Annotated in this window: 39 protein-coding genes and 2 tRNA genes (1 of these 41 only partly in view); 17 read left to right on the top strand and 24 right to left on the bottom strand. The window is 43.3% G+C overall.

The features are described 5' to 3' along the window. Nucleotides 1-211: 211 nt before the first annotated feature. Entirely contained in the window at nt 212-679 is a 468-nt protein-coding gene (gene smpB / locus LU293_RS05640) for an SsrA-binding protein SmpB (RefSeq protein WP_242746172.1), read from the top strand. Between the two features lie 75 nt (nt 680-754). On the opposite strand, the gene rarD is transcribed toward smpB, so the two are convergent. Continuing rightward, entirely contained in the window at nt 755-1699 is a 945-nt protein-coding gene (gene rarD / locus LU293_RS05635; RefSeq protein WP_242746169.1) for an EamA family transporter RarD, read from the bottom strand. 84 nt (nt 1700-1783) lie between these two features. Between rarD and LU293_RS05630 the strand changes: the two genes are divergently transcribed. Next, a complete protein-coding gene (locus LU293_RS05630) occupies nt 1784-2356 on the top strand; it encodes a hypothetical protein (RefSeq protein WP_242746166.1) in 573 nt (190 codons plus the stop codon). Between the two features lie 6 nt (nt 2357-2362). Here the strand turns inward: LU293_RS05630 and LU293_RS05625 are convergent, their stop codons facing one another. The 14 genes from LU293_RS05625 to tpiA form a co-directional block, all read right to left on the bottom strand. Continuing rightward, nucleotides 2363-3265, bottom strand: coding sequence for a DMT family transporter (locus LU293_RS05625; protein WP_242746164.1), 903 nt, complete (start codon nt 3263-3265; stop codon nt 2363-2365). A 9-nt stretch (nt 3266-3274) separates the two neighbouring features. Then, on the bottom strand, nt 3275-5323 hold the full coding sequence (gene ligA, locus LU293_RS05620) for an NAD-dependent DNA ligase LigA (protein ID WP_242746162.1): 2049 nt from the start codon (nt 5321-5323) through the stop codon (nt 3275-3277). A gap of 401 nt (nt 5324-5724) precedes the next feature. Continuing rightward, entirely contained in the window at nt 5725-7815 is a 2091-nt protein-coding gene (gene pnp, locus LU293_RS05615) for a polyribonucleotide nucleotidyltransferase (protein ID WP_242746161.1), read from the bottom strand. Nucleotides 7816-8042: 227 nt separating this feature from the next. Then, a complete protein-coding gene (gene rpsO / locus LU293_RS05610; RefSeq protein WP_242746159.1) occupies nt 8043-8309 on the bottom strand; it encodes a 30S ribosomal protein S15 in 267 nt (88 codons plus the stop codon). Between the two features lie 203 nt (nt 8310-8512). Continuing rightward, nucleotides 8513-9211, bottom strand: coding sequence for an opacity family porin (locus LU293_RS05605; RefSeq protein ID WP_242746157.1), 699 nt, complete (start codon nt 9209-9211; stop codon nt 8513-8515). 112 nt (nt 9212-9323) lie between these two features. After that, entirely contained in the window at nt 9324-10265 is a 942-nt protein-coding gene (gene truB, locus LU293_RS05600) for a tRNA pseudouridine(55) synthase TruB (protein WP_375540361.1), read from the bottom strand. Beyond that, a complete protein-coding gene (locus LU293_RS05595) occupies nt 10246-10647 on the bottom strand; it encodes a ribosome-binding factor A (RefSeq protein WP_242746153.1) in 402 nt (133 codons plus the stop codon). The genes truB and LU293_RS05595 overlap by 20 nt, the downstream gene beginning before the upstream one ends. A 116-nt stretch (nt 10648-10763) precedes the next feature. Next, nucleotides 10764-13490, bottom strand: a complete 2727-nt coding sequence (infB, locus tag LU293_RS05590; protein ID WP_242746152.1) for a translation initiation factor IF-2 — start codon at nt 13488-13490, stop codon at nt 10764-10766. A gap of 164 nt (nt 13491-13654) precedes the next feature. Next, nucleotides 13655-15136: a transcription termination factor NusA gene (gene nusA / locus LU293_RS05585; RefSeq protein WP_242746151.1), complete on the bottom strand. Its 1482-nt coding sequence runs from the start codon at nt 15134-15136 to the stop codon at nt 13655-13657. 46 nt (nt 15137-15182) lie between these two features. Continuing rightward, entirely contained in the window at nt 15183-15680 is a 498-nt protein-coding gene (gene rimP / locus LU293_RS05580; protein WP_242746150.1) for a ribosome maturation factor RimP, read from the bottom strand. Nucleotides 15681-15862: 182 nt separating this feature from the next. Continuing rightward, nucleotides 15863-15939 (bottom strand) — tRNA-Met (locus LU293_RS05575). Between the two features lie 69 nt (nt 15940-16008). Next, nucleotides 16009-16093, bottom strand: a tRNA-Leu gene (locus LU293_RS05570). Between the two features lie 62 nt (nt 16094-16155). Beyond that, nucleotides 16156-16449: a preprotein translocase subunit SecG gene (gene secG, locus LU293_RS05565; protein WP_242746149.1), complete on the bottom strand. Its 294-nt coding sequence runs from the start codon at nt 16447-16449 to the stop codon at nt 16156-16158. Between the two features lie 32 nt (nt 16450-16481). After that, a complete protein-coding gene (gene tpiA, locus LU293_RS05560; RefSeq protein ID WP_242746147.1) occupies nt 16482-17249 on the bottom strand; it encodes a triose-phosphate isomerase in 768 nt (255 codons plus the stop codon). A gap of 185 nt (nt 17250-17434) precedes the next feature. Between tpiA and pilB the strand changes: the two genes are divergently transcribed. The 4 genes from pilB to coaE all read left to right on the top strand — a co-directional run bounded on the left by pilB (nt 17435) and on the right by coaE (nt 21963). Further along, nucleotides 17435-19105 (top strand): type IV-A pilus assembly ATPase PilB, encoded by a 1671-nt coding sequence (gene pilB / locus LU293_RS05555; protein ID WP_242746145.1) that lies wholly within the window; start codon nt 17435-17437, stop codon nt 19103-19105. Between the two features lie 9 nt (nt 19106-19114). Beyond that, the gene (locus LU293_RS05550; RefSeq protein WP_242746143.1) at nt 19115-20344 is read left to right on the top strand and encodes a type II secretion system F family protein; all 1230 of its coding nucleotides are present in this window, start codon (nt 19115-19117) and stop codon (nt 20342-20344) included. Continuing rightward, nucleotides 20344-21240, top strand: coding sequence for a prepilin peptidase (locus LU293_RS05545; protein WP_242749684.1), 897 nt, complete (start codon nt 20344-20346; stop codon nt 21238-21240). The genes LU293_RS05550 and LU293_RS05545 overlap by 1 nt, the downstream gene beginning before the upstream one ends. A 63-nt stretch (nt 21241-21303) precedes the next feature. Then, nucleotides 21304-21963, top strand: a complete 660-nt coding sequence (coaE, locus tag LU293_RS05540) for a dephospho-CoA kinase (protein WP_242746141.1) — start codon at nt 21304-21306, stop codon at nt 21961-21963. Nucleotides 21964-21965: 2 nt separating this feature from the next. Here coaE and recG read toward each other — a convergent pair whose 3' ends face one another. Further along, nucleotides 21966-24074, bottom strand: coding sequence for an ATP-dependent DNA helicase RecG (recG, locus tag LU293_RS05535; RefSeq protein ID WP_242746138.1), 2109 nt, complete (start codon nt 24072-24074; stop codon nt 21966-21968). A gap of 126 nt (nt 24075-24200) precedes the next feature. On the opposite strand from recG, the gene LU293_RS05530 reads away from it, so the two are divergent. Both LU293_RS05530 and argA read left to right on the top strand, forming a co-directional pair. Then, nucleotides 24201-25124 carry a patatin-like phospholipase family protein gene (locus tag LU293_RS05530; RefSeq protein ID WP_242746136.1) on the top strand — a complete coding sequence of 308 codons (924 nt, stop codon included), beginning with the start codon at nt 24201-24203 and terminating at the stop codon, nt 25122-25124. A gap of 16 nt (nt 25125-25140) precedes the next feature. Next, a complete protein-coding gene (argA, locus tag LU293_RS05525) occupies nt 25141-26436 on the top strand; it encodes an amino-acid N-acetyltransferase (RefSeq protein WP_242746134.1) in 1296 nt (431 codons plus the stop codon). A gap of 50 nt (nt 26437-26486) precedes the next feature. On the opposite strand, the gene bamJ is transcribed toward argA, so the two are convergent. Continuing rightward, nucleotides 26487-27323 (bottom strand): BamJ family beta-barrel-assembly machinery protein, encoded by an 837-nt coding sequence (bamJ, locus tag LU293_RS05520; protein WP_242746132.1) that lies wholly within the window; start codon nt 27321-27323, stop codon nt 26487-26489. Between the two features lie 294 nt (nt 27324-27617). Between bamJ and LU293_RS05515 the strand changes: the two genes are divergently transcribed. Then, nucleotides 27618-29114 (top strand): mechanosensitive ion channel, encoded by a 1497-nt coding sequence (locus LU293_RS05515; protein ID WP_242746130.1) that lies wholly within the window; start codon nt 27618-27620, stop codon nt 29112-29114. 464 nt (nt 29115-29578) lie between these two features. Here the strand turns inward: LU293_RS05515 and LU293_RS05510 are convergent, their stop codons facing one another. From LU293_RS05510 to parE, 4 genes are all read right to left on the bottom strand, one after another. Beyond that, nucleotides 29579-30775, bottom strand: coding sequence for an amino acid aminotransferase (locus LU293_RS05510; RefSeq protein WP_242746129.1), 1197 nt, complete (start codon nt 30773-30775; stop codon nt 29579-29581). A 108-nt stretch (nt 30776-30883) separates the two neighbouring features. Then, nucleotides 30884-31801, bottom strand: a complete 918-nt coding sequence (locus tag LU293_RS05505) for a LysR family transcriptional regulator (protein ID WP_242746127.1) — start codon at nt 31799-31801, stop codon at nt 30884-30886. A gap of 149 nt (nt 31802-31950) precedes the next feature. Continuing rightward, on the bottom strand, nt 31951-33165 hold the full coding sequence (gene sstT / locus LU293_RS05500; RefSeq protein WP_242746124.1) for a serine/threonine transporter SstT: 1215 nt from the start codon (nt 33163-33165) through the stop codon (nt 31951-31953). 203 nt (nt 33166-33368) lie between these two features. Further along, entirely contained in the window at nt 33369-35255 is a 1887-nt protein-coding gene (parE, locus tag LU293_RS05495; RefSeq protein ID WP_242746122.1) for a DNA topoisomerase IV subunit B, read from the bottom strand. Nucleotides 35256-36182: 927 nt separating this feature from the next. On the opposite strand from parE, the gene LU293_RS05490 reads away from it, so the two are divergent. After that, nucleotides 36183-49043: an ESPR-type extended signal peptide-containing protein gene (locus tag LU293_RS05490; protein WP_242746120.1), complete on the top strand. Its 12861-nt coding sequence runs from the start codon at nt 36183-36185 to the stop codon at nt 49041-49043. A gap of 74 nt (nt 49044-49117) precedes the next feature. Next, complete coding sequence (locus LU293_RS05485; protein WP_242746117.1) at nt 49118-49987, top strand: OmpA family protein; 870 nt, start codon at nt 49118-49120, stop codon at nt 49985-49987. A gap of 187 nt (nt 49988-50174) precedes the next feature. Here LU293_RS05485 and LU293_RS05480 read toward each other — a convergent pair whose 3' ends face one another. Beyond that, entirely contained in the window at nt 50175-50786 is a 612-nt protein-coding gene (locus tag LU293_RS05480) for a YqiA/YcfP family alpha/beta fold hydrolase (protein WP_242746112.1), read from the bottom strand. A gap of 196 nt (nt 50787-50982) precedes the next feature. Here LU293_RS05480 and lysM point away from each other — a divergent pair, with 196 nt between their 5' ends. Next, nucleotides 50983-51477, top strand: coding sequence for a peptidoglycan-binding protein LysM (gene lysM, locus LU293_RS05475; RefSeq protein WP_242746109.1), 495 nt, complete (start codon nt 50983-50985; stop codon nt 51475-51477). Nucleotides 51478-51526: 49 nt separating this feature from the next. Here lysM and LU293_RS05470 read toward each other — a convergent pair whose 3' ends face one another. Next, nucleotides 51527-51928 carry an FKBP-type peptidyl-prolyl cis-trans isomerase gene (locus LU293_RS05470; protein ID WP_242749682.1) on the bottom strand — a complete coding sequence of 134 codons (402 nt, stop codon included), beginning with the start codon at nt 51926-51928 and terminating at the stop codon, nt 51527-51529. A 216-nt stretch (nt 51929-52144) separates the two neighbouring features. Here LU293_RS05470 and LU293_RS05465 point away from each other — a divergent pair, with 216 nt between their 5' ends. The 3 genes from LU293_RS05465 to azu all read left to right on the top strand — a co-directional run bounded on the left by LU293_RS05465 (nt 52145) and on the right by azu (nt 54349). Next, a complete protein-coding gene (locus tag LU293_RS05465) occupies nt 52145-52867 on the top strand; it encodes an ABC transporter permease (protein WP_242746106.1) in 723 nt (240 codons plus the stop codon). Continuing rightward, the gene (locus tag LU293_RS05460) at nt 52864-53583 is read left to right on the top strand and encodes an ABC transporter permease (protein WP_242746104.1); all 720 of its coding nucleotides are present in this window, start codon (nt 52864-52866) and stop codon (nt 53581-53583) included. The genes LU293_RS05465 and LU293_RS05460 overlap by 4 nt, the downstream gene beginning before the upstream one ends. Nucleotides 53584-53722: 139 nt before the next feature. Then, entirely contained in the window at nt 53723-54349 is a 627-nt protein-coding gene (gene azu, locus LU293_RS05455; protein WP_242746102.1) for an azurin, read from the top strand. A gap of 112 nt (nt 54350-54461) precedes the next feature. Here azu and hslO read toward each other — a convergent pair whose 3' ends face one another. Next, a complete protein-coding gene (gene hslO, locus LU293_RS05450) occupies nt 54462-55340 on the bottom strand; it encodes an Hsp33 family molecular chaperone HslO (RefSeq protein ID WP_242746100.1) in 879 nt (292 codons plus the stop codon). Between the two features lie 263 nt (nt 55341-55603). Here hslO and LU293_RS05445 point away from each other — a divergent pair, with 263 nt between their 5' ends. Next, complete coding sequence (locus LU293_RS05445) at nt 55604-56731, top strand: acyl-CoA dehydrogenase family protein (protein WP_242746098.1); 1128 nt, start codon at nt 55604-55606, stop codon at nt 56729-56731. Nucleotides 56732-56904: 173 nt separating this feature from the next. Beyond that, a protein-coding gene (locus LU293_RS05440; RefSeq protein WP_242746096.1) for an amino acid ABC transporter substrate-binding protein crosses the window boundary here: on the top strand, nt 56905-57671 show its 5' portion. 82 nt of this gene lie beyond the right edge of the window; the window shows 767 of its 849 coding nt (coding positions 1-767); its start codon is at nt 56905-56907; the stop codon falls past the right edge of the window.

Below are 57671 nucleotides of genomic sequence, written 5' to 3'. Positions count from 1 at the left end.
TGCTCATCTTAGCAATTATCTCACCTAAAAGCAAACTTGTAAAAACACCTTACACCCACCAAAGCCGCTTGATTAAAATAAGCTTGATTAAAATAATAAGATTTATGTTAGTAAATGGTGAAAGTTACCCAAAAGCTCTTTAAATTTCATTTTAGACCCAAAAGCGTCTGGTATTTTTGTTATAATAGCCAAAAAAGCAAAGGATATTCACATGGCTAAAAAACCTGACAATCAAATTTGTGCCAACAAAAAGGCACGCCACGAATACTTTATTGAAGAGACCTTTGAAGCTGGCTTATCGCTTGAAGGCTGGGAAGTTAAGTCTATCCGTGCAGGCAAAATGGCGATTACCGATGCGTACGTCACTTTTAAAAATGGCGAAGCATTTTTATTTGGTGCTCACATTCAGCCACTATTAACCAGCTCAACTCACATCAATCCAGATAATATTCGCACCAGAAAACTGCTGCTGCATCGTCGTGAAATTGATAAGCTATTTGGCTTGGTCAACCAAAAAGGCTATGCGGTCGTGCCTTTATCCTGCTACTGGAAAAACGGCAAAGTTAAATGCCAAATCGCACTAGCAAAAGGTAAAAAACTCCATGACAAGCGTGCCACCTTAAAAGATAGAGATTGGCAAATGGACAAAAAACGTGGCTTTAAAAATATGCAACTGTAATCACTGTATCAAACGCCCCATCAAAACGGTCGGCAGGCAATTTTTCGACCGTTATTGCCTAGTAATTTTTATCGCTTAGTAACTTCTGCGGCGACTTACTAAGACACCTTGGATAATTAGGCATAAAATCCCCATCCAAATTAACCCATAGCTTGCCAGCATATCCATATCAAACTCTCCGCCAAGCACGGTGACAGCCAGCACAAACAATAAAGCAGGCTCAAGATAGCCAAGCATACCAAATAAGCTCACAGGCAGCCGATGATTCGCCTCAAGATTAGACTGCAATGCCAGTACGCTCAAAGCACCTAGCCCAAATATTTTCACCAAAATCCAGCCATCAAACAGCACCATACGAACGCCTTGCCAATCATTCATTAATAACCACAGCAGGCATACAGGAGCGATGATACAAGTGTCAAAATACAGCCCTGTCAATGCCCGAATACCCTGACGTCGTCGCATGATATAATAAATCGGATATGTGCCACACACCCAAAAAGTCGCCCAACTAATACTTCCTGTACGAATTATCTCAAGGGTAACGCCCACAGCTGCCAACGCCACAGCACACCATTGTAGTCGTGATAGCCGCTCTTTAAACAGTGCTGCCCCAAACAATACCATCACAAGCGGAAATAAAAAATAACCCATCGCTGTTGCCACACCGTGACCATTTAGCGGCGCCCACATGAACAGCCATAATTGACTTGCAAAAATCGGCGTAGGAATAAGCAACCAAAGCCACGACTTTAGCCCTTTTATCGCCCCAATGTCAGTTGCAACCACGGTCATCTGCCGAGTTAGGATTAAAAACAGTGTCATACAAACCCACATCATCACAAGCCGCCATAAGAACACACTTGTTCCAGATAAAATGGCGACCCATTTCCCATAAACATACAGCACGCCAAATAAGACATTTGACAATAACGCTAAGAACACCCCCATAAAAAGCGGGCTGTCCTTGATGTGGGGCTTTATAGGTGATTTTTTAGAGAATTGCTTTAATACACTCATTTTACTTCCAGTTTTTACCCTATGGGGTTTTTATGCTAAAATTCACCTTTGCAGCAAATTTTTTATGTCTATTTGATTGATACAATGAAAACACATACCACACTCGCCTTAATCGCCATCGCCTGTCTGATGTCCGCTTGCAACCAGCAAAGCACCCAAAGCCCATCGCCAAGTACCGACACTGCTACATCTCACACAACACCACTTAGCAATGAGACACAAAATCAGAATGTATCAGGCAGTGAGCTTAGCGAATCTAAGCCTATTATCACAGCCGATGGCAAAACCCAAATCAACTGGCAGCTTATCGACACGAACGAATCTCGAGCAAATCTCAATAGTTACAATTACCCTATCGCGATCGATAGCTTAGCGGTGAAAAACTACGCTAAAGCCTATGGCATCAGCGATAAAAAGGCTCAGCACAGCATCGTCGTTAGCATGGCAGCCCCAGAAGTGCTGGCTAAGGTCTTAGATCAGCTGATTGATGGCAAATACGTTGGGCATTCATTAACCGATGGAGACAATCCATCTTTAATCATCGAAACCACCGATGATGTAGTAGGCGAGACGCATGATTATGTATTTTCAGGGGAATTTGGCAAAGGGCTTGTTTTGCCTGTCATTATACAGCCACAATCGCCAAAAACGCATTAATCTTAATTATGAACGTGATTTTCTTTGGCTAACCGACCCAAGATAAATGGCAAGCATAACAATCACAGCACCGCTCCACTGAGCTTTGTTGATTGGCTTATGTAGCCAAAAATAATCAATAGCAAGTGCAGCCACAGGCTCAGATAAAAGTAAAAGCCCTGTTAAAGACAAAGCAAGCTTAGGAATACTATAGGCAATCAGCCCCCATGCCAAGCACTGCATGACCGCTCCATAGACTAATATCCAGCCCACTTCAGCAAATGTTGTGGGCATAAGCTGTCCTTGATTGTAAATGAGCATTACAGGCAATAAGGAGGCTGCCCCACCGATTCCAATGATGGTCATCATCGGCAAAATCGCCACGCTATCAAACTCATGCGTTCGCCGTACAAAAGCCATTGACAGTGCCAAGCATCCGCCAGAAGTGATACCTGAAATAAAGCCCCATAACGCCGCTTGGTTATGTGAAAACTCAGGGCTTGCAATAAGCAGCACACCAAATGACGCTAAAATCAAGCTAAACAGCTGCATTCTTGACTGACGTTCACCAAACCACACAAAGCCAATAAACGCCAAAAAGAAAATCTGTAAACTGTTTAATAGCGTTGAAATACCCGGGCCTACCGCATAGATACTCTCATGCCAAAGCCCAAGATCAAGCCCTAAAGCCACCCCAGACAGCAACGCAAACATGATGGCTTTGGGGTGACTTGGGAAAGCTTGGTGAAACATTCGTGCCAATACCCAAAAAATCAGCGTTGATACCAGCAGTCGCCAAAACGCCATTGCAAAACCACCAACACCATCAACATGAGCCACGATTAAACTGCCAAGACCAAACAGCACACAGCCGATAACCAGCCCAACCATAGAGCCAAGATTGCCACCATCGTGCTGTCTTATTTGCATGTCACTTGCCTATGTACGTTGATGCTCATGCAACAATGCCAAAAATGCTGATTCATCTAACACGGTCACACCCAGACTGTTTGCCTTATCAAGCTTAGACCCTGCTTTCTCGCCTGCCAGCACTACCGCTGTTTTTGCTGATACACTGCCCGACACTTTCGCCCCTAGCGCCTGCAAATGTGCCTTCGCTTCATCACGACCCATCGCAGACAGCGTGCCTGTTACCACCCAAGTTTGCCCATCAAGTGGTAAATCCGTCTGAGCGGTGAAAGGCTGCCAGTGCACGCCTAGCGTTATTAAGGCGTTAATCACCTCAATGTTATGTACAGCCCTAAAAAAATCATAAATATTATGAGCGGTAATCTCTCCCACATCAGGCACGCTTAACAGCTTATCGATACTAGCTTGCTGTAACTGCGGTAAATCACCAAATGCTGTCGCAAGATTCATCGCTGTACTTTCGCCCACACCACGAATACCTAATGCAAAAATAAATCTCGGCAAAGTGGTGGCTTTTGATTTTTCGATGGCAGCAAACATATTTTGTACCGACTTTTCACCTAAGCCTTCTAAGGTTACGAGCGTTTGTTGATGTGTGGGCAGTCGGTAAATATCTGCGACCGTCTTAATTAGCCCCATGTCGTGAAAGCTAATCAGCCACTGCTTACCCAATCCATCAATATCCATCGCACGACGAGACACAAAATGGATGAGTGCCTCTTTGGCTTGGGCAGCACAAAATAAACCACCTGTGCAGCGAGCTAGGGCTTCACCCTCTGGTAGCACCACAGGCGATTCACACACAGGACAGCTTGTGGGTAGCTCAATACTTTGGGCGTCGCTTGGTCTTAAATCCACCATCACACCGCCAACCTTAGGAATCACGTCGCCTGCACGATGGATACTCACCATATCACCTACCATCAGCCCAAGCCTGCCAATCTCACCAAAATTATGTAGCGTTACATTGCTAACGGTAACGCCACCCACACTCACAGGCTCAAGCTTACCAACAGGGGTTAGCTGACCTGTCCTGCCGACCTGCCATTCTACAGCCATCAGCCGAGTTACTGCCGATTCTGCAGCGAACTTATACGCTGTCGCCCATCGTGGCTCACGACTTAAAAAGCCCAAATCCTCTTGTAAGGCAAGTGAATTAACCTTAATCACCATACCATCAATTTCAAAGGGTAAATCACTGCGAGTGCGTGCCACATCATCATAATAAGCTTGAATATCTTTTGCACTGCGTGCTGTCTGCACAGGCGTAGTCTCAAAGCCAAGCTCCCTAAGGTATGCCAATGCACCACTTTGGCTGGTAATATCACTTGGCAAACCTTGATTCACCGAATACCCAAAAAACGCCAATGGACGAGCAGCAGCAATAGCAGGATTTAGCTGTCTTAGCGAGCCTGCTGCTGCATTTCTTGGATTGGCAAAAGTCTTCTCACCACGTTCGATAGCCTGCTTATTTAAACGTGCAAATCCTGCCTTAGGCATTAACACCTCACCCCTAATCTCAAGCAGGTCAATATTCGTACATTTTGGTAAAAACAGTGGTAAATTACGAATCGTCTTAATGTTTAGCGTAATATCCTCACCCACTCGTCCATCACCTCGGGTTAGTGCCTGACTAAACTTGCCATGCACATATTTTAAGGATACCGCCAAACCATCAAGTTTTAGCTCCATTTCATATTCTGGATTTTGATGGGATTGATCCAAGCGGTCATTGATACGCCGCATAAATGCTATCAGCTCATCATAACTAAAGACATTTCCCAAAGACAGCATGGCAATATCATGCTTAATTTGCATAAAAGCAGGCAATGGCTTATCACCAACGCTATCAGTTGGGCTGTCTGGCTGTCTTAGTTGGGGATACTGCTCTTCTAAGGCTATTAGTCGCTTTCTAATATCGTCATATTCGCTGTCGCTGATGGTTGGATTATCTAGCACATAATACGCATGATTATGCTGCTTTAGCACAGTGATTAGCTGACGCATTTGGCTTACGATATCGTGATTTGGGCTTGTTTGTTTTGGTAGATCATTCATGGTTTAGCGTTGCAATGTTAAAAAATTAGTCAATGTACCATAAGCCTAACAATTTTTAAATGGTATTTTAAAGCATTTGAGCCTTTATAACACTTTTTATAAAATAAAAATAATTTGGCAATATTTTAAACGCTTTTGTATGAAAAATAACTAAATCTTAGCAAGAGTTTGCCGCCTGCCGCTTCTGCTAAATGGATAGCTAATGTTCACACCAAAAATTAGCTGTGTACTAGGGACGCCATCTTTTACTACAGTTTCAAAGACGTATGGGTTTTGCATTAAAAAGATGATTGCACCAAACCGATGATGGTTGCATCTTTTATTAAAATCATAAAAAATTGCACTTTTGCGAAAAAACCGCCAAATTGACATTTGACGGCTTTGCAATATTGCGGTTATGATTATTGTTCAATGCCTTTCATGGTTAGCTTAATGCGTCCACGATTGTCAATGTCTTGCACTTGCACTTTAACCGTTTGACCTTCTTTTAGGTAATCACCCACGCTCTCTACACGTTCATCTGATATTTGGCTGATATGCACCAAGCCATCTGTGCCAGGCAATACGGTAACGAATGCCCCAAAGTCTACGATACGGGCTACGGTGCCTTCATAGACCTTACCAACTTCAACTTCAGCGGTCAGCACTTCGATTTGGTTTAATGCTGCACGAGTTGACGCCTTATTTTGTCCAAAGATACGAATAGTGCCATTGTCGTCAATGTCAATGGTTGCACCCGTCTCTTCAGTCAAGGCACGAATGGTAGCACCGCCTTTACCGATAACATCACGGATTTTCTCAGGATTAATCTCAATGGTTGCATAGTTTGGCGCATGAGCATTAATCTCAGTGCGAGATTCAGCAATGACATCATTCATAGCGTTTAGGATATGGATACGCCCTGCATGAGCTTGCTTTAAAGCTTGCTCCATGATGTCGCTGGTAATGCCTTCAATCTTAATATCCATCTGTAAAGCTGTGATACCATTAACAGAACCTGCTACTTTAAAGTCCATATCGCCCAGATGGTCTTCATCACCTAAGATGTCAGACAGTACAGCAAAACGGTCGCCTTCTTTTACCAAGCCCATAGCAATGCCTGCCACAGGGGCTTTTAGCGGTACGCCAGCATCCATCAGCGATAATGACGCACCACACACTGACGCCATTGAGCTTGAGCCATTTGATTCGGTAATCTCAGAAACCACACGGATAGTGTATGGGAAGCGTTCTGCTGCAGGAAGCATGGCTTGTACGCCACGTCGAGCAAGGCGTCCATGGCCGATTTCACGACGCTTTGGCCCGCCTTCACGTCCCGTCTCACCCACTGAATAATGCGGGAAGTTATAGTGTAACATAAAGCTGTCTTGTTTAGTGCCTGCTAGGCTATCTACAAGATTCACATCACGGCTACTGCCTAATGTCGTGACCACAAGTGCTTGGGTTTCACCACGAGTGAATAAAGCTGAACCATGCGTATAAGGCAGCACGCCCACTTGGATATCCAAGGCACGCACAGTCTCTAAGTCACGCCCATCAATACGTGGCTTGCCTGATAGAATGTTATCACGCACAGTGCGGTATTTTAGGGTGTCAAACAGCTCTTTGATGTGGTTGACTTTTTCTTCATAGTCTTCTGCTGTCTCATCGCCTGCTAAAGCTAGGGCTTCAGTTTGCAATTCATCTAAGCGTGCATAACGATCTTGCTTGACAGTAATGGTGTAGGCTTCACTTACTTTATCGGTAAATTTAGCTTTTAATTCGTCATTTAAAGCCTCGTCAATCGCAGGAGCGATGAATTCTTGTTTGGTAACGCCAACCGCTTCGGCAAAGGCATTGATATTATCAATCACGATTTGCTGTTGGGCATGTCCATATAGCACCGCACCAAGCATTTGATCTTCTGAGAGCTCTTTTGCTTCAGATTCCACCATCAAGACAGCTGATTTGGTACCTGCAACAACCAAATCAAGCTCGCTTTGTTTTACATCAGCAAGAGTTGGGTTTAGTACATATTCGCCATCAATAAAGCCCACACGTGCCGCTCCAATTGGACCGTTAAATGGGGCTGGGCTAATTGCCAATGCAGCAGACGTACCAATCATGGCAGCAATGTCAGCATCTTGGGTTTTACCCGATGAAATGACGGTCGCTGTTACTTGGATTTCGTTATAGTAGCCTTCTGGGAATAGCGGACGAATTGGGCGGTCGATTAGACGGCTAGTCAGCGTCTCAAATTCGCTAGCACGGCCTTCACGCTTGCCATAACCACCGGGGATTTTACCAGCAGCATACATTTTTTCTTGGTAGTTTACGGTCAATGGGAAAAAGTCTTGACCTGGGTTGGCAGTAGGACGCACAACCACAGCAACTAATACTGATACATCACCCATGTGGACAAGTACGCTATTAGCTTGGCGAGCCACACGACCTGTCTCTAAGACAACCTGCTGATTGCCGTACTGGAATTCTTGACGAATTGTGTTAAACATAATATTTCCTTTCTAATAGGTTGGGTAATTTAAAGCCCTAAGAGTGGCATTCTTTATATCTTGACCAAATGGCATTATTACCAAATTACCAACGCAAGAAGAATCCCAATCTTTAGAGATCTAAATTTACCCAAAACAAAAAACAAAACGACATACTGTTAGGCATGCCGTTTTATATCACGATGGGGATTTAAGCCATAAGACACTTCGCCCATCTTAATAACCGATTAACGGCGAAGACCAAGCGAGCTGATAAGGTCTGTATAGCGGTTTAGATCCTTACCCTTTAGATAGTCAAGCAGTTTACGGCGTTGGTTTACCATACGGATTAGACCACGACGGCTGTGATGGTCAGCTTTATGAGCTTTAAAGTGAGCTTGCAAATCATTAATGCGAGCGGTCAAAAGAGCTACTTGAACTTCTGGGCTACCCGTGTCGTTTTCACTTTGTTTGTATTTTGCGATGATGTCGCTACGGTCTTGAGTGGTTAACATAGTCGTTTCCTAATTTAAGCAATGCAGGATAAATTCGGGCAAACGTTGCATTGCCAAAGTCTGCCTAATCTTTAAATTTAAAATGCCAAATTGACACATCGTTCATTATAACACACAATAAAGCGATGTACAATAAATCAATCCCCTGCGTATACACAGGGGATTGATTTATTTTGGCAATTAACCAATCGCATTACAGTCTATTAAAAACTATAACGCACGCCAACTTTTGCTCCGTATTGGTTTGCCTTAATACCATCAAATTTGCCAAGATAGTTGTATTGAACACCAGCATCAAGTGCTAAATTTGGATTAACCGCATATTGTACGCCTGCAAGTACGCCTGCACCAACTTTGGTGTCCTTATGTTTAGCGATATTTTGAGTTTTGCTAGATTGTTGTCCGTTATATGAGGCATAACCAGTGATATCATGACTAACTTTTAATTGGTTAATACCAATACGTCCGCCAACATAAGGGGTAAAACCTGATACCGTCTGTAAATCATAAATGGCTGATAGACCCACAGACTGAATCTTACCTTCAACGTTATTAACGCCTTTCGCTGATAACAAAGCAGGATTTAATGGCGTATTAATACGTCGCTCTACAATTTGTGTTACTGTATTTAGCTCACCTTGGGTAAGATTACGTTCTTCAATCTTCTCAATTTTACCAAAATTGGTATAATCTAGTTGATAACGGGTATTACCCAAATCTTTACCAACAGCGATGCTAAAACTGGTTGAATTATCTTTTAGCTTATCGCCATCTTCTTTGGCTTCTAATTTAGAATAGCCGACATCGCCTTGTACATATAGACCATTGGTATTGAAATTTAAATTTGCCATGGCTGCACTTGAAATGCCAGCTAGAGCAACCGCAAGTAGTACTTTTTTCATAAACTTACCTTAATAAAAAGAGATAACAATTGCTTAATAACAAGCAAAGCGACATTATTCTACCCCTCCCTGTAACCTTTTGGCAAGTATATTTTTATATTTTTACAAAAAATTACAAAGTGCTGTGTACCACTCGCATAGGTTGCAATCGCCCAGTTATTTCAACTTGCCCAAGTCCTACAAATCTGCCATTATGATACAGACGCACTTGCACGACTTCCTCACTAAATTTAAGCTCGCCAATTCTATCCTTGATATTCAATCGTTGTCCCATTTTTATCCGCTTGGTTTCACTCTCATTTAATAAGACAATCGGCAGATGCGTCAAAAGTGCGTCAATCGGTAGCAATTTGTCAAATCGCTCATCAAACGCCAAGTTTTCCAGCTCATCAAGGCTTAGGGCATTTGCCACATCAAAACCGCCTGTCTTAGTGCGATGAAGTGCGGTCAAATGCCCCACTGTACCAAGCAAATTTGCCACAGTTTCACCTAAGACGCGCACATAAGTGCCTTTAGAGCAGATAACGTGTAAAGCAATCTCATCATCAGACAGCTTATCTAATGTCAAGCTTGTGATATGAATGGGTCGAGCTTGACGTTCAATCTGTAAGCCTTGCCTTGCATATTCGTACAGTTTTTTACCGTCTTTTTTAAGAGCTGAATACATAGGCGGCGTCTGTAAAATATCGCCAGTCAGCTTGCTTGCAACTTCAGCTAAGGCATTATGATGAAATGTCGGCACAGGCTGAGTGTCAATCATCTGCCCTTCTTTATCGCCTGTGTCAGTCTGCACGCCAAGGCGAATGGTGGCGGTGTAGCCTTTATCGGCATCAAGCCCAAAACTGCTAAATTTGGTCGCCTCACCAAAACAAATCGGCAAAAGCCCTGTCGCCATTGGGTCTAGCGTACCAGTATGCCCTGCTTTTTTGCTGTCAAACTGTGCTGACTTAAACAGGTATTTTGCCTTAGCAAGTGCTTGATGTGAGCTTAGACCCTGCGGTTTATTAAGCAATAAAACACCGCTAACAATGCGTTTAGTCATTGGTATCATCATCAGTAGCACTGGCTTTGGTTTTTTGCATCGCTTCATTCACAAGATGCGTCATATAATTGCCATGTGCCACCACTTCATCATAATGAAAGCGTAACCGTGGTGTGGTGCGAGTTTTCATGGTGTGGCTAAGCTCAGTGCGTAAAAATCCAGCAGCGTTTTTAAGCACTTCTAGGCTTGCTTTATGTGATTCTTTATTCATTCCGCCATCTTGAGACGGCTCTAAAATGGTGACATACACATCGGCATAACCCAAATCAGGGCTGACTTTTACCGACGAAATCGTAACAAAGCCTGTCAGACGTGGGTCATTAATCTCATCACGAATAAGAACAGCAAGCGTACGCTGAATTTGGTCGGCTAGGCGTTGTAAACGTTGATTCATAATATTTCTCTGTTATAAATAATCAAATAGTATAGCGGATTTCCTAAAAATACGCCACGACTAAAAAAAACAAACCCCGCAATAGCAGGGTTTGTTCACATCATTAAGGCTGATAATTACAGCTCGCGCTTAACTTCTTGGATCTCAAAGACCTCAATCAAGTCGCCAGTAGCAACTTCATAGCCTTTAACCGCAAGACCGCACTCCATGCCAGCACGCACTTCATTAACATCATCTTTATAGCGACGTAACGACTGCAACTGCCCTGTAAAGATGACTTTATCATCACGTAAAACACGGATAGGCTTGTTACGGTAAATCGTGCCTTCACGCACCATACAGCCTGCTGCTGCACCAAATTTGCTTGAACGGAACACCTCACGCACCTCAGCGATGCCCAAGATTTTCTCACGGTGTTCAGGTGCTAGCATACCACTCATGGCAGCTTTAACATCGTCAATCAGACCATAGATGACACTATAATAACGAATGTCAATGCCTGCCTCGTCCGCTTTACGCTTACCTGCTGTGTCGGCACGCACATTAAAGCCTAGTAACACCGCCTCACTAGATTCTGCCAAAATCACATCAGATTCTGTAATCGCACCGACGCCAGAGCTGATGACACGAACTTTTACCTCATCGGTAGACAGCTCTTCTAACGCCCCAAGCAATGCCTCTAGCGAGCCACGCACGTCTGTTTTTAAGATCAGATTTAGTGTCTTCGCCTCGCTACCCATGCTCTCAAATAAGGTATCAAGACGCATTTTATTTTGGCGTTCTAGCACACGCTCACGCTCACGGGCTGCACGAAAATCAGCAACTTCACGAGCTTTTTTCTCATCAGACACCACCAAAAACTCGCTACCTGCCGCTGGTGCTTCTGGCAAACCTAAAATCTCCACAGGGATAGATGGTCCTGCTTGCTTGATGCGTCCACCGTTCTCATCAACCATCGCACGCACTTTACCATAGTATTCACCCGCTAGCACTAAGTCGCCTTGGCTTAACGTGCCTTTTTTGACCAATAGACTGGCTACGACACCGCGGCCTTTTTCTACGCGAGATTCGATCACCACACCTTGGGCTGCACCATCAACAGGGGCTTCAAGCTCCATAATTTCAGCTTGTAGACTAATAGTCTCAAGTAGCTCATCTATGCCATCACCTGTCTTAGCAGACAGCTTAATCATCGGCACATCACCACCCCACTCTTCTGGGATAACTTCCTTAACAGACAACTCATTAATCACACGATCAGGATCGGCGGTATCTTTATCCATCTTATTAATGGCGACGATGATGGGCGTACCAGCGGCACGAGCGTGATCGATAGCCTCTTCTGTCTGTGGCATCATACCATCATCAGCTGCAACCACGAGTACAACGATGTCGGTTGCTTTTGCACCACGAGAACGCATGGCAGTAAAGGCAGCGTGTCCTGGGGTATCTAAGAAGGTGATCACACCACGATCAGTAGTCACATGATACGCACCGATGTGCTGAGTGATGCCGCCAGCTTCGCCACTTGCCACTTTGGTTTCACGGATTTTATCAAGAAGTGATGTCTTACCGTGATCCACGTGCCCCATGATGGTAACAACAGGCGGGCGTGCTTGGATATTACCACTACGCTCATCTACAGCTTCTTGTAGGTCGTCTTCTAGCTTGGTGTCACTTACTGCCACCAAATTATGTCCAAACTCTTCAATGACAAGTGCTGCTGTCGTCTGATCAATGCTGTCAGATTCACGCACCATCTCACCCATTTTCATCAGTGATTTGATGACTTCACGCACTTTAACTGCCATCTTCGCTGCCAAATCAGATACAACGATGTATTCACCAACTTCAATATTATGCACAATTTTTTCAACAGGCATTTCAAACTTGTGCTTACCAGATTGGCTAGATTTTAGACCACGTTGTTTGGTCTTAATCTCACGTTCTTCTTGGGCTTTACCACGTCTGCCACTCTTAGAACGGTTTGATGGAGTGCTAGCACCACGTTTAATTTCACGACGTTCTTTTTCAAACGACTCTTCTAATGCTGCACCCACCAAGCCTTTGGCAAGTGGTTCATCTTTACGCACTACGGCATTTGGTGCATCACCTTTATCAGTATAATGGCTTGCCATTTGTTTCATCTGCTCAAGCGTACGCTTTTGGGCTTCTTCAGCTGCCTTGCGACGGCTTTCTGCCTCAAGATCTCTAAGTCGTTGCTCTTCAGCCTCAAGAGCCTTGCGAGCCTTTTTCTCTTCGGCAGTTTCTACTTTATGAGTCTTAGCTGGCTTTTTCTTATCGGCTTTTTTTGCTTGCACAGGGGTATCTTCAGTGGTTTTTTTCTTTTTCACCACAACCGATGCACTGCTTGTCACCGTTGACTTTTCACTTTGGCTGTTAGCACGCATGGCAGCAAGTGCCGCTGCTTGTCTGTCTTCAGATTCTTTTTTAGCACGTTCAGCGGCTTGCTTTTCTTCAGCTGCTTTTAGGCGAGCCTCTTCAGCTGCTTTTGCTTGGGCTGCGATTTCTTCAGCCAGTTTTTCTGCGTTTGGCTTTTCGTATACTTTTTTCTTAGTTTTTACGACATTAACCGCTTTTGACTTACCAGATGTGCCAGTTACTTTAGCGGTTGATGTGGTTTTCGCTTTCAAGCTGATGCGTGAACGCTGATCTTGGCCATGGCTTTTTTTCAAAAATGCCACCAAGCGATCTTGCTCATCTTGGCTAATGCTATCGTCTGCACCACGAGCGGGTAGACCAGCATCAGTCAGCTGTTTTAGAATGGTTTCTACGGTTGTATTTGAGTTTTGGGCGAGTTGTTTTACGCTTTTTTCTGCCATTGGATATTTCACCTAGTTTTGTTTGTGTTTAGCACGCTTAGGGTTATGTTGCACCCTAAGCTGATTTTTACTTGCCAAATCACAAATTATCCCATCGTGTTTTGGCAAAAAATTATTCGGTTGGCGTATTCATTATAATACGCTCTTCGCTTTAATGCTCATGATTATTCAAACCACGATTTACGGGCGTTCATAATCAGATCGCCTGCACTTTTAGCATCTAAGCCTTCGATGTCTTCAATGTCAAATACCGCTTGCTCTGCCAAGTCATCTAATGTGATAATGTCACGCTCTGCAAGCTTATAAGCCACTGCTGTTGTCATGCCTTCTAAGGCAAGCAAGTCACCTGATGGCTCTTTGACATTTTGCTGCTTGACAAGCTCATCGGTAATGACCGCTTCTTTTGCTCGCTCTTGGATCATCGCGATGGCATCATCATCTAAGCCTTCGATCTCATAGAAAGCTTCAGCTGGCACGTACGCCACTTCTTCGATACTGGTAAAGCCTACTTCTGCTAACGCTTCTGCCAAGTCACGATCCACTTCTAGGCGTTCGTAAAATTGCGTAATGTAGCTTTCGATTTCGCCAGCCTGCTTTTCTTCGTATTCACTTTCTAGCATCATGTTTAGCTTATAGCCTGTCAAATCTGACGCTAGGCGGACGTTTTGACCTTGTGAACCGATAGCACGGGCAAGCTGATCATTGGTTGCAAAAATAATGTCAGCTGTTTTTGCGTCTTCATCCAGCACCAAGCTTGACACGTCAGCAGGCTCAAGGGCACTGATGATATACTGGGCAGGATCATCGCTCCACACGACAACATCAATACGCTCGCCATCAAGCTCTTGTTGTACCGCTTGGATACGAGTACCACGCATACCAATGCAAGCACCCACAGGGTCAATGCGGTGATCGTTCGTTTTTACGGAGATTTTAGCACGCAGACCAGGCAAGCGAGCCACATCACGAATTTCAATAATGCCTTCACTAATCTCAGGCACTTCTTTTGTCATTAAGGCTGTCAGCATGTCTTTATGCGTACGAGACAACAACAGCTGAGAACCACGCCCATCACGATTAACTTGATATAGTAAGCTGGTTACACGGCTTTTTGGGCGTAAGTTTTCACGTGGTAAGCTTTGATCTTTTGCAAGATAGCCTTCAGCATTATCGCCTAAGTCGATGACATAACCATCACGGCTTTGTTTTTTTACTTCGCCTGAAATCAGCTCACCCACACGAGCTTCAAACGCATCTGCCACTAAGGCACGTTCTGCTTCACGAATCTTTTGGATGATAACTTGTTTTGCTTGAGTTGCAGCAATACGACCAAACTCAATGGATTCAATTTGTTCTTCTTTAATATCGCCAATTGACCATTGGGTTTCGTCTAGATCACTGATTGCAAGCTGACAAGCTGGCATTTCATGATCTTCGTCTGCTACGACCGTCCAGTAGCGATAGGTATCATAGTCGCCTGTCTTACGGTCAATCGCTACACGAATAGCAACTTCTGGCTGCTCTGTATATACTTTTTTCTTGGTAGATACAACCAAAGCCTGCTCAATCGCTTCAAAAATATCTTCAGGATTAAGCCCTTTTTCATTACTGACGGTCTCAACAACGGTCAAAATTTCACGACTCATTTGCGTATCCTTTGAGTTGGTTAAAAAATAGTAAAGTCAAATGCCATTATTCGGCATAGATTAAGTTTGCTTTATCGACATTATCAAAGTCGATGTTAAATTCAAGATGATCATCAGTTACGATAGTCATGCTCTTATCATCAGCAGACTGTAAACGCCCAGTCACCTTGCGACGTCTGCCATCGCCTGCACCGATAGCACGGATTAGACGTAAGCTAATGGTCTCACCGATGAACATCGCCACTTGAGACGGGCTAAATAATGGGCGATCAAAGCCTGGTGATGAGACTTCTAAAATGTATTCGCCTGCAATCGGGTCATGCACATCTAGCACGCCTGATACTTGGTGATTCACCGCTGTACAATCTTCGATGGTGATGTGCTCGCCTGCAAGACGTGCATCTGGCGAGACTTCGATGTAAATACGCAAAAGCGACTTGCGACCTTGCGGCATAAATTCAATACCCCAAAGCTCAACACCGCACGCATTGACAGCAGGGGCGATCAATTGGGTTAATTCAGCAATTTTACTCGATGGTTTCATGAGAACTCTGTCTATCCTTAAAATGAAAGCTGATACCAATGATTGTAAATCATCTAAACGATAAATGCAAAAAAGCCCACAAAACAGCGGGCTTAGTCGTTTATCAGCCTGTATTCTACTAAGTTTAGTATAGTAGAATACCTTAATTTAGTCATTAAAACCAAACTAAGGATTTTAAAAAGTGGTAGCGGGGGCTGGATTTGAACCAACGACCTTCGGGTTATGAGCCCGACGAGCTACCAGACTGCTCCACCCCGCATCAATTTAGATTGCCTATTATAGACGATAATTTGATATTGTCAAGCATTTTTTACTTTTTAATCAAACTTGGTGCGATCGGAGGGACTTGAACCCTCACGCCGTGAAGCACTACCCCCTCAAGATAGCGTGTCTACCAATTCCACCACGATCGCAAATTAGGCGATATTTTAGCGATGTTCTTTACAAATAGCAAGTAAAATTTGCCAGGCGTGTATTATTTATGCACTGGAGCAGACTGCGTTGTCGGTGTGTCAATAAGACGCAACTGATCTTTTGCCTCTTGTTGGGCATGATAACCTAAAATCAAGCTGGTTACAAAAAACACCGCTGCAAGCACTGCTGTCGCTCGGGTTAAAAAATTCGCTGAGCCTGCCGCACCAAACACCGTGCCAGCTGCTCCTGCACCAAACGAAGCACCTGCATCAGCTCCTTTGCCATGCTGAATTAAAATTAAGCCTGTCATAGAAATCGCCACAATAATGTGAACGGCTAAAATAAAAGTAAACATGATTATTTTTCTCGTTGGTTATTAGTAAACAGTTAACACGCTGCCGAAAACGCTTCGGCAATTTTGCAAAAGCTTGTCGCCTTTAAGGAAGCACCGCCCACAAGCACGCCATCAACACCTGATACACAAGCAAGCTCTTTGGCGTTATTCTCATTGGCACTACCACCATATAAAATCGGTGCTTTTAGCCCCATCTTGCTAAGCTTATTGGCGATAAACTCATGCACAGATGCAATCTCATCTAAAGTTGGGGTAAGCCCTGTGCCAATCGCCCAAACTGGCTCATAAGCGATTAATATTTTTGGCAATGCATTTTGCGGGGGTTCTTCGCCGCTAAATGTCGCTAAAATATCCAGCTGCCGACTTAGCACATCAAGCGTCTGCTGACGGCTGTATTCGTCTTTGGTTTCGCCAATACAAAACACCACAGATAGGTTATTTTGTAGGGCGTGGGCGATTTTTTTGATCAAGATATCGCTCGTTTCACCGTGGTATTGGCGGCGTTCTGAATGCCCAACCAGCACAAAATCTGCCCCCATATCGGCAAGTTGCTTTGCAGATACATCGCCTGTAAAAGCACCTGTATCACCTGTCTTATGTGTGATATCCTGAGCTCCCACCAATACATCATTTAGGCTTGCTCTAACTGTATTAAAGTGCAAAAACCCTGATGCAATGCCAAGCACACAAGACAGATTGGCACTTAATGACGACTGCAACTCATCACTTAAAGCCTTAGCATCAGCAAGTGTGGCAGGATTTAATTTCCAGTTACCAATGACGTATTTTGTAGATTTCATACTTACTCTCTTTTGGCAATCAGCACAAACGCTGCCAATAATTCAAATACTAAACAGCACATTATAACCCAAAATTTGCCGATTGGGCAGATCTTGGTGGTTGAAAGTGCTTATTTTAACTGCTACATTGACCCAAAACGCACAAAATGTTATAAATCACCCTAATCTTTTAACCAGTTTTTGCCATGAGTACAAACCAACACACGCTGATTAATTTACTGTGTGCCAATCACCTACTGACGGCTCAAGGTGCTGCTGACGCCTTAAAAGCTACCTTTGAACAAAAAATGGATCTGGTGCAGTATGTAGTCAAAAACCACCTTGTGGACGCTACCGAGTTGGCAAATGCTCTTGCTAAGGCATTAGGCGAGCCTATCTTGGACCTTGATGCTATTGATACCAAAACACTAATCACCGACATCATTGACCCAAAAATCTTACTCAAAAATCACGTTTTGGCACTATCGGTGCAATCTGGGCGGCTATGTATTGCCACAAGCAACCCAACACGCCAAGATATGCTCCAAGAGCTAAGTTTTTGTGCAAAAATGCCTGTCGTGCCTGTACTTGTTGAAGAACACAAGTTATCAAAACTCATTGATAAAACTTTGCTTGGTGTCAGTTATGAACTTAGCGACCTACCAAGTGCCCAAACCGATACAGAAAATACTGAGCAAACGACAAGCACACCTGACGCACCGACTGTACGCTTTGTCCATCAAGTGCTGCATGACGCCCTACATATGGGAGCTTCCGACATTCATTTTGAGCCGTTTGAGCACAGTTATCGGGTACGAGTGCGAATCGATGGGGTCATGAGAGTGCTTGCCACACCGCCCAAGCACGCTAGCACCCAAATCTGTGCACGCCTAAAAGTCATGGCACATCTTGATATCGCCGAACGTCGTAAGCCCCAAGATGGCCGGCTAAAGTTCACGCTCACAACTGGCAGGGCGATTGATTTTCGTATCAGCACCACGCCTGCATTATTTGGTGAAAAAGTCGTCCTAAGGCTACTTGACGCTGCCCAAGCCTTAATTGGCGTAAAATCGCTTGGCATGACACACGACCAACAGCAGCTATTTTTAGATACATTAAACAGACCCCAAGGCATGATACTCATCACAGGCCCGACAGGCTCAGGCAAAACTGTCTCTTTATACACCGCATTAAGCTTGCTAAATTCTGACAAGATTAATATTTTAACCGTTGAAGACCCTGTTGAGATTTATCTAGAAGGCATTAATCAGGTTAATGTCAATCCAAAAATCGGCTTGGATTTTAGTGATGTTTTACGAAGCTTTTTAAGGCAAGATCCTGATGTGATTATGGTTGGAGAAATTCGAGACATACAGACAGCTGACATTGCCATTAAGTCTGCTCAGACAGGTCATCTGGTACTATCCACCTTACACACAAACTCAGCAAGCGACGCCATTTATCGCCTAAAAAACATGGGCATTGCCAACTTTAACATCGCAAGCTCAGTTAGCCTAATCATCGCCCAAAGACTGGCAAGAAAGCTGTGCAAGCATTGCAAACGACCCATCAACATTCCCCACCAAAGCCTATCTGAGCTTGGTTTTAGCGACGCAGACATTCAGCGTGCGACTTTATTTGAGCCTGTTGGCTGCCAAAAATGCCATGATGGTTATCATGGACGTATCGGTATCTATGAAATGCTGCCCATCACCAAATCCATCGCCACACTCATCATGCAAGACGCCAATGTCGAACAAATCGTCACCGAAGCTGCCAAACTTGGTATAATGACACTCTATCAATCTGCCATGGATAAGGCTTGCCAAGGCATTATTAGCCTACAAGACATGCAGCACGTCGCCATGAAAGCCTAGAGTCTCTCTATGAAAAACACCACCGAGCAGTCTTTTACCTATAAAGCGATCGATCAGCGTGGATTACCCGCACAAGGTCAAATCATCGCCATAAACACCGTGCAAGCACGTCGCACGCTCCAAAAACAAGGATTTCATAAAATCACCTTGCACAAAAAGACATCCCTGTCTTTTGCTTGGGTTAGACCTGTTCGCACGATGGATTTGATGCTGTTTTTTGGGCAATTATCCACGCTACTTCAAGCTGGCATTAGCCTAACGCTTGCCTTAGAAATCACAAGAGACAACACCCAAAATCCCACCCTAAAAGCACGCCTAAACAGCATTAAGACAGATGTCCAATCAGGCACAAGCTTGACCGCTGCCCTATCCAAGCACAGCAATATTTTTGATCGTCTTAGTATCGCCTTAGTGCAAGCTGGCGAAGCGTCTGGCACATTAGACGAGATGCTGTCTCGCTATCATGAGCACAGCGAAAAAACTTATAAATTACAAACCAAATTAAAAAAATCCTTGCAATACCCCATCACAGTTGCTGTGGTTGCCATTATCGTTACGATGGTTTTACTGATTAAAGTGGTGCCAGTTTTTAGCCAGATGTTCTTATCTATGGGTACAGATTTACCTACGCCCACAAAGATGGTTATGGCAGTGTCAGATAGCTTACAGTCTTATCTTTGGCTGATGGTGATAGTCTTAAGCTTGGTAGCGACTGGATTTTTATATCTTAAAAAAAGCTCGGCAGCTTTTCAAGCAAAGCTTGATCGGCTAATCTTAAAACTCCCCATCATCGGCTCACTAAGTATTTTGGTGATGAACGCCCGCTTTACCAGGCTGCTAGCTTGTGAATTTGGGGCAGGTGTCAATCTTGTTAAAGCCATTAAAGACGCTGCAAATAGCACAGATAACACCATCTTTATCCGTGAGATTGACAAAATCAGTCATGCCGTCACATCAGGTGATAGGCTATATATAGCTTGCCAAGAGGCAAACAGTCGCCACGCTACGCCGTTATTTTTACCTATGACACTCCAGATGATCCGCACAGGCGAAGAATCTGGCAGGCTTAGCGAACTACTCACTAAGGCGGCAGACTACCAAGAGCAAATGACCAATGACACACTAGATCGACTGGTATCACTTATTGAGCCTATCACCATCATCACGCTCGGGCTTGTCGTGGGCGGGCTTGTCTTATCCATGTATTTGCCAGTTTTTGAGATGGGACAACAAATGTGATGTATTTAGCCAGTATTTTTAATGTGCTGCATGCCCATCCTATCTTATTATACGTACTGGTAGGTATGCTAGGCTTGGTTATTGGAAGCTTTTTGGCACTTGTCGCTTACCGCTTACCCATCATCATGCACAGACAATGGCAATCAGACGTCATAGCTTTTATAAACGAACAGCCCAATGTGCTAGATGAGCCTAAGCGCGCCATCAGGTTACTGACAGATTCATCAAGCCTAAGCTTGTCTTATCCACGTTCGCATTGCGACAGCTGCCATCAAGCACTTGTTTGGTATGACATGGTGCCTGTCATTAGCTTTTTATGGCTAAAGGGTCGTTGTCGGCATTGCCACGCTCGTATCTACCCTCATCATCTTATAACCGAGATGGCCACCGCCATACTGTCAATTCTTGCCATTTGGCAGCTTGGTATGACGCCACAAGGCTTATTATCACTGATTTTTATTTGGTTTTTGGTGGTCTTAGCAAGCATTGATTGGCAAACCAAACTGCTGCCTGACAGACTGACCTTGCCACTTGCAATGATAGGCTTAGCGGTCGGCACCTTAGAAATTTTCACCCCCACATCATCATCTGTGTGGGGTGTGCTGATGGGCTTTGGGGTGCTTTGGGCAATAAACGCCTGTTATAAACTGATAAAACGCATCGATGGTATGGGGCTAGGCGACGCCAAGCTCTTAGCGGCAATCGGGGGCTGGCTTGGGGTAGGTCAGCTGCCATTGGTAATCTTTATCGCTTGTGTCTTTGGGCTGCTTGCAGGGCTGATTAACTACCAAAAACTTGGCAAATCCACCCAATTTGCCTTTGGTCCATATTTGGCGATGGGTGGTGGCATTGGTATGCTGTGGGGCGAGCAGATTTTAGCGTGGTATTTAGGCTAAATACACCCTTACATGCCTTATATCAGCCCATCAACTAACGACTTTTTAGGGAAATAACCAATCATGACAATCACACAACAAAAGCACAAGGGTACACACACATTCACTCTAGGTGTTACAGGTGGCATTGGTAGTGGTAAAACCGCCGTCACTGATTGGTTTAATCAGCAAGGTATTGATGTGATTGATGCAGATGTCGTTGCTCGCACCATCACCGCCAAGGGCAGTCCTGTGCTTGATAAGCTTTGTTGTGCCTTTGGTGATTGGGTGCTAACAGATACAGGCGAATATAATCGCACAGCTATGCGTGAGTATGTCTTTAGCCATGCTGATGCCATCGTTAAGCTAAATGCCATCACCCACCCTGCCATTCGCCAAAAAATCATCGAACAGCTTAATAACACAACGTCAGCTTATCGCATCTTAGCTGTACCACTTTTGATTGAAAGTATGCACAAGCCTGATAGTCTTGCCAAGCTGTGCCAGCGTATCTTAGTTGTAAAAGCAAGCGAGCATAACCAAATAAAACGAGCAAGCAAGCGTGATGGGCAAACGATTGACAACATCAAATCAATCATCAGCCGACAAGCCACGCCACAAGAAAGGCTAAGAGCGGCTGATGATATCGTAAATAATGACGGCACGCTTAATCATCTGTACGACCAATTAAGCGTATTACACCACAAGTATTTACAAATCGCCGACAGCTTTAAGCAAGCTTAATATTAAGCGTTCACATAAGCTTTTGCGGTGGGTAGCCAAGTATCAACAATCTGCTGAGCCAAGCCTTGCTTATCAGGCGTCTCAAGTAAATGATGGGCGATGGTCTGAGCTGCAGCCAGCAGCTGTTCATCTCGGATAATATCAGCCAGATAATAACCCATATCACCTGTTTGACGCTTACCTAGTAGCTCGCCTGCCCCGCGGATTTGCAAGTCTTTTTGGGCGATAACAAAGCCATCTGTGCTGTCTTTTAGGACGTTTAGTCTTTCAATGCCTGTAGGCGATAACGGCATCTGATACAATAGCACACAAAACGACTTGGCAGAACCACGACCGACACGCCCACGCAGCTGATGTAACTGAGACAACCCAAGCCTTTCGGCGTTTTCAATAACCATTAAGGACGCATTTGGCACATCTACTCCCACTTCTATCACAGTGGTCGCCACCAATAAATCAATATTTCCCGCCTTAAATTCTGCCATGATGCCTTGTTTATCGGCAGGCTTCATCTTGCCATGCACAAGCCCAATACGAATATCTAGCCTATCGCACAGATCTTCATATAAAAGCTCGGCAGACTGTGCGTCTAATGTACTTGACTCTTCAACCAATGGGCAGACCCAGTAGGCTTGTTTACCTTCTTTACAATTTACAAAAATCCGCTCAATCACTTCATCACGCCGATCTCGGTTGATGGTGATGGTCGTCACAGGTGTGCGATTTGGCGGCAGCTCATCAATCACAGATACATCCATATCGCCATACATACTCATAGCAAGCGTGCGTGGAATAGGCGTCGCTGTCATCGCCAGCTGATGGGGCGTACTATTTGTCGCGCCTTTATCTGTCAAGCGAAGCCTTTGCTCCACACCAAAGCGATGCTGCTCATCAATAATCACCAAGCCAAGTTTGGCAAATACCACGCCATCTTGAAATAAAGCGTGCGTGCCTACCACGACCTGTACATCGTTATTGGCAATAGCAGTCGTCATAGCCGTCCGCTCCTTGGCAGATTGCTTACCTGCCAAAAATCCCACTTGTATGCCAAGTGCTGTAAACCATTTTTGAAAATTAATAAAATGCTGCTCTGCTAAAATCTCAGTCGGTGCCATCAAAGCAACTTGCCATCCAGCATCTAAGGCATGACAAGCAGTCAATGCTGCTACAAGCGTCTTACCTGCTCCCACATCCCCTTGGATTAGTCTTAGCATGGGGCGAGACGTTATCATATCACGGACCGACTCGCTGATAACTCGGGCTTGGGCATTAGTCAAGCCAAAGGGTAAAGACTGCACCAGCTGATCAGCAAGCGGGCTTTTAAGGACACAGCGTGGAGCTTTATGCTGATAAAGATTTTTACGGCGGTATAAAAAACTTAGCTGATGAGCCGTCAACTCTTCAATGATGAGTCTGCGACACGCTGGGTGGGTGCGGTTTTTTAGCCCTTGTAATAATAAAGTCTGAGCAAAAATATCTGCTCGCTCATCTGGTAAATGAATCTGTTTTAGGGCACAAAATACATCTTCTGTCATATCACCAAACCCAGCCAAGCGAAGTTCTTTGGTACTAAGACAATACACACCCTCAGACGATACCGCTTGCATTGCCAAGCGAATCAGTTGGCGGATTTTGTTTTGGTGTAAGCCTTTTACCGCAGGATAAATCGGCACAAGCCCATCATCAAACTGCTTTTTACCTGTAATGTAGTATTCAGGGTGAGCCATCTGCACCCCAAAGCGACTAATCTTCACCTCGCCAAAAGCTGTAATCTTCTCACCAATCTGCATGGTGTTCTTTAAAGAAGCATACACCCTAAAAAACCTAAGCTCAATTACTCCTGACTCATCTTCTAAGATGACACTTAGCCCAGTGCGACTGGGCGTAATCTTAGTAATCACGCCTGCTACCATCGCACTCATGCCATGCTGCACGTCCTTAATATTCACCCGACGACTGCGATCTTCATAATCTCGTGGCAAATGCATGAGTAAATCAAAGATTCGATAAATGCCAAGCTCATGCAACTTTTGCGCCAAGGCATCGCCCACGCCTGCCAAGGCGGTAATCGGCAAATGAATGGCGAGTCGGCGTGTATCTGATGTATTCATGGGTGGGGTTTTCATCTTTTGGCGGATAATATTTAAGATAAACTGCTTGCTTTTATTGGCGAATTAGCCCAAAATTTAGCTTATCGCCGATTTTACAATCATTTTAACCTTTTTAAAAGTTTTGCTATGAAATTTATCCTAATTATCATCAGTACGCTGTTGTTACTCACCGCCTGCTCAAGCCTGCCACAAAGTAGTGCCAAACCATCATCGCCTACGGTCGCCTTAGTGCTTGGTGGGGGCGGTACGCTTGGCTTTGCTCATGTGGGCGTCTTACAAGCCCTAGAACAGGAAAATATCAAGCCTGACTTAGTCGTTGGGACAAGCGCAGGGGCGATTGTCGGCTCGTTATACGCTTCTGGCAAGTCTGCCAATGAATTAAATCAGCTGGCAAACTTAGTCTCATCGGCTGATTTGTTGGACTTTACCGCTCGCAAATCTGGCGTGATACAAGGCATAGCTTTACGCAACTTCATTAACACCCAGACTGATCGCACACCCATTGAAAAACTCCCCATTCGCTTTATCGCGGTGGCAACCCAAGCAAACACAGGGCAAGCTGTCGCCTTTAGCCGTGGTGATACGGGGCAAGCCGTACAAGCTTCTGCTAGTGTTCCAAAGGTTTTTATCGCACCCATCATTGATGGCGTACGCTATATTGATGGTGCTAGCAGTGCTGTCGTACCTTCTAGAATTGCCAGACAGTTCGGTGCTGATGTGGTAATCGCTGTTGATCTTATGAGCCAAGAGTCGACCATTATTCCTAATAGCACAATACAACAAGCGTCCAGCTTGCTATCTATGCTACCCATCAACACCGCACTAACAGACAAGCTAAAGCACATTGAAAAACGCATTTTGGCAAATCCTGATGACATCAAAGCAAGCGACGTCGTGATCACACCAGCTTTAACCACCTTTTCAGTTGTAGGGGCAAAAGATCGCCAAGACATCATACAAGCGGGCTTTATCGCAACCAAAAGCCAAATAAATGCCATAAAATCTGCCATCACGCACGCCAAAACAAAGTCCCAACAACCAAACCCATAACGACACTAAGCCTGCCATGACCAAATCTACCAACCCCATCCACTGGTTTCGCCATTCTGCTCCTTATATTAATACCCATCGTGGTAAGATTTTTGTCATCATGTTTGATGATGATGGCGGGCTTGGCGATGACTTTGTCAGATTGGTTCATGATATCGCTTTACTGCACAGTCTTGGCATTCGCTTAGTGCTGGTCTATGGCTCAAGCCACCAAATCGCTGATATTTTAAGCAAGTATAATACCCCTGCTATAAGCACAAAAACACCCATCACACCAAAATCTGTCATACCCACCATCTTAGCGACCGTTGGGGCGGTTCGCTTGCAGTTAGAAGCACAGCTATCCACAGGGCTTGCCAACTCACCCATGTACGGTTCTCGTATTGCTGTAGTGAGTGGCAACTTCATCACCGCACGCCCTTTTGGTATTAAAGATGGCATTGACCATCAGATGACAGGACAGCTTCGGCGTATAGACACCGCTGCCATTCATCATAATCTACAACAAGGTCATATCGTCGCACTAGGTCCTATCGGTTTTTCTGCGACTGGAGAAATATTTAGCTTATCTCCCCAAGACATTGCTGTCAGTAGTGCGATTGCACTTGGTGCTGATAAGCTTATTTTATTTAGCAACGAAACACTCTACCAAGATGGGAAGCTTGTGCGTGAGCTGACCGCAAAAACTGCAGATAAACTACTTAAAACACCCATCAGTAAATCCATGGCACAACTGCTTGGCTGTGCCATTGACGCAAGTTTACATATCGCACGGACGCATATTTTACCTTTCGCTAAAGATGGAGCATTAATCGAAGAATTATTCACTCGAGATGGGGTGGGCGTGATGGTTACCAAGTCTGCTTATGACCATATCCGCACTGCTAATCTTAATGATGTCATCGGTCTACTTATGCTGATGCAGCCACTTGAAGAGCAAGGCATTCTCATCAAACGCAGTAAAGAATATCTTGAAGAAGACATCAATCATTATAGTGTTATCGAACGTGACGGCACGATTGTTGGCTGTGTGGCACTATACCCGCTAGATGAATGTAGTGCTGAGCTTGCAAGTCTTGCCATTCATCCTGATTATCGTGGGGGCACTCGTGGGGCAGATTTGCTGCGTTTTGCAGAACAAAAGGCGATCTGCATGGGGCTGCACACGCTATTTGCTCTAACCACGCACACCACGCACTGGTTTATTGAGCATGGCTTTAGCGAAACTGACGTTTTTGCTCTGCCAAAAAGCCGACAGATGAGCTATCATAATGGACGAAATTCTAAAGTTCTCATTAAAAAACTATCCTAAACAAAACCCCCAATGAAACTTCTTTGGGGGTTTGGCTAAACACGATAAAATTATTTTACTTTTTGTTGTCCATCTGCTTTACCCTGCTCTACAGCAGATTTGATTTGCTCTGCCATCTTCGCTTGGGCTTCTTCGCTGGCTTTTTTGACTTGTTCTGGAGTTAATAACTCTACAGTGAAAATCAGTACGCTGTTTGGTTCAATCGCAGGGTTGCCTTGTTCGCCGTATGCCAAATCTGATGGAACATACAGCTCGTATTTACCACCTTCTTTCATCAGCTGAATGCCTTCTGTCCAGCCCTTGATGACTTGGTTAAGTGGGAATTGGGCAGGCATGCCATGCTCATAAGATGAATCAAACACCGTACCATCAATCAGCCTGCCTTCATAATGCACAGTGACAGTATCGGTCGCTTTTGGTGATTTACCAGTGCCTTCGGTGATAACTTTATATTGTAGACCTGATGGCGTAACTTTCACGCCGTCTTTTTTGGCATTTTTGGCTAAAAATTCTTCACCTGCTGCTTTATTATTAGCCGCTTTGGTTTCAACTTCTTTGACCGCTTCTGCTTCTTTACGCTCTTGGTATGCCTTAAGCACCTGAGTGGTCTGCTCTTCTTTTAATGCACTGTCTTTACCATTAAAGCCATCTGCTAAAGCCTTAGCGATGATATCGGTATTAAGTTCAGCATCGGCTTGTTTTAAGCTTTTGCCTGCATCATAGCCGAGTATATAGCTGACCTTATCCATTTCAGGACTGGCATCGGTTACGACAGCAACTTGGGTGGCGGTTTGAGCGGCTTCGGCTTTATCGTTAGTGGCTTTTTCATTACACCCAGCTAAAGTTAAGCTGGCAACTAAAGCGGTAAAAATAACGGATTTTTTCATAAAATTCTCAATTGATTAATCAAATATCAAACACAAATATCAAATGCCAAGAAGTCATCTTGGCAAACCTGTACCATCATAACAAAATTTAACCGCTTTCACCACAAGCAAGCTCCTTGAATTCTTAATTGTTGTATTAAATTTGTTAAAATTGTTGGCAACTAGTAACCAAATAGCTTGAGAATTGGTCGTTTAGTGTTACAATCTAACTCATTATGGGTTTGTTGCGAAATTTTACAATCGTAGCAAGCATTCAATTTACATTTAATCAATTAAACAACCTTGGAGAAATCTGTGAACTTTCCAGAATTTGTCGTCTTCAATCAGACCCTACAAGGTCCGATAGGATCAGTGGTCGGTGCTATTATCATCTTTGTGCTTGGCTGGTTTGCCGCTTTAGTACTGGCTTCTTTTACTCGTAAAGCCCTATCTAAGACAGGTATAAACGAACGCTTAAGCCAATCAACAGGCACAAGCTACAACTTAAGCGATCTATTTGCTAAAGCGGTGTTTTGGTTTATCTTTATTATCGGCATTTCAGCCGCTTTAAACCAGCTAAACCTAAACTCCATCTCTGCCCCTTTTTCAAACATGATTAACCAAGTCTTATTGTTCTTGCCAAATCTACTGGCAGCAGGGGTCGTCGCTCTGATTGGCTGGGTTGTCGCAACCATCGCTCGCACAGCAACGAATGCTGCTTTGAGCCGTACGTCCTTAGATGAGAAACTTGCTCAAGACGCTGGCATTAAGCCGATGAGCAGTACCATTGCTGACATGATTTACTGGTTTATTCTCCTTGTCGTTCTAACCATGGTGGTAGGTCGCTTAGGGCTAGATGGTCTGTTCTTACCGCTGACAAATATGGTTGATAAGATCTTTAGTTTTGCACCAAACATCTTAACTGCAGGCTTTATATTCTTTGTGGGCTTTATCGTTGCCAAAATCATTCGTGGCATCGTAAGCAGTCTGGTTGCAGGGCTAAATATCCAAGCCATCGCAAGCAAAGCAGGCATCAGCGAAAAAAACAGCCTAGCTGGCATTGCAGGCTCGTTAGCTTTCTTGTTGGTAATCGTGCCTTTTACCATCGCAGCTTTGGACGCCTTGAAAGTTGAAACCATCAGCCGTCCTGCAACTAATATGCTAAATAAAGTGATGGAAGCACTGCCAAACATCTTTACAGCGATTGCCATCTTAGTCATTACTTTTTATGTGGTTCGCATGCTGACTGGCGTGATTAAGAATATCCTTGACAACACCCAAATCAACGCCCTACCAACTAAGCTTGGCATGCAAGGCATCTTTGGCACTAAGCTTATCTCTGAAGTGATTGGTAATGCCATCTTATTTTTTGCAATGCTATTTGCAAGCATGGCAGCGGCTGATTTACTTGGGTTTAACCAAATCAGCTACATCATCGCCATGTTCATAGAGTTTGGCGGTCAGATTATTTTAGGTTCTATCATCTTAACCATCGGTTTTTGGCTTGCCAATATCATTGCAGGCATCGTTGAGCGTTCTGAACAAGGCTCACGCTTACTTGCAAACATCGTGCGCATCCTTATCATGGGTCTAGTGCTTGCGATGGGTCTAAAAGCCATGGGCATCGCTGATAGCATCGTAAATCTTGCATTTGGTCTAACACTAGGTGCAGTGGCGGTTGCGTTCGCTCTTGCCTTTGGTCTTGGCGGTCGTGAAGCTGCCGCACGTCTATTAAAGCGTATCCAAGATAAAGCAGAAAAGCAAAGCGACGCAAAGACACTACCTGTGCGTAAAGATGAAGATTTGCTATAATGATTACGCTTAGACCTAAAAATTAGGTTTTATACATAAATAAACAATTAGGGCGACTCAAAGCGGGTCGCCCTAATCATTGGCTCATCATTGGCTCATCATTGGCTTTTAGATGGCTATATTGGCATTCACCAATTTCTTATTCTTAAACCAAAGACACTTACTTTATGCCAATCCCAATCATTAAAATCGTTTGTAGGCTCAGTGAAAATATGACGCTAAGCATTTACAAGCGTTGGGGTCGCTTTGCTTTCCCCCACCTACAAAAGTACTTTATATTTTGGGAATGGTATTGCATCACAAAACCACCAAAAACGATAACAAGCCAAACAGACAAATACTTATTTGCTTATAATAAGTCATGACTTTCGCCTAAAGAGTTATGCGTATCACAAAAAAAAACACCCCAAAGCTAAGATAGCTTACTTTGGGGTTTGGTTTATTGCTAAATGTCTTAACAATGATTATTTAAGCACTTGTGCAATCGCATTAGCCACATAATCAACGTTTTTATTATTGAGTCCTGCAATGCACATACGTCCATTTTCCACCATATATACAGCAAACTCTTCACGCAAACGAACCACCTGCTCAGCCGTTAGCCCTGTAAAGCTAAACATACCACGCTGCTTAGTAAAGTAGCTAAAATCACGCTCAGGCAGCTTAGCAGACAGCGTGTCTTGAAGTTTTTGACGCATATCACGAATGCGATCACGCATCTCATAGACTTCACCAATCCACTGGGTAAATAACTCATCGTTATTCATCACGATATCCACCACATGGTTGCCATGCGATGCTGGGCTTGAATAAATGCGGCGAACGATGAATTTTAGCTGACCTTGTACCACTTCGGCCTCTTCTTTGCTTGGGCAAACGACTGACAGACCACCGACACGCTCACCATACAGCGATAAGTTTTTAGAAAACGAGTTTGACACAAAGACCGTCAGCCCCATTTCTACCGCACGACGAATGGCATAGGCATCACCTTCCATATCATCGCCAAAGCCTTGGTAAGCGATATCCATAAACGGAATGAGTTTTTTATCTTTGACAATCTCAAGAACAGTATCCCACTGCTCATTTGTCAAATCTACACCCGTTGGGTTATGGCAACATGGGTGTAGTAGCACCACGTCATTTTCGTTTAAGTTTTTGAAAAATTCGCACAGTTCATCAAACTTAACACCGATTGTCTTAGCGTCATAGTAGGGGTACTTTTTAACTTCAACACCTGAACCTTCAAAAATACCGATGTGGTTACCCCATGTTGGGTCAGACACATAGCATGTGGCTTTTGGGAACCAGTCGTGGATAAATTCTGCACCCACTTTTAGAGCACCACTACCGCCAAGCGTTGCGATTGTCGCCACACGCCCTGCTTTTAGCACGTCGCTATCACGACCAAACAGCAAGTTTTGGCAGGCTTTGCGATACCCTGGCAAGCCATCCATCGGAAGGTAGCCACGAGCTTTTGGGGGGCTCGCGATTTGTTTTTCGGCAGCTTTTACACATTCTAGGACAGGTAATTTGCCATCTTCTGTGTAGTACACGCCCACACCAAGATTCACCTTAATATCGGTGCGATCATCGTTTGCAAATTTATCCATCAAACCCAAGATTGGGTCGCCAGCATAAGGGGTGACGTGTTCAAACATGGTATCTCCTTTGGTTAAATGAGTAAGATTAAAATTAGTATAACGCAAATTAGGTCTGTTTTGTGATGAAATTTTTATAAGCTTAATTCAAATTAGATTGATACAAGCTTAAGCTGTGCTTGGCGAGCTGACCAAAAACTCATGTGCATTGTTAATCAAAAATTCCTTAAACGCCAACGCCGCTGGTGCCAGTGAACGATTTTTATGGGTGTATAGTAAAAATTTTCGCTCAACGATGGGGCTTGTAATCGGACGCATCACCAGTCCATTTTGTTCCACCCACTCAGCAGCATACAGCAGACATAAGGTAATGCCAAGCCCCATGCGTGTCATACCCAGTGCTGTTGATAAGAAATTCACCTCAAAATCTGAACTAAAGATACGGTTAGAGATGTGTGCAGGTAGCTCATTTTGTAAGCCTTTAATAAAGGGTCCGTTTAGCGTAATTAGTCTTTGGCTAAGCAAATCCTCCCACTGCACCGCCTCTTTTTTGGCAAAAGCGTGCGTGCTTGGTAAAACTAGGTAAAATGGCGAACTAAACAGCGTATCTACGTGTAAGTCATCTCCATAGAATCGTTCTGGTGCAATACCAAGATCTGCTTCTAAATTCTCGATGTGCCTGACAACGTCATCTACCGAGCAGTCGGTTAGCGTTACTTGGATATTTGGGTGCAGCTCACAAAATTTAGCAATGAATTTTGGCATGGTGCTGGCAGATAGCTGCTGCGACACCGCCAAGCGAACGTGTCCTTGGTGCAAGGATTTTAGATTATTGACTTTCTCGTTTAGCACGCTTACTTCATTAAGCACCCGCCGAGCTTGGGGTAACAGTCTAGCTCCTGCATCTGATAAGTGCAGCTTGCGTGTCGTACGATCAAACAGCTTTACGTCTAAGTTTTGTTCAAGCTCCTTAATCAAGCCACTTAAGGCAGACTGCGTCAAGCATAAGCTTTCTGCTGCCTTGGTAAAGCTGTTTTGTTCTGCAACTAGAACAAAAGCACGCAATTGGCGAAGCGTGGTACTCACGATTATTAATCCTAATTATCTACGTATAAGATAATATTATAAATTATAATGCCAAAGTTACAAGTACTTTTTAATATTTTAGCAACAAAACACACCACCAAAAACAACAAAACCGACCCTATCGGTCGGTTTTGGCTTATCTTATCATATTAGCCTTGGTAGGCGTATTTAGGGTCAGCAGCAGCGGTGAACAGCACATCTGTTGATGAGTTTAGAGCAGTTTCTGCTGAGTCTTGGATAACCCCAATGATAAAGCCGATAGCAACCACTTGCATGGCGATATCATTTGGAATGTTAAACAAGCTACACGCTAATGGAATTAGTAGCAGTGACCCACCTGCCACACCAGACGCTCCACACGCCGATAAGCTACCCACGACAGCAAGCAATAACGCTGAGCCAAAGCTCACCTCGATACCAAGCGTATGGGCTGCCGCTAAAGTCAGCACGTTAATGGTGATTGCAGCACCTGCCATGTTAATGGTCGCCCCAAGCGGAATGGTAACCGAATAGTTCTCTTCATTTAGCCCAAGCTTGCGAGCTAGGTTCATGTTTACAGGAATGTTTGCCGCACTTGAGCGTGTAAAAAACGCCGTTACGCCAGACTCACGCAGGCAGGCAAATACTAACGGATAAGGGTTTTTGCGAGTTATTGCAGATACGATGATCGGATTGACCACAAGAGCGATAAACAGCATTGAGCCAACCAGCACAAACAGTAATCTAGCATAGCTTAATAACGTGGATAAGCCCGTCTCGGCCACAGTCGCTGCCACTAAGCCAAAAATACCAATCGGCGCTAAAGCAATCACCCATTTAACGACGCTGGTAATCGCTGCCGACAGATCGCTGACCACTTGGCGTGTGGTATCGCTTGCATGACGCAGTGCCAAGCCGATTAAGATTGCCCACGTCAAAATGCCCATGTAGTTGGCTTCTGCCAAGGATTTTACAGGGTTTGCCACAAGATTCATCAAAAGATTTGTCAAAACTTCTGGCAAGCTTTGCGGGGCAGACTGCTCAACGCTCTCAACGGCAGATAACGCAAGCTCTGTCGGAAACAAAAAACTGGCAGCAACCGCTGTCAATGCTGCCGCAAATGTGCCAAATAAATACAGCACTATGACAGGCTTAATGCGTAAATTACCGCCACTGCCACGATACGACGTAACCGCCGCCATCACTAAGACGAACACCAAAATCGGTGCTACCGCCTTTAATGCCCCGACGAAAATAGAACCTAAAATACCGACAGCGATACCCACAGACGGCAATAACGCTCCGATAATCGCACCTAGAACCAGCCCTAAGATAATCAGCGGTACTAATCCTGCACGCAAATAAGCATGAATCAGTGCTTGCATACCCACTCCAATAACATCAAAAATAAAAAAAATAAAAAAAATAAAAAAGCGTCTTACTATAACTATTTTTTAAGTATAAATCTAGCCTTTGTTGCTTGTTTATACCGTTATTTTTGCTAACTATGATACCAGATGCTAAAATTTGGTTTCACGTGGAACATTAGCACACTTACTCACACCACATTGACCACATTGACCACGCTCTACACACTTATCTGCGCTAAGTCGCCTTTTGTCTCTAGCCACGCCTTACGGTCGGCGGCACGTTTTTTGGCAAGGAGCATATCCATGATGCTACTGGTCTCACCAAAATCATCAATATCTAGCTGAACCAAACGGCGAGTGTCTGGGTTCATCGTGGTCTCACGCAGCTGATCAGCACTCATCTCACCTAAGCCTTTAAAGCGAGTGATTTGTGGCTTTTTATTGCCCGCCTTTTGTAAAATCGCATCAAGCTCATCTTGATCAAGTGCGTAATGCACGTCTTTGGCGATGTCCACACGATATAAAGGTGGCATCGCAACAAATAAATGCCCCGCCTCAACAAGGCTTTTAAAGTGCTTGACAAATAACGCACAGATCAGCGTGGCAATGTGCAAGCCGTCTGAGTCTGCATCCGCTAAGATACAAATCTTCTCATAACGCAGCTCAGATAAATCATCTGAATTAGGATCCATACCGATGGCGATGGCGATGTCGTGGATTTCATTACTGGATAACACCGTATCGCTTGACACCTCCCAGCTATTTAAAATTTTACCACGCAGCGGTAAAATCGCCTGAAAATGTCTATCTCTGGCTTGCTTAGCACTCCCCCCTGCCGAATCACCCTCAACTAAGAAAAGCTCTGCCCCATCTTGTAAATCACCCTTACAATCAGCGAGCTTACCTGGCAAGGCAGGCCCGCCCACTGTCTTTTTGCGAGCGACTTTTTGGGCAGATTTTAGGCGTTTACCCGCTTTATGAATGGCAAGCTCAGCGATTGTTTTGGCAGTATCAGGATTGGCATTTAGCCACAAGCTAAAGCTGTCTTTGGCAAGCGTCTGTACGATGGGAGCTGCCTCTCGGCTAGATAAGCGTTCTTTGGTCTGACCGCTAAACTGGGGTTCGGCAAATTTTAAGGATAAAATAAAATTCACCCCATCCCATACATCATCAGCACTAAGACGCACAGAACGTGGCAGTAAGTTATGAATCTCGCAAAACTCTCGTAACGCTTCAAGCACGCCAGTACGCAGTCCATTGACATGCGTGCCACCTTGGGCTGTCGGAATCAGATTGACATAACTTTCTTGGATAGCATTACCACCCTCAGGCAGCCACGATATCGCAAAAGTTGCCGCTCCTCGCTCGCCCGCTTTTGGCTCGGTGCCAAAATAAAACGGCTCTTCTGGCAGCGTTGGCACATCGCCAAGCTGCTCTGTTAGATACTGCACCACGCCATCAGTATATTGCCAAGACTCGCTCTCATCACCCACCTCATCAACGAACCTAACCAAAAGCCCCGCCAATAACACCGCCTTGGCTTGTAGGCTGTGCTTTAGTGGCTTGATGGCAAATTTTGGGTGATCAAAATATCGCTCATCTGCCCAAAACTGCACTTTAGTGCCACGCATTTTCTTATTTTTGGCGGCAGCTTGGGTTAGTGGCGTAACCGCTACTCCCTCTTCAAACGCCATCGTATACTCAAAGCCATCTCGCCAAACTGTAACCTCAACACGGTGCGATAAGGCATTCACCACGCTAATCCCCACACCATGCAAGCCACCTGATATGGCATAATTATCGGTGCTAAATTTACCGCCTGCATGCAGCCGAGTTAAGATAAGCTCTATGCCTGACTGACCAAACTCAGGGTGGATATCCGTTGGCATACCACGCCCATCATCAAGCACCGATAAAGAACCATCTGCATGCAGGGTTACAGTGATGTTCTTAGCATGCCCTGCCAAGGCTTCATCAACCGAGTTATCAATCACCTCTGCTGCCAAATGGTTGGGGCGTGTGGTGTCAGTGTACATACCAGGACGACGGCGAACAGGCTCAAGCCCAGTTAAGACTTCTAAGTTTTGAGAAGTGTAATTAGTCATGATACTCTTAAAATTTTATAAATAAATGGGGTAACTGCTACACGCTGTGATGTTGTCATTATACTACAAAACAAGCCCACAAAACCCAAAAACACCCAAAAACAGTGTGGCATTTTAGACTTTTTCGTTTTTTCGTGTATATTTACAAAAATAATACAAAATTACACATAACCTTTCTTAAATGTATCTAAGAAAAATAGTACCCGTCTTTTATCTTATCATCATAGCGTAAGTTTAGCACAGATAGGCGGTCTATTTTAGACGATGATACGCCTAATTTTTGATTGGTTTTTGATTATTTTTTTGGTGGCATAAACGATAAACTAACACCACAAATCACCCAGCACCTACGAAGCTACCAAATAGATTTTATTGCATTTTAGTTTACATATATACACCTAAAATTTACCCCCCCCCCCCGATTTAATTAAGTTTTAAAAAATTATACCGATAAAAAACTGCCAAATTTGCACAAATCTCGTTTAACGGTCAGCCCATCGTCATAGGCGATATTAGCCCTAAAAATGCCTGTCTATGGTGATAAACACACCCATAAAATAAAGCACATTTGTACACTAATATCATGCACAAGTGTTCACTAATAGCACCCATTCCATTATCTATTTTGTGTACAGGTGTGCTGGATTTAGTGGGAAGAGTTTTGTAGTGATTTGTAAAGATTGTTAGGGATAATGGGTTTTTTATCCAAAATGCACCAAAAAAACGGGCAATTTTTGGATAATGCACTTGGGGGCTGTTTGTATAACAGCTGGTGCATTTGGTAAAATATAGGTAAGAAACTGTATTGATGGCACTGTCATGCTCGGTGGTTGATCTAAGCGTGCGATTGGTTTTATCAGTATGTGTTTTTGATTGACATGCCGTTTGATATACCATCATTTATTTTTATTTTTAGGAGATTTTTTTATGAACAAAATCTATCGCGTCGTCTTTAATAAAGCCACAGGCACTTATGCTGCTGTGTCAGAATACGCCAAAGCGTGTAAGAAAAACAGCACAGTCGGTAGCACCGACACCGTCTCAGTCGGTGCAAGCTCTGGGGGGGGGCGTGTCTTTGCGGTGAGTGCGATTATGCTTGCGGTCATCGGGGCGAGTATCACGCCAGCATGGGCGGTAAAGACAGACGGCACCAATGGGGGTTTTAAGGCAAGTGGCAGAGGTCATTCGCAGTCTTTCGTGATAGGTGCATCTGCAGAAGCTAAGGATAATCAAGGCTCTACAGCGATAGGTGCTCATGCCAAAGCTAGTGGTGAGCAGGCATTGGCTTTAGGTGCTCAAGCTAAGGCATCTGGAGGTGGTTCAATTGCTATTGGTAATGATGATCCTAGCGATTTTAATACTACTTATAATAAACAACAATATGAAAAATATACAGGTGTGCGAGTTGAAGATCAAGATTGGGGTACAAGCGATACAGAAACGGTTGAAGCTAGTGGCTCATTAGCCATTGCTATTGGTTCAAAAACCGTCACTACAGGCTCATCTGCTATTGCTGTTGGTACTAATGCCAAGGCGAGCGGCTTTGTAGCAACTGCCATTGGTGCTCAGGCATCATCAGGCGGTAATGCCTCATTAGCATTAGGTTCAGGTGCAAAAGCTAACTCAGAGCAGTCTATCGCAGCTGGTGTAGGGGCGATCTCTAATGGTGCTAATGCCATCGCCTTGGGTGTAAAAAGTAACGCTTTAAAAGACAATACTTTCGCCTTTGGTACACAAGCTCAAGCCACCGAAACAAACACCGTCTCCGTGGGTACAAACTCCCAAGCCACCGCTGCTAATGCCTTAGCTTTTGGTACAAATGCAAAAGCGGTACTAGCCAACTCTGTCGCATTGGGTAATGACTCGATTACCACAACGCCACAAGTCCCTACCGCCAAATCAGAAGTTACCGTCAATGGCGTCACCTATACTTATGGAGCAGATGCTACACCGGGATCAGATTTGACCCCATTTGCAGGTTCAAAAGAAAGTGAAGTGATTGGTGTCGTCTCTGTAGGTGGTATCGTCGCCACAAACCCTGATAAAAAAGTCATTGTAAAAGTAGAAGACGTTCCAGAAACAATAACACTCCCCAAAAAAGAGGGTGAGGCAGCACAAACAAAACAAATCACAGTCAAAAAAGAAGTGGTGTATATAGGCGATAAAGATGCCGACCCATCAACCTACACCAAAGCCACTGCAAGTGACTATAAAAGACAATACCGCCAAATCCAAAACGTAGCGGCAGGACGAATCGCCGAAGACAGCACTGACGCCATCAACGGCTCACAGCTGTATAATATGTCAGTAAAAGTCTCTGAAAAACAACAAGAAGTTGAAAAAGAAGTTGGAAAGAACAGCGAAGCCATTAAAAACCAAGCAACGCTGATTACCACCGTCACCCAAAAAGCAGAAAAAGCGATGAATTTCCAAGGTGATACGGGCAATGCAGTCGCCAAAAAACTGGGTGAAACACTTAATATCAGAGGTGGTAGCACGGCACCAACCACCGCATCAACGGCAACCACTACCAAAAATATCACGGTTAAATCGTTTACCGAAGGAAGTGGTGAGAACCAAAAAAGTGGTTTAGAAATTAGTTTAGCCAAAGACGTGGATCTCGGCACAAATGGCTCTTTAAGCGTTGCTGGCACGACTATTAATAATACTGGCATCAATGCAGGTACAAAAGCCATCAAATCTAGCCATACGCCAACAGACAACACAGACTTAACCAACAAGCAGTATGTAGATGGTCAGGTCACAACCGCCACAAATAAGGCAAACGAGGCCAAGACCGCTGCAGAGAACGCCCAAAGTACCGCCAATACTGCAAGCCAAACCGCCACCAATGCTCAAAATGCGGCTAATACAGCAACACAAAAAGCCACGACAGCAGAAAGCACCGCCAACGCTGCAAGCCAAAAAGCAACTGCAGCAGAAGGTGTTGCTAATGAAGCCAAGCAAAAAGCTGAAAAAGCAAATACTACTGCTGGTGAGGCTAAAGCAGAGGCGACTGACGCTAAAGCAAAAGCTGAAGAAGCTAAGGGAGTCGCTGATGATGCAAAAGCCACCGCAGACGCCACCAAGGCAACCCTAGAAAAAGGCTTTAAGGTGAAAGGTGATACCGACACAACAGACACCCAAAAACTGGGCGATGGCATGACCCTAACCGTCGCAGGTGATGCCAAAAATATTGATACCAAAGTTATCACTGACAATGTTGATGGTAGTACCAAAGTACAGGTTAGCCTAAAAGACAGTATCAATGTTACTAATGTCACAGCGACAGGCAAGCTAAAAGGCGGTACGCTAGAAGCAGGTAAAAGTACATTAGGTGCAACGAGTGTCGATAGCCTAACATCAACAGGCAACATCACCACAACTGAGGGTACTATCAGCGGTAAAAACGTAACTGCGACTGAAACCGTTAGCGGTAAGAATGTCAATGCAAGCGAAAAAGTGACCACCAAAGACCTTGATGTGACCAATGAAATCAAAGTGGGTGAAGCTCCTAAAAAAGGCGAAAAAGACACACGTTTAACCATTACCAAAGACGGTCAAATCAAAAACATCAAAGATGGTACAGAAGCTGGTGATGCGATTACTAAGGGTCAGTTAGATACGACAGTAGAAAAATTATCTAAAGCTGCTGATAACTCAAGCTTTATTGCTAAAGCAACGAAGTCTGAAGGTGGTGAGTTTGAAAGTAACAGACCTGTTATTACAAAAGAGCAAGCAATAGATTTCTTAAAAACAGGTAAAGCATTACCTACTAAAGCTACTGAAAATGAGCAAAGTGAAGGTGAGTTCATCAATGCTGATGATGTTATCACTTATGATGCTGGTAAAAACATCAAAATTGTCCAAGATGCTGGTAAATTCACCTTTGCCACTAAAGACAATGTTGAGTTTAAAAACCTAACCACGACTGGTACAGCTACCTTTAATGGTCCTGCTCATTTTAACAAAGGTCAAAACGTCAATGGTGAAATATTCCATACAGGTAACACCACCCAGTTTGGCAACACCAAACAATATGGTGATAACCATCTTTATGGTCACCAAGCAGTTGAAGGCAACCAAACAGTAGGTGGCAACCAAACTGTAGATGGTAAAGCTACATTTAACGACACTGCTACCTTCAACAAAGGTCAAAACGTCAATGGTGAAATATTCCATACAGGTAACACCACCCAGTTTGGCAACACCAAACAATATGGTGATAACCATCTTTATGGTCACCAAGCAGTTGAAGGCAACCAAACAGTAGGTGGCAACCAAACTGTAGATGGTAAAGCTACATTTAACGACACTGCTACCTTCAACAAAGGTCAAAACATCAAAGGTGATATTGCTCATACTGGCAACACCACTCAAGTAGGTGATACCACGCAAATTGGTAATACCAAACAATATGGTGATAACCAAATCATTGGTAACCAAGATGTTAAAGGTAACCAAACTATAGGTGGTGATCAAACTGTTGATGGTAACAGTCATGTTAAAGGCGATCAAACTGTTGATGGTAAAACAACCACCAAAGACCTTGAAGTGACCAATGAAATCAAAGTGGGTGAAGCTCCTAAAAAAGGCGAAAAAGACACACGTTTAACCATTACCAAAGACGGTCAAATCAAAAACATCAAAGATGGTACAGAAGCTGGTGATGCGATTACTAAGGGTCAGTTAGATACGACAGTAGAAAAATTATCTAAAGCTGCTGATAACTCAAGCTTTATTGCTAAAGCAACGAAGTCTGAAGGTGGTGAGTTTGAAAGTAACAGACCTGTTATTACAAAAGAGCAAGCAATAGATTTCTTAAAAACAGGTAAAGCATTACCTACTAAAGCTACTGAAAATGAGCAAAGTGAAGGTGAGTTCATCAATGCTGATGATGTTATCACTTATGATGCTGGTAAAAACATCAAAATTGTCCAAGATGCTGGTAAATTCACCTTTGCCACTAAAGACAATGTTGAGTTTAAAAACCTAACCACGACTGGTACAGCTACCTTTAATGGTCCTGCTCATTTTAACAAAGGTCAAAACGTCAATGGTGAAATATTCCATACAGGTAACACCACCCAGTTTGGCAACACCAAACAATATGGTGATAACCATCTTTATGGTCACCAAGCAGTTGAAGGCAACCAAACAGTAGGTGGCAACCAAACTGTAGATGGTAAAGCTACATTTAACGACACTGCTACCTTCAACAAAGGTCAAAACGTCAATGGTGAAATATTCCATACAGGTAACACCACCCAGTTTGGCAACACCAAACAATATGGTGATAACCATCTTTATGGTCACCAAGCAGTTGAAGGCAACCAAACAGTAGGTGGCAACCAAACTGTAGATGGTAAAGCTACATTTAACGACACTGCTACCTTCAACAAAGGTCAAAACATCAAAGGTGATATTGCTCATACTGGCAACACCACTCAAGTAGGTGATACCACGCAAATTGGTAATACCAAACAATATGGTGATAACCAAATCATTGGTAACCAAGATGTTAAAGGTAACCAAACTATAGGTGGTGATCAAACTGTTGATGGTAACAGTCATGTTAAAGGCGATCAAACTGTTGATGGTAAAACAACCACCAAAGACCTTGAAGTGACCAATGAAATCAAAGTGGGTGAAGCTCCTAAAAAAGGCGAAAAAGACACACGTTTAACCATTACCAAAGACGGTCAAATCAAAAACATCAAAGATGGTACAGAAGCTGGTGATGCGATTACTAAGGGTCAGTTAGATACGACAGTAGAAAAATTATCTAAAGCTGCTGATAACTCAAGCTTTATTGCTAAAGCAACGAAGTCTGAAGGTGGTGAGTTTGAAAGTAACAGACCTGTTATTACAAAAGAGCAAGCAATAGATTTCTTAAAAACAGGTAAAGCATTACCTACTAAAGCTACTGAAAATGAGCAAAGTGAAGGTGAGTTCATCAATGCTGATGATGTTATCACTTATGATGCTGGTAAAAACATCAAAATTGTCCAAGATGCTGGTAAATTCACCTTTGCCACTAAAGACAATGTTGAGTTTAAAAACCTAACCACGACTGGTACAGCTACCTTTAATGGTCCTGCTCATTTTAACAAAGGTCAAAACGTCAATGGTGAAATATTCCATACAGGTAACACCACCCAGTTTGGCAACACCAAACAATATGGTGATAACCATCTTTATGGTCACCAAGCAGTTGAAGGCAACCAAACAGTAGGTGGCAACCAAACTGTAGATGGTAAAGCTACATTTAACGACACTGCTACCTTCAACAAAGGTCAAAACGTCAATGGTGAAATATTCCATACAGGTAACACCACCCAGTTTGGCAACACCAAACAATATGGTGATAACCATCTTTATGGTCACCAAGCAGTTGAAGGCAACCAAACAGTAGGTGGCAACCAAACTGTAGATGGTAAAGCTACATTTAACGACACTGCTACCTTCAACAAAGGTCAAAACATCAAAGGTGATATTGCTCATACTGGCAACACCACTCAAGTAGGTGATACCACGCAAATTGGTAATACCAAACAATATGGTGATAACCAAATCATTGGTAACCAAGATGTTAAAGGTAACCAAACTATAGGTGGTGATCAAACTGTTGATGGTAACAGTCATGTTAAAGGCGATCAAACTGTTGATGGTAAAACAACCACCAAAGACCTTGAAGTGACCAATGAAATCAAAGTGGGTGAAGCTCCTAAAAAAGGCGAAAAAGACACACGTTTAACCATTACCAAAGACGGTCAAATCAAAAACATCAAAGATGGTACAGAAGCTGGTGATGCGATTACTAAGGGTCAGTTAGATACGACAGTAGAAAAATTATCTAAAGCTGCTGATAACTCAAGCTTTATTGCTAAAGCAACGAAGTCTGAAGGTGGTGAGTTTGAAAGTAACAGACCTGTTATTACAAAAGAGCAAGCAATAGATTTCTTAAAAACAGGTAAAGCATTACCTACTAAAGCTACTGAAAATGAGCAAAGTGAAGGTGAGTTCATCAATGCTGATGATGTTATCACTTATGATGCTGGTAAAAACATCAAAATTGTCCAAGATGCTGGTAAATTCACCTTTGCCACTAAAGACAATGTTGAGTTTAAAAACCTAACCACGACTGGTACAGCTACCTTTAATGGTCCTGCTCATTTTAACAAAGGTCAAAACGTCAATGGTGAAATATTCCATACAGGTAACACCACCCAGTTTGGCAACACCAAACAATATGGTGATAACCATCTTTATGGTCACCAAGCAGTTGAAGGCAACCAAACAGTAGGTGGCAACCAAACTGTAGATGGTAAAGCTACATTTAACGACACTGCTACCTTCAACAAAGGTCAAAACGTCAATGGTGAAATATTCCATACAGGTAACACCACCCAGTTTGGCAACACCAAACAATATGGTGATAACCATCTTTATGGTCACCAAGCAGTTGAAGGCAACCAAACAGTAGGTGGCAACCAAACTGTAGATGGTAAAGCTACATTTAACGACACTGCTACCTTCAACAAAGGTCAAAACATCAAAGGTGATATTGCTCATACTGGCAACACCACTCAAGTAGGTGATACCACGCAAATTGGTAATACCAAACAATATGGTGATAACCAAATCATTGGTAACCAAGATGTTAAAGGTAACCAAACTATAGGTGGTGATCAAACTGTTGATGGTAACAGTCATGTTAAAGGCGATCAAACTGTTGATGGTAAAACAACCACCAAAGACCTTGAAGTGACCAATGAAATCAAAGTGGGTGAAGCTCCTAAAAAAGGCGAAAAAGACACACGTTTAACCATTACCAAAGACGGTCAAATCAAAAACATCAAAGATGGTACAGAAGCTGGTGATGCGATTACTAAGGGTCAGTTAGATACGACAGTAGAAAAATTATCTAAAGCTGCTGATAACTCAAGCTTTATTGCTAAAGCAACGAAGTCTGAAGGTGGTGAGTTTGAAAGTAACAGACCTGTTATTACAAAAGAGCAAGCAATAGATTTCTTAAAAACAGGTAAAGCATTACCTACTAAAGCTACTGAAAATGAGCAAAGTGAAGGTGAGTTCATCAATGCTGATGATGTTATCACTTATGATGCTGGTAAAAACATCAAAATTGTCCAAGATGCTGGTAAATTCACCTTTGCCACTAAAGACAATGTTGAGTTTAAAAACCTAACCACGACTGGTACAGCTACCTTTAATGGTCCTGCTCATTTTAACAAAGGTCAAAACGTCAATGGTGAAATATTCCATACAGGTAACACCACCCAGTTTGGCAACACCAAACAATATGGTGATAACCATCTTTATGGTCACCAAGCAGTTGAAGGCAACCAAACAGTAGGTGGCAACCAAACTGTAGATGGTAAAGCTACATTTAACGACACTGCTACCTTCAACAAAGGTCAAAACGTCAATGGTGAAATATTCCATACAGGTAACACCACCCAGTTTGGCAACACCAAACAATATGGTGATAACCATCTTTATGGTCACCAAGCAGTTGAAGGCAACCAAACAGTAGGTGGCAACCAAACTGTAGATGGTAAAGCTACATTTAACGACACTGCTACCTTCAACAAAGGTCAAAACATCAAAGGTGATATTGCTCATACTGGCAACACCACTCAAGTAGGTGATACCACGCAAATTGGTAATACCAAACAATATGGTGATAACCAAATCATTGGTAACCAAGATGTTAAAGGTAACCAAACTATAGGTGGTGATCAAACTGTTGATGGTAACAGTCATGTTAAAGGCGATCAAACTGTTGATGGTAAAACAACCACCAAAGACCTTGAAGTGACCAATGAAATCAAAGTGGGTGAAGCTCCTAAAAAAGGCGAAAAAGACACACGTTTAACCATTACCAAAGACGGTCAAATCAAAAACATCAAAGATGGTACAGAAGCTGGTGATGCGATTACTAAGGGTCAGTTAGATACGACAGTAGAAAAATTATCTAAAGCTGCTGATAACTCAAGCTTTATTGCTAAAGCAACGAAGTCTGAAGGTGGTGAGTTTGAAAGTAACAGACCTGTTATTACAAAAGAGCAAGCAATAGATTTCTTAAAAACAGGTAAAGCATTACCTACTAAAGCTACTGAAAATGAGCAAAGTGAAGGTGAGTTCATCAATGCTGATGATGTTATCACTTATGATGCTGGTAAAAACATCAAAATTGTCCAAGATGCTGGTAAATTCACCTTTGCCACTAAAGACAATGTTGAGTTTAAAAACCTAACCACGACTGGTACAGCTACCTTTAATGGTCCTGCTCATTTTAACAAAGGTCAAAACGTCAATGGTGAAATATTCCATACAGGTAACACCACCCAGTTTGGCAACACCAAACAATATGGTGATAACCATCTTTATGGTCACCAAGCAGTTGAAGGCAACCAAACAGTAGGTGGCAACCAAACTGTAGATGGTAAAGCTACATTTAACGACACTGCTACCTTCAACAAAGGTCAAAACGTCAATGGTGAAATATTCCATACAGGTAACACCACCCAGTTTGGCAACACCAAACAATATGGTGATAACCATCTTTATGGTCACCAAGCAGTTGAAGGCAACCAAACAGTAGGTGGCAACCAAACTGTAGATGGTAAAGCTACATTTAACGACACTGCTACCTTCAACAAAGGTCAAAACATCAAAGGTGATATTGCTCATACTGGCAACACCACTCAAGTAGGTGATACCACGCAAATTGGTAATACCAAACAATATGGTGATAACCAAATCATTGGTAACCAAGATGTTAAAGGTAACCAAACTATAGGTGGTGATCAAACTGTTGATGGTAACAGTCATGTTAAAGGCGATCAAACTGTTGATGGTAAAACAACCACCAAAGACCTTGAAGTGACCAATGAAATCAAAGTGGGTGAAGCTCCTAAAAAAGGCGAAAAAGACACACGTTTAACCATTACCAAAGACGGTCAAATCAAAAACATCAAAGATGGTACAGAAGCTGGTGATGCGATTACTAAGGGTCAGTTAGATACGACAGTAGAAAAATTATCTAAAGCTGCTGATAACTCAAGCTTTATTGCTAAAGCAACGAAGTCTGAAGGTGGTGAGTTTGAAAGTAACAGACCTGTTATTACAAAAGAGCAAGCAATAGATTTCTTAAAAACAGGTAAAGCATTACCTACTAAAGCTACTGAAAATGAGCAAAGTGAAGGTGAGTTCATCAATGCTGATGATGTTATCACTTATGATGCTGGTAAAAACATCAAAATTGTCCAAGATGCTGGTAAATTCACCTTTGCCACTAAAGACAATGTTGAGTTTAAAAACCTAACCACGACTGGTACAGCTACCTTTAATGGTCCTGCTCATTTTAACAAAGGTCAAAACGTCAATGGTGAAATATTCCATACAGGTAACACCACCCAGTTTGGCAACACCAAACAATATGGTGATAACCATCTTTATGGTCACCAAGCAGTTGAAGGCAACCAAACAGTAGGTGGCAACCAAACTGTAGATGGTAAAGCTACATTTAACGACACTGCTACCTTCAACAAAGGTCAAAACGTCAATGGTGAAATATTCCATACAGGTAACACCACCCAGTTTGGCAACACCAAACAATATGGTGATAACCATCTTTATGGTCACCAAGCAGTTGAAGGCAACCAAACAGTAGGTGGCAACCAAACTGTAGATGGTAAAGCTACATTTAACGACACTGCTACCTTCAACAAAGGTCAAAACATCAAAGGTGATATTGCTCATACTGGCAACACCACTCAAGTAGGTGATACCACGCAAATTGGTAATACCAAACAATATGGTGATAACCAAATCATTGGTAACCAAGATGTTAAAGGTAACCAAACTATAGGTGGTGATCAAACTGTTGATGGTAACAGTCATGTTAAAGGCGATCAAACTGTTGATGGTAAAACAACCACCAAAGACCTTGAAGTGACCAATGAAATCAAAGTGGGTGAAGCTCCTAAAAAAGGCGAAAAAGACACACGTTTAACCATTACCAAAGACGGTCAAATCAAAAACATCAAAGATGGTACAGAAGCTGGTGATGCGATTACTAAGGGTCAGTTAGATACGACAGTAGAAAAATTATCTAAAGCTGCTGATAACTCAAGCTTTATTGCTAAAGCAACGAAGTCTGAAGGTGGTGAGTTTGAAAGTAACAGACCTGTTATTACAAAAGAGCAAGCAATAGATTTCTTAAAAACAGGTAAAGCATTACCTACTAAAGCTACTGAAAATGAGCAAAGTGAAGGTGAGTTCATCAATGCTGATGATGTTATCACTTATGATGCTGGTAAAAACATCAAAATTGTCCAAGATGCTGGTAAATTCACCTTTGCCACTAAAGACAATGTTGAGTTTAAAAACCTAACCACGACTGGTACAGCTACCTTTAATGGTCCTGCTCATTTTAACAAAGGTCAAAACGTCAATGGTGAAATATTCCATACAGGTAACACCACCCAGTTTGGCAACACCAAACAATATGGTGATAACCATCTTTATGGTCACCAAGCAGTTGAAGGCAACCAAACAGTAGGTGGCAACCAAACTGTAGATGGTAAAGCTACATTTAACGACACTGCTACCTTCAACAAAGGTCAAAACGTCAATGGTGAAATATTCCATACAGGTAACACCACCCAGTTTGGCAACACCAAACAATATGGTGATAACCATCTTTATGGTCACCAAGCAGTTGAAGGCAACCAAACAGTAGGTGGCAACCAAACTGTAGATGGTAAAGCTACATTTAACGACACTGCTACCTTCAACAAAGGTCAAAACATCAAAGGTGATATTGCTCATACTGGCAACACCACTCAAGTAGGTGATACCACGCAAATTGGTAATACCAAACAATATGGTGATAACCAAATCATTGGTAACCAAGATGTTAAAGGTAACCAAACTATAGGTGGTGATCAAACTGTTGATGGTAACAGTCATGTTAAAGGCGATCAAACTGTTGATGGTAAAACAACCACCAAAGACCTTGAAGTGACCAATGAAATCAAAGTGGGTGAAGCTCCTAAAAAAGGCGAAAAAGACACACGTTTAACCATTACCAAAGACGGTCAAATCAAAAACATCAAAGATGGTACAGAAGCTGGTGATGCGATTACTAAGGGTCAGTTAGATACTAAGGTAACTGAGTTGACCAATACTTTATCTACCAAAGGTACTCAGTACAAAGGTGACATCAATGCAGGAGAAACAGAAGAAGTTAAACGTGCATTGGGCGAAACCTTATTGTTAAACGGTGGTATTACTGACAAAGCGAAAGTCAACCAAGAGAACAACATTGCGGTGATTAAAAACGGCGATGCGAGTGGTTATGACTTAAAACTGGCGAAAGACATCAAAGGTTTTGATAGCATTAGTACCAACGACTTGACGACGAATGGTATTGCTAACTTTAATGGTGACATCGTACATATCGGTGACACGACTCAAATTGGTAATACCACTACCACAGGTAATCATACTGTTGGTGGCAAGCAAACGGTAGCAGGTAATCAAGAAGTTAAAGGCAACCAAACTGTAGATGGTAAAGCCAACTTCAACAAAGGTCAAAACATCAAAGGTGATATTGCTCACACTGGCAACACCACTCAAGTAGGTGATACCACTCAAATTGGTAATACCAAACAATATGGTGATAACCAAATCATTGGTAACCAAGATGTTAAAGGCAACCAAACTATAGGCGGTGATCAAACGGTTGATGGTAAACAAACAGTAGGTGGTGATCAAACTGTTAAAGGTAGCCAAACTGTCGAAGGTAGCAGTACTGTTAAAGGTGATCAGACCGTCGAAGGTAGCAGTACTGTTAAAGGTGATCAAACGGTAGAAGGCGGTAGCACCATCAAAGGTGATCAAACGGTTGAAGGTGGTCAAACTGTTAAGGGTGATCAAACTGTCGAAGGTAGCAGCACCATCAAAGGCGACCAAACCGTAGAGGGTAGCAGTACCATCAAAGGCGACCAAACCGTTGAAGGTGGTCAAACTGTTAAGGGTGACCAAACCGTTGAAGGTAGTAGCACTGTTAAAGGCGATCAAACTGTTGATGGCAACCTAAAAGCTAAAACCATTGAGACGGATAAAGTTACTGTTGGCCCAATCGTTATTGATAAAGATACGGGTATTGATTTGGGCGGCAAGGTCATCAAAAACATTGGTGAAGCTGTTGACGATGGCGATGTAGTAAGTAAAGAGCACTTAACAAAAGTGATCAAACAAGCTAATACATCTGCTCCTGTAGTCTATACTGACCGGAGCGGCAACACAGTTTCTAAGAACGATGAAGGTAAATTTGTCAATGCCCAAGGTCAGGCAATTGATCCTAATCAGATCATTGTCTCAGTGCAAAACGCCAGCGGCAGCACAGTATCTCCTGCGGTACTATCTAACGTAGCACCAGGGGTGAAAGATACCGATGCGGTTAATATGTCTCAAGTTAATGCCTTGTCACAAAAGTTAGGTCAAGGTCTGGCAAAAGTAGACCGTGATGCCAAAGCAGGTATCGCTTCAGCGATGGCATTTGAAGAAGCTCCATTCGTGCCTGGTAAATGGACCTATGCAGTCGGTGCAGCAACTTATGGTGGCGAACAGGCATTTGCTGCCACCTTGCGTAAAACCGCTGATAACGGTCGCTGGGCGTTCTCTAGTGGACTATCTACTGCCACCCAAGGCGATACAGGCTTCCGTATTGGTGTGAGCGGTGTTATTGACTAATCTGTTAGCCATGTTGGGGTGTGCAAATACCCCAACATACTTTTTATGAATTAAGACATATTTTAGAGAGTATTATGAAATTAATTAAAACTTTAGCGGCTGCCATACTCGCATCTAGTACAATGGCTGCTCATGCAATTACCATCACGCCAGCACCAGATGACATCAATTTTCCAAGTTTTGAAAAATCAAGCTATCTAAAACAAGTGCCACGCTATGAGATAGATCATGTGGCACGTTTGGAGACAGGCTTGGATAAAGACCATATTCGTAAGCTTTTGGGTAATCCACAGTTTAATGAAGGCGTGATTTTTAATAAATCTTGGAATTATGTGCTAGACATTCGTAAGCCAAATACCCAAGATTATGCCCGTTGTCAGTTGCGTGTGGATTTTGACAAAAAAATCTCAACTGCCATGTATTGGCGTGGTGAACCTGATTGCTTTACCCTGCAAGAGACGCCAACGGTTATCCAAATGATAACTCCAGCACCAGAGCCTGTCGTGGTTACCCCTGCTCCTATACAAATCGTAAATGAGCGTATCAGCCTAGAAGCAGATGCGTTATTTGCCTTTGATAAATACAAGCTAGAACATATGCTACCGATGGGTTTTGTCAAATTAGATGAATTGGCTGCCAAACTCATTGAGTGGGAGAAGCGTGGTGAGAGCCATGTGATGATTACAGGTCATACCGACCGTTATGGCAATGATGCATATAACATGAATTTATCCATGCTGCGAGCCCAAACGGTGCGTCAATACTTAATCAGTAAAGGGGTTACACCAACAACTTTAAGTGCCACAGGTGCAGGTGAATCTCAGCCACTGCCTAATGTGGTCTGTGACATTCATGCACCAAAAGCACAGCAGGTTGCTTGCCTACAACCAAACCGCCGTGTAGAAGTTTTAGTATCAGTATTTGCCAGCGTACCACAGCAGTGATGACTGACTATCATCATAAATACATCAAGATTATGATGAATTACTAATAAGCAACGACTGACTAAATGACAATGGATAACCCATCACCACAACTGACTGCTATCTTAACTTAAGATAGTAGTTATGGGATAAGCCCACTAGTCATTTAGCCACAAATAAGCCAGCTTACTTAGCTGGCTTATTTGCTTTAATGCTGTTTGCCCATCTCTACTGCCAAGCCCACCGCCATCGCCACATTCTTGGCAAAATCACTCATGCGATGATCGCCACCATCTTGGGCGATAACAGCCGCCCCTTTATCTTTATAAAATTGCAAGCTTGCTTTAGCATCTAACAGCTCATCGCCCATTTTTAGCAACACTTTTACACCGTTAGAATGTAACACACGCAGGCGATTTTTGGTAAACCATGCCAAATCACCATACTTAATATCCCAGCCACCTGTCGTAGTATAAATGACCGCTTCATCAGGCAGTATCTGATCACCAAATTCATCGATCAAGAACCGCTGAAAACTTAGGTCGGGACGAATGCTTGGGTTTAACAGCACACATGGCACGCCTACTTTATCACTCATCAAGTTGGCAAAATAACCACCCAAAGACGAACCCATCAGCACCGTATTGCGACCATCGCCAATCAGCGTCTTTAATAGAGTGACGACATCATCAGGTGGCAGGTTTAAGTTTGGACGAATAACGGTAATTTGTGGATAGTGGGTTTGACAAAAATCATCAACCATTTTAGCTTTTAGGGCGTTATGATCGCTGTCAAGTCCGTGTAAATAGATTAATCTCATCTTATTTATATACTTTAAAAGCACTAAATTTACCGAAACCTTAGTAAAATTACAAGAAAATTCTGTGCATAAAAGCATTGAGAGAGCTTTATTCACAAATTCACAACATAATATCGCCAAAAATACCGCAAATTCACGTTATCTTATGCTATATTTATAGATGAAAACTTATTTATCTTAATACAAGGAGACTATTATGGGAATCTTTAGTTTTGCCAAAGAAATCGGCGACAAAATTTTTAACAAAAACGATAAAGCCCAAAACACAACTGAGCAAGTTTCATCTTCTCAAGCTGCAAATGAACCATCTGCCCAAGAGATTGCAAATCTTCTTTTGTCTAGAATCCAAGCCCAAAATGTCCAAATTGACGGCTTAAAAGTGAGCTACGATGGCTCAAAAGACACCGCCACGCTTTCAGGCACTGCCAAGACCCAAGCAGACAGAGAGCGTGCCAGACTTGCCGTTGGTAATGTACAGCACGTTGAGACTGTGATTGACGATATTGTCGTTGAAGAAGTAGCACCAGAATCTCGCTTTTATACTGTAAAATCAGGCGATACGTTATCTAAAATTGCTAAAGATATGTATGGCAACGCCAATGATTACATGAAGATTTTTGATGCAAACAAACCAATGCTGTCTGATCCAGATAAAATCTATGTCGGTCAAGTGTTGCGTATTCCTGAATAATCATCATAAAATAAGGACTGATAGCAGTCCTTATTTTTTTATCTAAACTCTAATCATCACGAGTTTTCACATCCAAAAGCTCAATCTCAAATGTCAGATCTGAGTTTGGTGGTATTTTGCCAACTGCACGCTCACCATAAGCCAGATGGCTTGGGACAATCAGGCGACGCTTGCCACCAACTTTCATGGCGACCAACCGCTCAGCGTCTGTCACATAATCAGCATAGCCAATCTTATCGGCATATTCACCGCCCAACACGCCAATATCCCAACCCTTAATGACACGTCCTGTACCAATCACACACTCAAAAGGCTGTCCACGACTGTGCGATGAATCAAACACTTCGCCATTTGGCAAAAATCCTGTGTAATTAGCACAGATTAACGCTCCACGAGAAGCCGATTTGCCTGTACCAACCACGATATCTTCGTATTGCAACTGCATAATAATCACTCCTTAAGATAAGATACGGTGCATTATAACCAAATCCACCAAAGATAGCAGCCACTTTACCAAAGTGTCTATAAAAAGTGACTTCTTACTGCCTGATGATTTAACTTAAATAAACATTTCCTGATTTTAACAATGTTTGCTAAAATAAGCGGTTTAAAACAAAACGACAATAAATATCACCCACCACTTTCATGAGCGATTAAGGTAAAAAGCGTGTTTGACCTTCAAGGCTACGGCCCTTTGCTACTACAAGGCACCATAGTCACCATCAAGCTTGCCATCGTCAGCCTACTTTTTGGGCTCACTTTTGGGCTGCTTGGGGCGACTGCCAAACTTTCTAACATCTGGCTTCTTAGAAAAATTGCCGATGTCTATACGACTATCGTGCGTGGCATTCCTGAGCTACTCATGGTATTTTTTATCTACTTTGGTGGTAGCGTGATTATCGCAGCGATTGCCGAGCAATTTGGGTATTTTGGTCGCATTGATATTAGTCATTTTTGGTCTGGCGTAGCGGCACTGTCTATTATGTTTGGGGCATACGCAACCGAAGTGTTTCGCATGGCGATTGAAGAAATTCCACAAGGTCAATGGGAATCTGCCCAAAGCCTTGGTATGCGTCCTTTTCAGACCTTTTGGCGAATCATCTTACCCCAAATGTGGGTTGTCGCGTTGCCCGGTCTTGGCAATCTGTTTTTGGTACTGCTAAAAGACACCGCCCTTGTTTCTATCATCGGACTTAAAGATCTGATGTATTACAGCACTCGTGCCGTAACCTCTACCCAGCAGCCCTTTACTTTTTATCTGGCAGCAGCCCTTATCTATCTTTGCCTAACCATCGTCATTACCATCTCGATGGGTTGGTGCGAGTGGCGGGCAAATCCCGCTGCACGTTATGCTAAGCGTCTCACATCAAGCAAAAGGGGTCAATCATGAGCTGGAATTGGCAAGCCATCATTACTTATTTTCCAGAACTGCTAAAATCTTCGGTAACCACGATTGAGCTTGTATTCTTATCTTGTGTGTTTGGTCTGATTTTTGGGGTGATTCTTGGGCTACTTCGCTTGGCGAAAAACCCGCTGATTAAAGCCCTACCCTTTGCTTATATTTTCTTTTTCCGTGGTACACCACTGTTGGTGCAGATTTTCTTAATCTATTATGGCTTAGGTCAGTTTGACTTTATGCAAAACAGTGCTTTATGGGATCCTGTATTTAGTCAGCCGTATTGGTGTGCCATCATCGCATTCACGCTCAATACATCTGCTTATATTGCTGAGATTGTGCGTGGAGCAATCGGCTCAATCCCCAAAGGAGAGCTTGAAGCTGCAGATACCATTGGTATGTCTCACCGCCAAAAACTTCGTCGCATTGTACTACCTCGTGCCTTTGGTATCATGTTGCCAGCATACAGTAATGAAGTTATCTTTATGCTAAAAGGCAGTGCACTAGCAGCAACCATCACCGTGGTGGATCTCACTTATACCGCCAAAGGCATCATGGCAAAGACCTATTTGCCATTAGAAATCTACTTTGCTGCAGGGGTCATTTATCTTATCATCTCATGGGTGATATTGTTTGGTTTTCGCCTATTTGAGCGATCTATTAATAAGCATAAGCGTTACACCCCACCCACTCTGGTTATACCAAAATAAGTCTAACCACATACGCCTCTGATTGGGGCGTTTATTATTTGACCCAAAGGTCTTAACAATGTTACAATATTAAACATTCTTTTAGGATACTTGTTTAAACAAGCAGTATCCACGTAACTTCCAACCTAAGGAACTTAACATGAAAGCTTATATCGCACTATTATCTGCTGCCGCTATCGGCCTTACTGCCTGTGGCGATAAACCTGCCGAACAAGTGGTCGAAGACACCGCTACTTCTGCTGCCAACGCTGCTACAGATGCTGCTAATACAGCTGCCAACGCTGCTACAGATGCTGCCAATGCTACCGCTGAAGCTGCCAATGATGCTGTGAATACTGCCACTGTAGCCGCCGATGAAGCTCTCGCTGCAGTAGATGAGAAGTGTGCTACTACTGTTGAATCAACTGACGGCATGAAGTTTACGACCGACACGCTAAAAGTGAACAAGGCATGTCCTCAGTTTGTGGTTACACTAAAGCACACAGGTAAGCTACCTGCCAGCTCTATGGGTCATAACATCGTAATCGCCAAGGCTACAGACGTCGCTGACATCGCTAAAGACGGTGCAGCAGCTGGTGCAGCAGCTGATTATATCAAAGCGGGCGATGATCGTGTCATCGCTCACAGTGACATCGTTGGCGGTGGCGAAGAAACCAAATTCACCATCGATCCAACCAAGCTCACTGATGGCAACTATGAATTTTTCTGCTCGTTCCCAGGTCATGTTAGCGTCATGAAAGGCAAGGTTGAACTTGTTGATTTTTAATATTCAACTCAATATGATTAGCATAAAATAAGATGACAAATTTTATCTTGCAATTTTAATTGACAATAAAGCCCTAATAACTATTAGGGCTTTATTTATTATTGAAGAAAGCTTACTGAGCAAACAGCTCATCAACCGCCTTTTTATCAAAAGTATATTCTGCCCCACAAAAACCGCAGTCTAATACCAAATTACCCTCATGAGTCTTTAACATTTGTAAAGCCTCATCATGTCCAAGCTGAACTAAAGCTGCTGCACTTTTTTGGGCTGAACAAGTACAATCAAACTGCAACCCGCTCGGCTCTGGGGTAACGACATTTTCTTCGTGATATAAGCGATACAGTAACTCATCTGCTGGCAAATCAGTTAACTCTTTGGGCTTGATGGTCGTCGTCAAGGCAGATAGTCTATCCCATAAGTCAGGATCGTTATCCTTGTCTTCTTTGGACTGTGGTAATAGCTGTACTAAGATACCGCCTGCCGCCACATCATCTGTAGCAAGCTTGATTAATGTTGGGATTTGTGCCGATTGTTTTTGATAATACGCCAAGCACTCTGCAAGATTATCGCTCACACGCTCCACGATGCCTTGATAGCTTTCGCCTTTTTCAGGATGAATACTGATAAACAGTACGCCACCTTTTAGCATGGCAAAAGCATCGTCGCTTGTCGTCTTAGTCGCCCACTCATCTGATGGCACAAAGCCCGCCAAGGCACGCACCGCACCTGTATGGTCGCATTCTGCCATTGCCCAATTTAGCTTGGCATTATCATCATTAGATTGCAGCTGCACCGATAATCTGCCGTTGATTTTTAATGTACCGATAAGCAAGCTTGCTGCCACCATCATCTCACCTAATAACATCTTGACAGCATTTGGGTATGGTTTTTGGGCGATGACGGTCTGATAAGCATCGGTTAGCTTAACGACGTCGCCACGCACAGGAGCATTCTCAATAAAAAAACGCTGGCGGTAATTTGCTAAAGTCATGGTATTCTCTAAGTCATTTATTCACCTAGTTAATGGGGAGCGATTTTATCTTTTCAATATTTATCATTTATCAGCCATATAAAATCGCTCAGACACTTTTCATATTCTAAAACCACATAAACATATCCCAAAATTGCAAAATTAACCTAAGGTAAAACGCTTTATAATACTTTTAATGCTCGTTTTTACATAATTTTTTAAACTATTAATTTTTAAAATATAATATATAATTCACCTATCTTCAATCAGCCAATAGATAACTCATGACCACATTTAACCTTGCCGACCAAACCGCCTTTTTGGACAACATCGCAAGCATATCAGCAGACGTACTTGCCCCAAAAGTATCAGACATTGACCAAGGCTATTATCCATTAAATGAGATGTCTGCACTTGGCAAGGCAGGGCTTTTTGCTCCGCATCTTAATGAATATGGCAACCGCTTTGATTTGGCAATCTTAGCCAATGCAAACGTGGGCAGAGTCTGTGGTACTACCGCCTTTTTGACGTGGTGTCATCAGGTGATGGGGCTATATCTTGACCAATCGCCAAACGACTCACTAAAACACACCATCTTGCCACGCCACACACTTGCTGATACCTTTGGTGGCACAGCCTTATCCAACCCCATGAAAACTTGGGCAAATATTGAACCCATGCGTCTTATCGCCAAAAAAGACGGCAGTGGTTATACCATCTCTGGCATCTTGCCATGGATTAGCCACATTCAAGCAGGGCAATACTGCGGTGCGGTCGCCAAGATTGACGGCACGGACAGCGATGTGTTTTTTGTCTTGAGCTTTGACCACGCTCGGCAGGGCAAGTGGCAACTACACCCCTGCCCTGCTTTTGCTGGTATGGAAGGCTCTAGCACCTTACGCATTGAGCTAAACGACTACCCCATCACCAAAGACGACATCATCGCCATGCCCTGCAAAGAGTACATCGCACGCATTCGTGGGGCGTTCGTACTCATGCAGATGGGCATCGGTGCAGGCATCATCATGGGGGCGATTGACGACATCAAACAAGGGACGGCGGTCTCTAACGCCTTTTTAGAAGACCAAGCAGGCACGCTTAGCAATGAGCTAGACAGATTGGTTGCTCGCACGCTAAGCCTTGCCAAAACCCCTTTTGAAACCGACAAAAACTTCTTTTTGGACGTGTTAAATGTGCGTGAACAAGGAGCATTGCTTAGCCTAAAAGCCACCCAAGCTGGTATGCTACATCAAGGTGCCAAAGGCTATCTGATGAGTGCCAACCCCCAACGCCGTCTGCGTGAAGCACAGTTTGTCGCCATCGTAACCCCTGCGATTAAGCATCTGCGGTATTTGTCTCATCAGTTGATGGGCGATGTCATGCCAAAGACTGAACCTGAATACTATTTGTAAAAGAATGACTTTGTCAGTTATACTATGATAAATTAACTGTTTAATGCCTAAGCTTAATGTCTTAGCGGCTTTGTCTTTGATATCTAAAAGACCGTCAATTTAAATGCTGGCAATCGCCCTTGTACAAACCAAAGCAAACCCCATTAACCAATCCATCATCTTTAAGGAATCTTATGAACATCTCACTAAAATGGGCATCACTTGCCATAGCTTTTGCTGTCACTCTGGTTGGCTGTGATAATTCTGCCAAGCAAAGCACCACACAAGACAATGTCACCACAGCTGGTGCGGAGTCTGATCTGCTTGAACGTATCAATAACCACGGCACCATCACGGTCGGCACAGAAGGCACTTATCCGCCTTTTACTTATCATGACGAAACAGGTAACTTAACTGGCTATGATGTGGAGGTTACCCGCGCGATTGCTGACAAGCTTGGCGTAACTGTGGAATTTAAAGAAACCCAATGGGATGCGATGATGGCAGGCTTAGATGCCAAACGCTTTGATGCCATTGCCAACCAAATGAGCCTAACCACGCCAGAACGCCAAGCCAAATATGACAAAAGCGAGCCTTATAGCTGGTCAAACTCTGTCATCGTTGCCCCAAAGAACATCAAGATTGAAAAGTGGGAAGATGTCAAAGATAAAAAGTCTGCCCAATCCATGAGTAGCCATTATGCAGAAGTTGCAGAACAATATGGTGCTATCTTAGTGCCTGTTGATGGCATGGCTCAGGCGATCACATTAGTAGAGCAAGGGCGTGCCGACATGACGGTGAATGACAAGCTTGCCATCATTGATTATTTTAAACAAAAACCAAATCAAAACCTTGAAATCAAAATTGAAGGGGGCGACGCCAGCGTTCGTGGTGCAGGTCTGGCATTTAGAAAACATAACGATGAAGCGGTTGCTAAAATTAGCCAAGCCACCAAAGAGCT

The sequence above is a fragment of the Moraxella nasovis genome, assembly GCF_022701215.1.
Classification (GTDB): domain Bacteria; phylum Pseudomonadota; class Gammaproteobacteria; order Pseudomonadales; family Moraxellaceae; genus Moraxella; species Moraxella nasovis.
This window is presented reverse-complemented; position numbering and strand designations above follow the sequence as displayed.

Bases quoted from the DNA above. Each gene is read 5' to 3' on its own strand.
- smpB (WP_242746172.1), top strand. From the start codon at position 212: ATGGCTAAAAAACCTGACAATCAAATTTGTGCCAACAAAAAGGCACGC.
- rarD (WP_242746169.1), bottom strand. From the start codon at position 1,699: ATGAGTGTATTAAAGCAATTCTCTAAAAAATCACCTATAAAGCCCCAC.
- LU293_RS05630 (WP_242746166.1), top strand. From the start codon at position 1,784: ATGAAAACACATACCACACTCGCCTTAATCGCCATCGCCTGTCTGATG.
- LU293_RS05625 (WP_242746164.1), bottom strand. From the start codon at position 3,265: ATGCAAATAAGACAGCACGATGGTGGCAATCTTGGCTCTATGGTTGGG.
- ligA (WP_242746162.1), bottom strand. From the start codon at position 5,323: ATGAATGATCTACCAAAACAAACAAGCCCAAATCACGATATCGTAAGC.
- pnp (WP_242746161.1), bottom strand. From the start codon at position 7,815: ATGTTTAACACAATTCGTCAAGAATTCCAGTACGGCAATCAGCAGGTT.
- rpsO (WP_242746159.1), bottom strand. From the start codon at position 8,309: ATGTTAACCACTCAAGACCGTAGCGACATCATCGCAAAATACAAACAA.
- LU293_RS05605 (WP_242746157.1), bottom strand. From the start codon at position 9,211: ATGAAAAAAGTACTACTTGCGGTTGCTCTAGCTGGCATTTCAAGTGCA.
- truB (WP_375540361.1), bottom strand. From the start codon at position 10,265: ATGATGATACCAATGACTAAACGCATTGTTAGCGGTGTTTTATTGCTT.
- LU293_RS05595 (WP_242746153.1), bottom strand. From the start codon at position 10,647: ATGAATCAACGTTTACAACGCCTAGCCGACCAAATTCAGCGTACGCTT.
- infB (WP_242746152.1), bottom strand. From the start codon at position 13,490: ATGGCAGAAAAAAGCGTAAAACAACTCGCCCAAAACTCAAATACAACC.
- nusA (WP_242746151.1), bottom strand. From the start codon at position 15,136: ATGAGTCGTGAAATTTTGACCGTTGTTGAGACCGTCAGTAATGAAAAA.
- rimP (WP_242746150.1), bottom strand. From the start codon at position 15,680: ATGAAACCATCGAGTAAAATTGCTGAATTAACCCAATTGATCGCCCCT.
- secG (WP_242746149.1), bottom strand. From the start codon at position 16,449: ATGTTTACTTTTATTTTAGCCGTTCACATTATTGTGGCGATTTCTATG.
- tpiA (WP_242746147.1), bottom strand. From the start codon at position 17,249: ATGAAATCTACAAAATACGTCATTGGTAACTGGAAATTAAATCCTGCC.
- pilB (WP_242746145.1), top strand. From the start codon at position 17,435: ATGAGTACAAACCAACACACGCTGATTAATTTACTGTGTGCCAATCAC.
- LU293_RS05550 (WP_242746143.1), top strand. From the start codon at position 19,115: ATGAAAAACACCACCGAGCAGTCTTTTACCTATAAAGCGATCGATCAG.
- LU293_RS05545 (WP_242749684.1), top strand. From the start codon at position 20,344: ATGTATTTAGCCAGTATTTTTAATGTGCTGCATGCCCATCCTATCTTA.
- coaE (WP_242746141.1), top strand. From the start codon at position 21,304: ATGACAATCACACAACAAAAGCACAAGGGTACACACACATTCACTCTA.
- recG (WP_242746138.1), bottom strand. From the start codon at position 24,074: ATGAATACATCAGATACACGCCGACTCGCCATTCATTTGCCGATTACC.
- LU293_RS05530 (WP_242746136.1), top strand. From the start codon at position 24,201: ATGAAATTTATCCTAATTATCATCAGTACGCTGTTGTTACTCACCGCC.
- argA (WP_242746134.1), top strand. From the start codon at position 25,141: ATGACCAAATCTACCAACCCCATCCACTGGTTTCGCCATTCTGCTCCT.
- bamJ (WP_242746132.1), bottom strand. From the start codon at position 27,323: ATGAAAAAATCCGTTATTTTTACCGCTTTAGTTGCCAGCTTAACTTTA.
- LU293_RS05510 (WP_242746129.1), bottom strand. From the start codon at position 30,775: ATGTTTGAACACGTCACCCCTTATGCTGGCGACCCAATCTTGGGTTTG.
- sstT (WP_242746124.1), bottom strand. From the start codon at position 33,165: ATGCAAGCACTGATTCATGCTTATTTGCGTGCAGGATTAGTACCGCTG.
- parE (WP_242746122.1), bottom strand. From the start codon at position 35,255: ATGACTAATTACACTTCTCAAAACTTAGAAGTCTTAACTGGGCTTGAG.
- LU293_RS05490 (WP_242746120.1), top strand. From the start codon at position 36,183: ATGAACAAAATCTATCGCGTCGTCTTTAATAAAGCCACAGGCACTTAT.
- LU293_RS05485 (WP_242746117.1), top strand. From the start codon at position 49,118: ATGAAATTAATTAAAACTTTAGCGGCTGCCATACTCGCATCTAGTACA.
- LU293_RS05480 (WP_242746112.1), bottom strand. From the start codon at position 50,786: ATGAGATTAATCTATTTACACGGACTTGACAGCGATCATAACGCCCTA.
- lysM (WP_242746109.1), top strand. From the start codon at position 50,983: ATGGGAATCTTTAGTTTTGCCAAAGAAATCGGCGACAAAATTTTTAAC.
- LU293_RS05460 (WP_242746104.1), top strand. From the start codon at position 52,864: ATGAGCTGGAATTGGCAAGCCATCATTACTTATTTTCCAGAACTGCTA.
- azu (WP_242746102.1), top strand. From the start codon at position 53,723: ATGAAAGCTTATATCGCACTATTATCTGCTGCCGCTATCGGCCTTACT.
- hslO (WP_242746100.1), bottom strand. From the start codon at position 55,340: ATGACTTTAGCAAATTACCGCCAGCGTTTTTTTATTGAGAATGCTCCT.
- LU293_RS05445 (WP_242746098.1), top strand. From the start codon at position 55,604: ATGACCACATTTAACCTTGCCGACCAAACCGCCTTTTTGGACAACATC.